The sequence below is a fragment of the Amycolatopsis acidicola genome, from assembly GCF_007713735.2.
Taxonomy (GTDB): Bacteria; Actinomycetota; Actinomycetes; order Mycobacteriales; family Pseudonocardiaceae; genus Amycolatopsis_E; species Amycolatopsis_E acidicola.
In genome coordinates this window covers 1-54599 of the sequence record NZ_VMNW02000038.1, presented here as the reverse complement: position 1 = coordinate 54599, position 54599 = coordinate 1, and the positions used below count along the sequence as shown (strand labels likewise).

Here is a 54599-nt window from a genome sequence, read left to right as displayed (position 1 = left end):
ACACCGCCGAACAGCGGCGCGACCGAGCTGGCGGCGAGGTGGCGCTGGACGCTGGCGCGGGTCGATCCGCGGGACGCGCGCCGCAGCCTTGGGTTCGCCGGCGCTCAGCACGAGCACCGCCGCGGCGCGGCGCCGAGCTACCGGCTCGGGCCGTGCCGCATCCGATGCGTGCGCCACGAGAGCGCCGCGCTCACGATCGACGGTCCCAGCGAGGCCGCCGTCCGCGACACTGCCCGCCGTCTGCTGTATGTCGACACCGACGGAGCCGTCCGCCCACTCGCCCCCACGCCCGTGGGGGCGTGACTGTGCCTTCGACGAGCTCGACCGATCTCAACCCGAGCGCTGACACCCGGACGCGACAGGAGCCGCGATGCCCAGAACATCCGACGACACGCAACTCGTTGGCGCCCAAAGCATTTTCCGGTTTCCACGACGCCTATGGTGCGGTGCTTGCCGACCTCCTTGAGGCGCCGGGACACATCAGCACGCGCGGCAACGCCGGCCCGGAACGGCTGAACGTGTCCTTTCAACTCGACAATCCCGCCGCGCGGCTTCCGATGTTCGCCGCCCGCAGGGCCAACATCGTGTTCAACCTGGCCGAGGTGCTGTGGTTCCTCGGTGGGCGCGACGACCTGGCGATGATGCGCTATTACGCGCCCCGGATGAGTTCGTACTCCGTTGACGGTGTCACCATCGCCGGCGCCGCGTACGGCACCAGGATGTTCCGCGCCGGGCGCGGTGGCCGTTCGTCGTTCGACGCGACGCTGGATCTCGTCCGTGCGGACCCAGACACCAAACGCGCTGTCATCCCGATTTTCGGTGCCCATGAGGTTGGCGACGCGGAGCACCCGGACGTGTCATGCACGATCGCTTTCCAGTTGTTCCGGCGCGACGAACAGCTGCACGGCGTGTGTTACATGCGCGCGAACGACGCTTTTCAGGGCCTTGTGTCCGATGTCTTCTCCTTCACCGTCATCCAGGAACTGGGGGCCCGAATGCTTGGGCTCCAGCTGGGGACGTACACACACCACGTCGGGTCGATGCACATCGCGGATCATCATCTTCCCAAGGCGCGCGCCATCGTCGCCGAGGCCGAACAGGCGCCGCCGCGGTGGGACGTTCCGACGATGCCGGCGGGTACGACGCGCGACACGGTCGAGGAAGTCTGTGCGCAGGAGGCGCAACTGCGCGCCAACCGCGTCACGCACACTGTCGATTCCTTGCACGCCACCGGACTACCTGTGTACTGGCAACGGCTCGTCGCGCTGCTGGAGGTCCACCGCCAGCTCGTGCATCAGCCCGAACACCGTGTTGATGAGGAGCTGCTGGAGTTCCTCGACCCCGCCCACCGGTGGCTGATGCACCGCAAGTGGCCCACCCGCATCACCAGGCCCCGCGCGGCCGGACGGGATGTGGCATGACCGGCGCGCCCGCATCCACACTGGTCGACTGGACTCGCTGGACCGTCGTCTTGCTCAAACCCGACTGCCTGGAGCGCGGCCTGACCGACACGGTGCTGGCTCGCGTCGCCGCCGCGGTCGACCTCGTCGCGATTGAACGGGTCACCGTGGCGGACTGGCAGATCTTCACCCACTACTGGGGCCTGTTCGTGCACCGTCATCGCCTTGATGTCGATGTCGCCGCGTGCCTGCGGGGGCGCTACGTCGGCCACGAGGTCGTGGTCGCGCTTGGCCGCGGTCGACGGGGCGACACCACCGGCCGGGTCCGTTCCCTGCTTGGCCACTTCGACCCCAGCACCGCCCGACCCGGAACGATCCGCGCCGACTTCGGTACCGACAGCCTCGCCGTCGCGCGCCGCGAACGTCGCCTGATCGACAACCTCATTCACAGCTCCGACGATCCCGTCGCCGCCTGGCGTGACTTCCACATCTGGTTCGGCGGTGACCGCGCCACCGAACTCCTCGCCGTACCAACGGCATCGACCGACACACTGGAGGTTCCGGCCCGATGACACCCACCCCCGTCGCCCTCGACAAGGCGATCGCCCGCGGGACCCGCAGGCTGCGCATGATGCCGGCCGAGAAGATCGCGGCACTCGACCCGTACATGGCCGAGTTCCTCAGTTACCGCAAGAGCGGGCTCTCACTCAACCACGTCATCGGGTGCCCGCTGGACTGCGCCTACTGCGTCCGGCACTTCTGGGGGAACTTCGACCAGAAGATCCCCCAGCTGATCGAAACGACCGCCAACGCCGTGCAAGCCCTCGTGGACCACGTCGGCTTCGAACCCCACGTCACCCCGATCCAGATCTTCAACAAGGCCACCGACCCGTTCCTGCCCGCGGTCAAACCCGAGTTGTTCGCTGCCTTGCGCGACCTCGATGAGCGCGGGTTGACCAATATGGTTCTCCTGATCACCCGCTTCCGCGTCACCTCGGCCGACATGGCTCAACTCGAGGCCCTGACCAACCTGCGGGTCACGTTGCTGTTCACCTACTCCGGGATCGGGGACCGCCGGATCGAGCCCATCGCCAAAAGCTCGATCACCGTCACCTCCCTGCGGATCGCCGCCCACACACCGGATCGGCGGACCAAGGTCATCCTCTACTGGCGGCCGATCGTTCCCGGCTGGAACGACCAGCCCGACACCATGGCCCACGTCCTGGACGTTGGCCGTGACGTTGACGCCATCGTGTTCACCGGCTACTACCACAAACCCGAGAACGCCGAATTCATCACCTCGCTGGGAATCCCGCTGCCCTACGGCATCGACGACGTCGCACGCCGCAAAGCCATGCCCGCCGACATCGACGACAAGGTCGTCGCAGCCTGGAAGAACTCGGGCATGAGGACGCCCCTCTACCGCAAGACCTCGTGCGGTGTCTCCGCCGTCCACGGGGTCGCCGACTACAACGGGCACTGGGGCGTCAATGATCTGTGCGACATCTGCCCGGTGGCACAGCGAAACATCTGCCGCGACGCTCACCAGCCACCGACCACCGGTGAGCTCGATGCTCTCTTCGACAAACTCGGTTACACCTCAGCCATCGCCTTCGACGACGGGCACATCTGGACTCATCGCCTGACCGACCAGCAGCGCTTTCCCATCCAGCATCAGACCGGCTACCAGGTCTGGGACACCACCACGCCACACTTTCAGGGCAACCACGGCCGCTCACTCGTCGGATTCACTCCCGCCGAGACCGATCAGCAGCACATCGCGGAGGTTCGCCGTGAACTCGAGCACCAAACCCGGTTCGATGACGACTAACCACCCCGCGCCCGCGAACGGAGCCCTCGTGCCGGACCACACCGCCCCCTGGACCGACGCTCACCTCGTCGCCATCGACCTCGAAGGCAGCGGCCCCAAAGACCCAGCCGGCGAAGCAATCCTCGAGATCGCTCTGGTCCCCCTCCGCAACGGCACACCCGACCTCGAAAGCGCGTTCACCACACTGATCAACCCCGGACGCGCCATCACCCGCGGTCCCTGGACATCACCCGGCATCACCAACGCCGTGCTCCGCGACGCACCCACCCTCGGCGATGTCGCACCCACGATCATCGACAAGGTCGCCGGCGCCACCCTCGTGGGCCACAACGTCCGCGTCGACTGGCGACTTCTCCACGCCGTCATCCCTGACGCGGCACCAGCCGGTCTGATCGACACTCTCCGCCTCGCGAAGCACCGCCACCCCGAACTGGCCAAAGGCCACGGACTCCAGGCATGGATCGACCGCCTTCACCTGACCTCCAATATCGACCAGACCGCACCCGGCAGCCAACCGCATCGCGCGCTCTGGGACACCATCGCCACCGCGATGCTGCTGCAGACCTTCATGCGCGACACCACGCCGGCCGACGCCACCTTCGGCACGCTCGGCGCCGCGGCAGGGCTCGACCTGAACGGCAAACCCTTCCCGGCACCGCAACCAGACAACCAACAAGGCCTGTGGGACAAATGAGTTCAGCACCACCGACACCGGCACTGAGCACTTTTCTCCTCGGCGGCGACATACCGGTCAGCCGCCTCGGCCTCGGAACCATCCACTTCACCGGCGACCGCGACCGCTGGGGACCACCCGCCGATCGCGCACAGGCCACCCGCGTCCTGCGCACCGCGCTCGACCACGGTCTCAACCACATCGACACCGCCGACTGCTACGGCCCCTACGCCTGCGAAACCCTGATCGCCGAAGCACTACACCCCTACGACGACACACTCGTCATCGCCACCAAAGGCGGCATCCGACGCACCCGCCCCGACGAGTGGGAGCACTACGGACACCCCGACTACCTACGCTCCTGCATCGACCACAGCCTCCACCGGCTCCGACGCGACACACTCGACCTCTACTACCTGCACCGCGTCGACCCGCGCATCCCGTTCGCCGACCAACTCGGTGCTCTGATCGCAGCGCGCCAGCAAGGGAAAATACGCCACATTGGACTGTCCAAAGTGACACTCGACCAACTCGAGCAAGCCGAGGAAATCACCACGATCGCCGCAGTCCAGAACTACCGCGACCCAGCCGAGCCCGACCGCGACGTGCGAGACCACTGCGGGCGCAACGGAATCGCCTACGTGCCCTACTGTCCTTTGCAAGGAGGTCACGCACTCAAGCGCGACTCATCCGACGCCGCAGCGCTCTCCGGTTCCACCTTGAGAACTCTCCGAATACACTTCTCATCCCCGGGACTACCTCGCTGGCCCACCTGCAAGCCAACCTAGATGCCTTCAATGCAACGATCTCAAGGCGCCTGCTGGCTCGGTGAATGGGAGCCACTCGACGACAGGCTGAGCACCTGGCACATGCCCACCCCCGCGCGGAGGTTAAGGAGCGGCCTCCGGCACCGGCAGCCCGTTCAGCAAATCGCCCGGAGTGCACTCGAGCGCGGCGGCGAGACGCAGGATGTTCTCCATCGAGAGATTGCGCCGCCCGCGTTCGATGTGGCCGACGTTCGACCAGTGCATCCCAGCGCGCTCCGCGAGCCGCTCCTGGGTGAGGCCCAGCCGGTCCCGGCGCGCGCGGACACGCTCGCCGAACTGGCGAGTGGTCTCGTTACGAGCTGAGTCGGGGGCCATAGCGCCGTAACACCTACGGTCCCGTAGATCAACTTGTCCACAGACTGTGTGTCTAGTGACTTTGTGTCTAGTGCTTCCATGTCGAGTGTGTTTGTGTCTAGACTCAGGCAGCTTTGTATTCATGCAGGTGGCGACGCCAGGAGGTGTCCAGGTCGGCTCGCGTTCGCAGTGAATAGTGACCTGTATCACATTCACCTAGTTGTGCTGTGTCCGGCCCTCGCGCGACGCCAGAGAGGTCGTCATGGCCGAGGGCAACGTGATCTTGTGGCCGCTGCACTGTGCGGCGTGCCTGTCTCCTCGTGCCGGCGCGGGCACTGCCGATGGTTGGGTCCAGGTGCAGTTGGAGATCCTGTGCCCGTCGTGCGCGCGGGCCGAGGGGCTGCGGCCTGACGAACTGGACGTCGACCGCCTGCTGGCGAAGGGAGCACATCATGACTGGCCAGCACCGACCGATCCTCATCGACGCGACGGATTGGAATCCCGATAAGTTCGCCGGCCGAACCACGCTCATCAGGAAAAATCCGATGCTGGATTTCCTCCTGCAATCCCTGGAATACGAATCATGGTATCTGGAAACCGAGGGCTCGAAGTGGCCCGCGCCGGCCCTGAAAAGAGCGTTCGACCGACTTCAGTTGCACAGACACGTGCTATCCGAGTTCTTCAAGGTGTGGGAGATGGGCGACCACCGTGACCCCAGGACGCAAGGGATGTTCAACGCCTTGGCGTTCACGGTCAACAGCATCGTCGTCGAGTACGCGGAACGTCCCGGCTTCCGGCGCGAGTGGCTGCCTCCGGCGTAGCCTGCCGAGGCAGGGCTAATGGGTAGACCATCTGTCACTGATCGGGGGAGACTGCGTAATGGACGGGCCGGGTTTCCACGTCGACCTGGACAAAGTCGACGAGGCCGCCACGGGTATCAAAGAGAGCGTCGATGACCAGGACAGCTTCGAGCTTCGGGGGTTGTGCGGCGATAGGGACGTCTACGGACATTCCGGTGCGCACGACTCCTTAATGGACTTCTGTGTCCGGTGGAGTGACGGCCTGGATAACCTGACCGACGATGCTGGGGCGATCGCGGAGGCGCTCTCGCGGGCAACGCAGGCTTACCGCGCGGTCGATGGGGTAACCGTTCGCTCGCTGACGACCGACCCGGGCGAGGGGGCGGTTGACGATGGCTGAACTCGGCGAGACCCAAGATTCGACCGAGCTGGTTAAAGGCAAGCCGGACGCGATCGAAGAGAACGTCCGGGTGCTGCGCGCGCGTGCGGATCGCGCGGGCCGCGCCTCCGAAGGACTCAAGGCGATCGATACCGGGGCATGGCAAGGACCGGCGGCCCGCGCATTCCACGACAAATTTTCCTACGAACCGAGCAAATGGTACGAAGCGGCGGATTCGCTGCTGTCGGCTGCGGATGCTCTCGATCAGTACGCGAGCACTCTGCGGTGGTCTCAAGGCCAAGCCGTCGAGGCGATCGCGCTGTGGAATCGCGGCCAGGCCGCGACGCGGCAAGCCCAGGCTCAGCACGAGCAGGCAACCGGGCAGGCGACGGCGAACGGCCAGGCCCCACTGCAGTTCACCGATCCCGGTACTGGAACCCGCCAGGCGGCTCAGGACACCCTTGCCCGTGCGCGCGGCCAACTGGCCGAAGTCGGTGATGCCGTCGCTGACGCCATCAAGGACGCCACCAGCGCAGCGCCCCAAGAGTCGAGCTGGATCGATGACGCGGGCAACTTCGTTGCTGATGCTGGCGGCCATCTGGTGAACGGCCTTGCCTCGTTCGGCAACGCGGTGATCAACCACCCGGGCGAACTGGCCACCATTGCGATGGGGTTTCTGGGGATGGCGGCGGGCGCTGGGGGCGAAGCACTGGGCACTGTGCTCGATGCCACCGGGGTTGGCGCGGCGGCCGGAGTTCCACTCCAGGCAGCCTCGGCCGGCCTTATCGCGAGTGGTGCCACGGCAGCCACTGCCGGCGCGGCTCAGTTGGCCATGCACGCCGCTGGCGATGACCACGTGTCGCCGATGCAAACCAACCACAGCAGTGGCGCCGGGGCCGAGAGCGAACCGCCGTTCCAGCCGCCCAAGCAGATCAACGGCAAAACCGCGCATGGCGAACAGCAGATGGCCGAACGCAACGGGCACGGCGTCAACGACGCCGCGGCGCACGACGCGGTTGCGAACCCGGTCAAACCGCCGAAATACCGGCCCGACAACTACGGCGGCACGTACCGGTACACCGGCCGCGACGCCGTGGTAAACCTCCACGAGCAAGGACAAGTCACGACGGCGTGGGCGCGATCCCGGGCTGGATGGAGGCATGAATGACCACCGTGATCGACAGCCTCCCCCAGGAGTTTCGCCCTGTTGTGGTGCGCCTGCTCGCCGAACGGGACCCAGTGCTGCTAGCGGCTCTGCAGGCTCAGGAGAAGCCCACCTTGGACCAGCAGGAAGAAGTGATCGACGCGCTGGGCGATGCGTTCACCGAGCACCTTGGACCAGGCCACGAACCTACGGAGGAGGGAGTGCTCATCGATAACGCGCTGGGCGCGTTCCTGACCCGGTGGCCTGCCGAAGACCTTGCCAGCGACTAGTTGGAAACGGTGGGGGACTCCGCTCGCGCAGGGAAGACGGGTATGTAGTGCCGGATCGCGACGGCCCCCTTCGTGCCGAAGTCGGCGGCACCGGACTCCAGGGGCTTCTCCCGCTTGCGCGGGAGAAGACACTGGAGCGCACGCCCGGACGCATTCCCGGTACGAACCATTCCCGCTGGAGCGGGCAAGACCCGAATTACCGCAGCGCCCAGCACGACCACTTCGGACCATCCCCGCTCACGCGGGGAGCACTTCGGCATGCTGGGCGGTGATGCGTTCGTGGCGGGACCATCCCCGCTCACGCGGGGAGCACCCGATCCCGACCTTCTTCCCCACGGTTCCCGCGGGACCATCCCCGCTCACGCGGGGAGCACTACGTGGTCGCCGAGGCCACGGTGACACCGATGGGACCATCCCCGCTCACGCGGGGAGCACTTGCCGAGCTTCTGGAGGATCTGGTCCAGTTTGGGACCATCCCCGCTCACGCGGGGAGCACCAAGTCCTGCAAGGGATCCATCGTGTGGGCGCGGGACCATCCCCGCTCACGCGGGGAGCACACTTCCTGACCAGGGATCTTTCCGGCGGAAACAGTGTTTTTGTGCTCGCGTGTTGCGTTTTGAAGTCTGGCCGTCTGCTTGCTGTGCCGTGTGTGACCTCCCAGTAGAGCTAGAGCTATCCGGCCCGCGTCCCCCGGAACCGAACATCGTGTCGCCTTCCGTCCATGGTGGCACCCGGCGTAGGGACTGTTCCAGGATGGTCGATGGTCCGGGCTCGATGATGGTTACGAGCCACGTTGTCCGGTGGGGTTCACGGGATCGCTGCACTGTCAGAGGTGGAGTTGGTAGATGGCTCGGTGTTTGCCTGGTCCTTTGTAGTGGGAGGTCACCGCGACGCCGTTGGTCGTCTGGTCGCCGGGCAGGTTGGTGAAGCCTCGTCGTGCCCAGGTGGCGTGAGCGGCAGCGTTGTCGGGTTCGGAGGTGAGGTACAACCTCCGTGCTCCGACTAGTTGGCTGCGTTCGCGTACTGCGGTCAGCAGGGCGGTGATGACGCCGGCGCGACGGTGGTCGGGGTGGGTGATGACGTCTTGGAGGTAGACATCGTCGGGGTTGTCTTGGCTGCGGAAGGCGATGATCGCGCCGATGAGCTGACCGTCGTGATGGGCGACGGGGCAGGTGGTGGAGAACAGGTTGGCGCAGAGCCAATAGTCGGATGCGGTTCGCGGGCGGACGTAGGGTGCCCCGTGCGCCATGAGTTCCATGACGTCGTCGATGTCCTGCTGCGCCAACGGCCGGATCTTCATCGCGGCCTTCCATGCCTTGCGCGACAAGGTTTCTGGTCATTGTCCCGGGCGTTTTTCACGGCGAACCTGGCGTGTCTGTTCACCTGGTCCTGTCCGGGGGAGCGTCGCGATGACTCGGTCGGCGAGTGCCCGGACCGGTGCGGCGAGGTCTGGGTATTCGCCGTGTTCTGCGCGGTGGAGGATTCGTGCTGCGACACCGAGTTGAGCGACGTGCCCGGCAGGGGAGTCGAGCAGGTCGGCGAAGAGCGCGTGCACCTGGCGGGCGGTGTCCGGGGCGGGGAGTGCGTAGAGGTAGAGGGTGGCGGCGTCGGTGCCGTGTTGTGCCTGGCCCCAAAGTTCCCAGTCGAGGACGACCAGTTCGGGTTGCAGGAGGTTGTTCCAGTGCAAATCGCCGTGTGCGGTGGCTGGTGTCCAGGACAGCCGGTCGGCGACGGTGTCTCCGAAGATCTGCCGGATGCGGCTGCCCGCGGGCGGAGTGCTGCGGGCGAAGCGCTGGGTCGCGATCGTGGCGATGGTGTTCACGGTGTGGCGGAGTTGCTGCCACCAGTGCTCGGGTAGTTCCAGGGGCTCCGAGAGTACGTCGGTCGGCGAGCAGGGGGAACCGTCCACAAAGGTCATCAGTTCGGCTCGTACCCGTCGTTGTTCTTCCGGTACGTTCCATTCGGTCCAGTGCAGGACGGTGGGTTTCGGGACGCCGGTGATCGTGTTGGCGTCGACGTTGCCGGTCCAGAACGCGGCAAGATCCGGATCGTCCAGCCAGTGGGTTCGTTCGGTCAGGACTCGCAGCCAGACTCGGCCGTCGGGCCCGTGGGCGGGTGCGCTGATCGAGCGCAATGCCCAGCCCAGCACGGGATCCCCGGTGACCGTGACGCCGAAGTGGTTGGCGGCGTGGGCGAGGTTGTCACGCATCCACGCGGTGAACGTTGCGTCGGTGGCTTCGATGCGGGTCATTCGGTGAGGTGCCTGAGGTAGAAGGTGGGGTCGTGGAGGAAGCGGCGCCATTGGCTGGTGAGGTCGAGTTCGGCCCATTTCGCGCGGCGGGTTCCGTGGTCGCCGATTTCGATGATGTCCGCGCCCGGTGTGGCGGCCAGGATCGGCGAGTGGGTTGCGCACACGACCTGCGCCCCGGATTCGCCCAGTTCGCGCATCAGGGCGACCAGTTGCAGGCAGGAGGTGAACGACAGGGCGGCTTCGGGTTCGTCCATGAGGTAGAGGCCGGGTTCGCGGAACATTTCGGCGAACACGGTCAGGAATCCTTCGCCGTGGCTCAGGGAACTGGTGTCGGCGTCCCAGTAGCCGTGCATCCCGGACACGGTGTTCATCAGCCCGAAGGCGGTCTCGGCGCGGAGGAAGAACCCCTTGCGCCGACTGCGCGGCCCGGATCGCAGGCGGGCGCCGGCGGCGGTGGTCTCGAGGGCCAGGATCTCACCGAGCGGGGTTTTCGCGCGGTCGTTGCCGTACTTGCGTCCGGAGCGCCCGCCCTGGGCGTCGAGTTTGAACGCCTCCGCCACGGCTTCGATGACCGTCGACTTGCCGGAGCCGTTCTCGCCCACCAGAAACGTGACCGGCGCGGTGAATGCCAGGCCGTCGGCGACCAGTTCGCGGACGCAGGGAACGGTGAACGGCCACGCCGCCGCGGCCGTGGGCCGCAGCGCTTCGGGAACGTACGCGCGTCGGACGAGCACCCCGCTCCCCTCGGATCGTCAACGGTAGTCAGGGGAACAGGCCCCGACCGGTCGGCAGTTGCCCGCCGGGCGGCACGCGGGACTGCACGACGGGCCGCACTGAGGATCGCACATGTTCGGGACACACACCGCATCCACGGCCGTGGTGGGCGAGTCCGCCGGCCTCGGCCCGCGCGGGAGGGGCATGCCCTCGGCGATCAGGGTGACGCGGCCCTGCGGGATCCCGGCCAGCGCCTCGTCCAGCGACGTCCGGCGCGTGTCGCCGACCTCGATCCAGCGGGCCATCACACACGGGCGCACGACCCCATCGGGGGCGATCAGGGCGACGCCGTCGCCGCACGCGCCACACAGCTGTCCCGCGGTCCCGGTCGTGCCGCACCCGGCGCCGCGACCGACGTGGCGCAGCCGGTCGAACCCGATCACCGGCACGCCCAGATCGACGAGCTCGGCATGAGCCTGCCCGGTTCGCTGGCCGGCCATCACGTCGATCACCCCGGCCCGCAGCGGCAGCCCGAGCCGGAGCGCCTTCACGATGTTGGCGCGCGTGCGGGGATGCGACGGCCGGCCGGTGATGGCGCGGTGCTGGCTGGGATCGTCACTGTAGTAGGAGGTCGCCGCCCCACGTCGCAGCGGAGGAAGGTGTCCCACAGTTCGTCGGTGATGTGGACGAGGTTGCTGAACACCTCGATGGCCAGCCCCGCCCGCTTGGCGGCGGGGATCAGGTCGGGCAGATCCGGGTGCAGGGTCGGCTCGCCCCCGATGAACTGCACCGTGCGGACACCCAGTCGCGCGGCCTCGTCGATGACCCGGAGCCAGTCGGGCAGGCGCATCCGCCCGTGCGTGCCCGCTGGCCCGCTGTCGGCGTAGCAATGCCCGCACTCCAGCTGGCACTTCCCGGTGATCTCCAACCACAAAAACTGGACGGGCCGGATTCCGGCATCCTGGCTGTCGGCCATCGTGATGGTCATGACTGGTCCTCTCGTCGCGGCACGAGTCGAGGGCATCAGCCGGGGCGGGGATACGGCTAGGCTGAGCGGCAACTCACGGTGTACTCACGCACACTCACGGTTCAAATGCTCGAAGGGGCAGCGATGACGACAGGTGGCACAGCGGATGGCAACAGCCGGGCTGCCGAGGTCAACATCTTCGCCCTGGAACTCGAGCGGTGGCGCGATGTCCGCGGTTTTTCCCGCGCCGCGCTGGCCGAACGCATGGGCTACGACCGCTCCTACGTCTCCAAGATCCTCTCTGGCGGGGAGAACCCGTCCGAGGCGTTCGCCCGGCACGCCGAAGAAGCGCTGCGCGCAGGCGGCGCGCTGACAACCGCGTTCAGTGACTACCACCGGTCCCGCCGCGGAACCCCACCTCGCCCTCCGGCGCCGGCAACGACCCCGGAAGGGCCCACCCTGGGCAACCTCGTGGTTGATCACGATGACGCGACCCTGCGCTACGACAACGGGATCTACACCCTCACCCAGCGCCGCCGCCTGATCAACCACAGCGCCGCCCCGATCGCCCGCTACCTCGTGCGGATCTCCGTCGACCGTTTCCCCGGCGACCCCGAGCGCTCCAACCAGCTCTACTCCCACGACCCGCTCACCTGGGATGAGATCGACCTGCACGCCTGGCATGGCCAGGACCGCACCACGCCGATGGACTGGACCACCCACCACGACCGGGATGCGTTCAAGGAAGTCTGGCTGCTCTTCGCCGGCCAGCACGGTCATTTCCCGCTCTATCCCGGCGAGGCCTGCTGGATCGAGTACGAATACACCGTCCGCGACGAACACTGGGGCAACTGGTTCCAGCGCGCGATCCGGCTGCCCACCCGCACCGTCTCCGTCCGCCTGGACTTCCCTCAGGACTTGTCAGCAGCGGTATGGGGCCTGCACACGTCCATGACCGCCGAGGCCATGCCGTTCCCCACCGCAATCACCCGCGACACCACCGGCGGAAGGCACGTCTTCTCCTGGTCCTGCCAGGACCCGCCCCTGCACGCCCGTTACCGCCTCGAATGGGACTTCCCCGGCGGCCCACCCGTGCCCGAGACACCACCGCCACCGAGTGAGGTCATGGCATCGCTGGGCATCGTGCAACACACCGATCCGGCACTGCGCCGGGTCGCGCGCCGTTTCGACCTCCCCGCCGAAGCCGACGACGCCCGCCGGGTCATCGCCGCCCTCGACGCCGCCACCGAACGTGTCGCGAAAGCACACACCTTCGGCAAAGGAATGGGCATCGCCGCTCCGCAGATCGGCATCGACCGCGCCGCCGCGATCATCCGCCCACCCGAAGGCGACACCATCACCTTGTTCAATCCCACCATCATCGAAAGCGCCGGTGAGACCGACGAGCAGTACGAGGGCTGCCTGTCCTTCTTCGACGTCCGCGGCCAAGTCCCCCGCCACCACCTCATCCACGTCGAACACATGACCATCGACGGCGACACCAAGATCACCGTCTTCGAACGCGGCATCGCCCGCCTGGTTGCTCACGAAATCGACCACCTCCACGGTCACCTCTACACCGACCGCATGCGCCCCGGCACTACACCGATCCCCGTCGAGCAATACCGCGGCACTGGCAGCACCTGGAAATACTGACCGCGCAAGGGTTCTACGTCGGTCGACGCCGTCGCGGAGTTGTGAGACTGCGGGGGCGTCGGCGACGACTGTTCTGGTGGAGACCACTACGAGGTCACCGAGCCGTGACTGGGCCGGACGATCCCCGATACGCGGAAATTGTCGTGCCCAGCTTGGGGGCGTCCCTGCTCGCGAGGGGAGCACGGCTTCGATGACCTGGCCAACGTCGCAGTCACGGGACCACCCCCGCTCGCGCGGGGAGCACGTCGGTATCACCTCCGAGGGCACAACGTTCACGGGACCACCCCCGCTCGCGCGGGGAGCACACTTGTTGACCTGGCATTTCTCCAACGGAAACATTGTTTCCAATGCTCGGCCACTCAGTGATTGCCGTATCGGCGGCGTCGGCTGGCTTTGCTCCAGCCGACGGACTTGGCTTCCGGCGTGTGAGTGGGGGCTGGGGTCTGGTTGGGCCTGAGCATGAGGTGGATGCCTTCGTGGTCGACGGGTTCCCAGTCGTGCTGGTGGACTTCGAAGGCGAGTCCTTGTTCGTTGGTTGCGTGATAGACCATGATCGCCCGGCCGGTTTTGACCATTTCGATGACGCGGGTCCACATGAGGGTGCGCACGCGGTGGTTGATCGTGCCGACGAAGACTCCGGGAGAGATCTCGAGCAGCCAGCGGGTGAGGTGGCCTCTGAGCCCGACCGGGCATGCCGCGACGACGATGACCGTCACAGTTCGTCTTCGTAGGACGTTCTCCCGGCCGGTGGACTGTCGGCGTAACCCCAGACCTGGACAACGTCAGCGTCGCGTTCGTGCTTGTCCGCGTTGGCTTCGGTGAGCAGATTCTCGATGTCGTGGACGCAACGGCCGAAGAATTTGCAGGAGCGACCGTGGATGCGACGCCGGGGCCCGCAGTTGGACGTGCGGGCCCGGAGGCGTCCTGTGTGGACGAAGCTGGCCTCGGTGCACAGTCGCGCGCGACCACGGGATGCCCGCTCTCGAGAAGGCAGGTGGTTTCCGTTTCGATGCATCCTTCGCTCATGCGTAAACGAAGCGGCTAACCCGCTGTCCGCGCGGGTGCGAGGCTGATCAGTCCGCATCCGTAGGCTTTCGCGCGGCCTATCCCATTGGTGAGTGCCGCAGTGAATGCGGCTGGGTCGGTGACGAGGAGGTGGCCGTCGAAGCGGACGGGTTCGACGGTGATCTTCGTTGTCTGGTTCTTCTGGCCGGTGATTTTGGTGATGGGTGTGGTGGCGATGTCGGGGAGGCCCCGGGCTGCGGCAGGGATTGCGAAGCCGTGGCGTTCGCCTTGGCGGATGAGCCAGTCGATTTGGTCGGCGGGCTGGCGAAATGGGATGCGGCGACGGGTTTTGCCGTCGCATTTGGTGGGGTTGGCGACGAGGCGGAATGCGAATTTGCGGCCGGCTGCGACGGCGTCGAGGACGGGTTGGAGTGGGCGGGTTTCGGCGGGGGTGGTGAGGTGGCCGTCGGGGAGTTTGGTCCAGTCGGGTTCGGTGTGGCTTTGCACGTATTGGGTGAAGCCGCCGCGGTGACTGTCGAGGCGCCAGAGTATGCCGTGTGTTTGGCGCGCCACGGTGGTCGGGGGGAGTTCGGGGTAGGCGGACATGAGGGTGCGGTGCATGTCGTGGACGTTGGCGTAGTCGCGCCGGAAGGTGCGCGAGTGGATGTTGACGGTGAGTTTGCTCAGGAACATCACGATTCCTCGTGGGGGATCATGTCGTCGGTCAGCGGGACCTCGCCGATCTGGACGGTGCGGGTGGTGAATCGCCGGGCCCCGTCGGCGAATGATTGGGGGACGTCGTGTCGGAGTTCGGTGCCGGGCTCATGGGGCGGGCAGTCGATGACGGTCCGCAGCTCGACCTGTTGTTGCGCTTGTTCTGCGCCGACACGGCTCGGGTGTTCGAGCCACGGGTGGTGTCGCAGGACGTTGTCGAGGGTGTCTGAGTGCAGGCCGGTGAAGAGTGGCCTGGCGGGGACGAACGCTCGTCGGCCGAGGAACAGGGGCCATCGGGGGTTGGTGACGGCCTCGGCGAGTTTGGCCAGGATGTCGTGTGGTCCTTCGACGACGGCGAGGAAGAGGGCGTCGGCGAGGTAGTAGCGCTCGCTGACAACGGTGCGATGCCCGGTGCCTTGGGTGGTGGGGACGTTCTGCGTGGTGTGGTAGTCGCGTTCGAGCAGGCCTTCACGGTCGACGCGGATCCCGAGACGCAGCGCGGCCAACTCGGCGATGCTCGCTTCGTCGTCGCGTGCGATGCCGCTGGCGGCGGCGAGTATGCCGACGACTCCGGATTTGGTGGGTTCCCTTGCGGTGTCGCGCAGGACGCCGCGGGCGCGGAGCCCCCACGATTGCATGGGTGCGTCGAAGCAGAGGGCAAGCGTGTCGGTCATGCTGGGACGGTTTCTGTTGCGGTGAGGAGGCGTGCGGTGAAATCGCCGATGGAGGTGACGGTGTCGGTGTTGCCGGTCTCGGGGAGTTCTCCGGTGACGGAGGCGGCGACCGCGGCGTGAATTCCGTCGCCGCCGTAGAACGAACGCAGCTGTCCGAAGTGCTGGATCATGCGGCCGGTGGAGGCGGCCATGATGTCCTCGTCGAGGACTGGTTTGAGGAACGCGTTGGCCAGGTTCCAGGCTCCACCGTCGCGCACGACGCCCAGGAGTGTTTCGGGCATGGTGCGGGCTGCCATCGAGGTCTGTTTGCCGCTGGGGACGGCGTGGATGAACGCGCCGAGCCAGGCCTGGGTGGCGCGGGCGACGAGGGCGTCGTCGCCGGCCAGGTTTTTGCGGAGCTGGTTGATGTCGAGGTTGGCGTAGCGGTAGTAGCAGGCGGTGTTGAAGTCCACGGTGCCGATCATGTCCGCGCCGGATTCCGCCTCAGGCTTGAGATCGTCGACCGCGGTGTAGTAGTCGAACTCGGTCGCGACGGTGTGGGTGGACAGGGCGTGCGCGACCTGGGAAGCGGCATTGATGCTGAAGTCCTTGTTGTCGGCGATCATCCGGCCGAACAGCGCGACGTCCGCGGCCCGGGTCGCGTCCAGCAACCGGCTGGCCTCGGCGCGCGCAGCCGCGTCCAGCTTGGCTTTGGCCGGCTTCTTCTTTCCGTCCTTGGCGGCGGCCGCAGCGAGCAAACCGTCCCACTGTTTGTCGCAGAAGTCGGCGAGGTGGGTGATCGCGTCGTGGCCGACGAACAGGAGGTACTCGGTCAGACCGGTTTCCTGATCGACGCCGAACCCCAGGTGCTCCAGGCCCGCGGTGACGACACCGTCGATTTCGGACGGATCCTTGCCGCGATCGACGAGGACTTCGGCCGCGTGGTCGCGGAGGCGTTTGGTGCGCACGGCGGTTTCGGTGACATCGAGGCCGTGCTGGGTGAACAGTTGACGTGCGGACCTTTTCAGGCACTGGCTGGAGATTCTGCCCCGGGTCTGTCCGCCGAACGTGGCGGTTTTGGGCTGGCCGAGGTCATCGCGGTTGAGGTTGCTCACGGGGAACGACTGCAGCAGGTGGAGTTCGAGGATCATGTTTTCTCCCAGTCGGTTCAGGGTTCGAGGGCGGACGCCGAGTCCTGGTTTGTTGACGAAGTTGTTGTGGTGGTGTGGAAATCGCGGGCCCATCGCAGCCGGATGTGGTGGGCGGCATCGCCCCGGTAGCCATCGCTCATCAGCTGGACGAGATCGTCGAGCAGGGTTGCGTAGTTCACCGGGATGTCGTCACTGGCCAGCAGCCGGATGACCTGTCGCACATGGTGGGGCAGGCCGTCTCGATTGCGCAGCAGTAGTTGTTCGAAGCGTCGGGCGGCAGCGTCACCACGTTTCACCTGCAGGGCTTTCATGGAGGTTCCGAGCGACCCGCGACTGCGGCCGCGCTGCGGGTGCAGGGCGAACAACCCGGCGATGAGTAGCCAAGCGTCTAGCTCCTGCTCAGGGGGATCGTGGCGGAACACGACTTCGTAGGCGCCGATTTGCGGTGAGGTCGACGCGAGGCCGCGGCGGAGTTCGGCGAGTGTTCGCCGGCATTCTGATTGTCGCCGGGGGATGCCGGACTCGGCGCCTGCCTGCAGTGCGTACAGGGATTTGATGAAGGCGTCGCGCCGTTGGGAGAAGGGTGTGCTCACTCGTCAGTGTCCTTTGTGAGGTACTTCGCGATCTGCGCGTCGAATCTGGTCGCGAGCTGTCGCAGCCGCTTGTGCAGTGCCTGTTGGTGCTTGCCGAGCATGCTGAGGCTGCGCCCGTCGGTCGTGACGCCGGCCGCCCAGTCGTCCGCGGCCGCCCGCACGGTCGTGAGGACAGTCCGCTGCCATTCGGTCATGGCGCTCCGTTCGGACTGCCCGGTTGCGCGAGCGTTGTTCAACGCGCGCAGGAAGGTTGCGAACGGCCGCGGCAAGATGGGCCAGTACCCAAGGTCGAGCACGCTGGCCGGTTCCGCGCGCATGTCCTTGCGGTAGTTGCGTTGCATCGCTCGGAGCGCGTAACCGGCGTCGTCGGCCAATTCGATCGCCGTGCCGACCAGTCCGGTCACTGCGTCGTCTTTTGCGCGGATCAGGGCGACCGGTGCGGGAACCGTTTCTTCGAAGTAGCCCTCGACGACACTGGCTTTCGTGTCGAGCCGCTGTCCGAACACCCGCAGCGTGTACACGGTGTCGGCGGGGATGTGGCCGTGTTCGGCGAGATCCGCGAGCTGCTTCAGCGCGCCCGGCCGTTGCCGGGCTCGTTCCTCGGCCCACGAATCCACGAGCAGTAACTCCACACTGTGCCTCCACACCCCGCGGACAGGTTCCAGCTGCACAGGCAGCAGCGGCGCCCCGGGCTTGGGTTTCCCGGAGATCGTCCGGGGAACTCGGTAGGCGGCCATGGCTTCGATGTCGGGCAGCTTGCCGTCAAGCTCGGTGCCAGGGCTCATGATTGCTTCGGAAACCACGGTCTTTCCGTTGCTATGTGCGGGAAAGAGGCGGATCCGCCGGGACGGCCAGGTCAGCAGGTCGGTCCGGCCGCCCGGTCTGCGCTTGTCCGGTTCCGCGCCCGGGGACTTGTGTTCCCACCCGGGAGCGTCGTCGGGGTCCCCGATATCGTAGCGCACTGCGTTGAGCAGCAGCGTTTGTTTGAGGTCACCGCCTTCGACGAGGACGACGGCGAAGTTGTTGCAGGGGGCGCGTTTCGACGACTTCACTGTCGTGGCGGGCGTCTTCATCCCGCCAGGGTCGTAGGCGTGAGCCGTCACCAGCCAGCGAGCAGCCGCTCCCGGGTCGAGCTCGGTGTAGTCGCCGGCGATGGTGTGATCGAACAACGTGACGTTGTTGCCCACGGCGCGGTCCGGGATCAGCTTCGCCACGGTCGACTTCTTCGCCGACGGCAACGTCGGGCACTGCAGGAACGGGCGCTCGGGATCGAACAAGTCGAACGAGGTCTGCGATGTCGCGAGGTAGCGTTCCAAAGCCTGGGTGTCGAACGCTTCGGCGGACCAGAGTTTTGCCCAGTCCTGTCGCCGTGCCGGGCCGTACACCCGATGCAGGAGTGCCAGCGCCAGGCGGTGCAGTGCTGCGGTCATCGGTGGTGTCTCGCCGACGATGCCCCTGATCGTGTGGGCCGAGGTGAACAGCTCGGCCAGCCCGACCATCGCGCCGGAGCCGTCGAGCCGGGTGACCGGGACCCAGGGTTCGGTGATCAGGTCGAAGGATGCGCTCATGTCTCCTCGCTTGCATAAACGCCGAACTTCTCGTGATAGCCCAGGTCGTGTCCGCCGACCCGGCACCGGTCATCGGTGAACACCAGCGCACGATGGTGGTTGAGCCACGGGTCGTCGGCGAACTCGGTGGGCACATCGATGCCCAGCAGCGCGCGCACCACCGCGGTGGGCACGTTGACCGGGGCCACGAGAACCGTCGCCGACTCGCGGGGATCCGCGCTCTGCGGACACATCAACAGCGGCCCGTCAGGGCCAGCTCGGTAGAGCACGACACGGACCGACAACTCCGCCAAATCGTCATCATTCACTTACGGGCTCCCGTGGACTTGCGCGGACGAGGCGGTTTCGGGCGCTCGGTCAACTCGAACAGATCCTCGATCAGATGGGGGAGTGGGAGGCAATTCAGCTCCGCGGCCTTGGCGTCGTCCCGCTGGGCGGCGAGCAACCGTTGGTGCTCACGTGCCCACATCTCCTCCCAGCCTTGCGGGCAGGGAATTCGGTCGCAGTACACCTGATCCACCAGTTCCGCCGTCGTGGTCCACGACTCGATCCTGTCCCGATCTTTCAGTGCCGCCCAGGTGCGCAACAGGATGGCCGGGGCATACACTGTGCGCAGGTAGGGCGGGAAACGCGGACCGGATTGGGTATCGACGACACCGGCGACCGCCACGACAATGTTGCCACGTAAGGGATCCCGCCGGTGCCGGTGTACCCGGCCGATCCTCTGCAGCATCGAATCGATCGGCGCCAGATCGGTCACCAGCGCATCGAAGTCGAGATCCAGACTCTGCTCGAGGACTTGCGTACCCACCACGATCGCGCTCGTCGGCCGACGCCCGTCCGCGCCGAAATAATTGCGCAGCTCTCGCTCGACGTTGCGCCGCGCTGCCCGGGGCAGGGTGCCGTTGATCGCGATCAGCAGGGGACGCTCGTCGGGAGGCAACAGCGCGATGCGACGTTCGAGTTCGGCATAGGTATCTACAGCACGACGAACCAGGTTGTGCACCACCGCGACACACTGCTGCTGGGCCGCCCGCGCCAGGAGCCAGTCGACAGCGCGGGAATCATCGACGTGTTCGAGGTGAACGGCACGATCCTGGTTGAGCCCGGTGAGTTCGGCCGGATACGACCAGGCGCCGGTGGCTTGAACGACTGTCACCCGCGGATACGGTGTCTCCGTAGAAGCGGTCGTGACGTCGTGCGGTCGGCGGCCGTTCACGCCCGCTTGCCAGGCAGCAAGCAGATCCTGGCGCCGGTTGGACGGCAGCGTCGCAGACAACAACACGACCGACACCCCCAGGGCACCGAGCCAGGCCAGCAACCGCCGCAACGAGGCCGACATGTAGGTGTCGTAGGCGTGGACCTCGTCCACTACGACCACTTTGCCGGCCAGCCCTGCCAAGCGGACGAACACGTGCCCGGAACGAAACGCACCCTTCAGGGGTTGGTCGATCGTCCCGATTCCCAGCGCGGCCAGCAGATTTCGCTTCCGCGTGAACCACGTCCTGGCCGCGACATCTGAGTCGTCACCGTCATCCGCGCCGATCCCGGAAGGCAGAGCAGCAAGCACATCGCTGGCGGCTGAGTGCACCAGCTGGACATCAGTAGGATCTCCCAAGTGCGCCAGCATCTCTCGAGCGACGTCAAACACCTGGTTACTCGAAGACTGCGTGGGCAGCGCGACGTACACACCCGTCAGGTTGTTCGTCCGCACCATCGACGCCGCGGCCTGCAGCCCGGCTTTCGTTTTTCCTTCTCCCGTAGGAGCCTCGACGAGCACCAGGGCCGGCTCGGTCAAGTCACCGACCACGCGCTCGACGACGTCCTGAACCGGGCGCGGGGATTCACCGAAGAGGACACTGAACCGTGGATCTTCGGGCGGCCTCCACGGGAGCATCTTGAGGCGCTCCAACGCGGTGTCGGCACGAGTCTGAGCGAGCGTGACGTAGTCGCCGAGGTCGAACTCTGTTCCTGGAGAACGAAAGTTCCGTTCGTCCGAGGCGATCCAGTCGCTGACTGTCGTCAGCGCCGCTAAACCGACCGCCGCAGGCACCGTCATATGGACCTGCCCCCAGGGCAGCGTCCGCGGATCTGGCAACCGAACCAGCTTCGCCAGCTGCATCACGAGACCGGTGCGTGCGGACTCCCACGCGTCCCCACCACGGTTGTTGACCTCCCGGCGCGCCTGGGCAAGGTCTTGTCCGGCGGGGAAATGACCATGGTGCCCGCCCAACACGGCGGCCAGGCAGATGGCGGTATCCGTGGTGGCGCCCCAGGCGAACAGTAGATCCCGGAACTGAAGTGTCGTCACGATGCCATGAGGCGTATCCACACGACCTGGCACGCCCGCGGGCCTCGCCACGAACTCCACATCCGGCAGCCCCCACGCACCAATCCGCGCCGCCGCCAGCGGTAAGTTCAGCGCCTGGAAACCGGGCGAGCACTTGCCCAGATCATGGACACCACACAACAAAGCCGCCCAGCCCCAGGCATCTCCTAGCGGTGCGAGCGCCACTTCCAATTCCTCGTGCACACGACCGCGCAACAGAAACGGCGCCAAACGGCGGGCTACTGCAATGGTATCCATCATGTGGCAGATCAACGGATGACACTCGGCGTGTCCCCTTGACTTCCCCCACGGCTGAAGGATCGATGATTCCGTATCCACAAATTCCACGCATTTCCCCAGTGTCTCGCTTGAGCGGCCGACCATCTCGGCGGGCAAGCGCTCAACACTCTACTGCTCCGCGCTCATGCCCTCTGGATCGTGTGTCGTGTCGTGGCAGCAAAATCCGGTACAAGACGAAGATGTGATGCTCGTGAACTGCATAGTGGAACGTCCCCTGGCGGGACGCCCCGCGTGCTGCCGAGTGTCGCCACCTGAAACCTAGGCGTTGGCGACAGGGTGCACTGAGTTGCAAGCCTGTTCAAACGGAACTCCACAATATTCTCTGAGCCGAATACTGATGACAATCTCTTTCGTCGGTTGAACTGTTACAGGGGTGACAGAGAATTATCGTGCTAAAACTATCCGTGACAAGACGGCGGGTTCGCGCGGTGTCGATCAGCTCGCGACTGCGTTGGGTCAGCAGAGTGGCGGGCGGGAGTGCAACTCGGTACTCGACTGTGGCGGAAACAAGTCCGTGTTCGAGGCAATCCAGTCGGCCATGATGACGATTCCAGTCAACAACACGGCTGCGGGCCGGCTCAGCCGTACGCCGGCCAGGGAGGCCAACCGCTCACGCCCGCCCAAGCGGTCGGTGGCGAACTCCAGCATCTGTGCCCGTGCCTGTGCCCACGGCCCTGTGCCTGCCAAATGGGAGAACTGGCGTACTTCCGCGAGCTGCGTCTGTTCCGGGGCAATCCCGTGGTGACTGGCCACAATGGACGCCAACCCCGAGGCCAGCCCCCGACGCGGGAACCCGGCTTCGCTGGACAGCCAATCCCGAACGGCCGCGAAGCCAACCAAAGAATGCGTGATCCGCGCGCGATGCGGATCCACCGCCAGCAACGGCGACACGACCAAACCGGCGTCGCGCATCCGGTCCGCGAGAGAGCCGACCTGGACAGCGAAGGCGGGCGACAGCTTGCCCACATCGTGAACCCCAGCCAGCCAGCGCGCCAGTAAACGCGCATCGTCCCGGCCCTGGGGAAGATCCTCCGCAATCAAGTCCACCACTTGGTGGGAAACCCACCGATCGACCAGCAACCCGGCGACCGCACCGCTGTCCACCGAGTGCTGCCACAACGGCAACCATCCGGTCACGCCCGACTCAGGGGCGAAGAACGACTTCGCCCACGCCGACAGCCAGCTGTCCTCGTCGGCCTCAACGCCCAGAACCCCCGTCACGCTGAACCCGATCGCGATCTGGGCGCGCGCCGTTACACCGGCGCCGGACCAACCGACCGCGGAGGTCAACAGGCAGCCCGACGGCTATCGGAACCGGGGCGAGCCGGCGATTCAGCGGGCCGGTGCTTAAAGGGTGTTTGGAGGGGCTACGAAGTTGGAGCCGTCGTAAGCGAAGTGGCGCGCAGAACCCGCTCGCGTGGGGACAACGACGACGCAGCCTTCCGGCCATTGCCGACGCGAGACCATCCCCGCTCGCGCGGGGACAACCACTGCCCGGACGCTGAGCTGGGGCAAGGGTGACCACTCCCGGCTCACGCTGGGCCAACCCACCTGCGGAAACAGGTGGGGCGTTCATTTTGGACCACCCGGCTCGCGGGGACAACGATGCTTCGCTCCATCGAAAACGGCGACCTGGCGGACCACCGCCGCTCGCGCGGGGACGACGACCATGGAAGATCGGTCCGCCCGATCCTGACCGGACCACCCCCGCGCGCGCGAGGACGACCACCACACCGGCCGGGTTCTGGCGGACCTCCAGGGGCCACCCCCGTTCGCGCGGGGACGACTGATCTCTGGGGAGGTACTCAAACCCTCCGTGCGGACCCCCTGCTCGCGCGGGGAGCACCGCTCAAGGTCCACACCCGCCGGGCGATCAATGGGACCACCCCCGCTCGCGCGGGGACGACTGAAGTTCGCGCCTCGGGGGGACTTCCGGCCGCGGACCACCCCCGCTCGCGCGGGGAAGACCGACGAGGACGCCCTCGACGATTCCGAAGGCCGGGACCACCCCCGCTCACGGGGGGAAGACGCGAACTTTGACTTCACCACCTCGATAGCGACGGGACCACCCCCGCTCGCGCGGGGAAGACGTGTCCACATCAGCCTTGCCTTTGACGTCAACCGGACCACCCCCGCTCGCGCGGGGAAGACTGGACGGCTCGGGCGACTCGCTCATCTACTTCGGGACCACCCCCGCTCGCGCGGGGAAGACATCGAGCTCGCCGGCCCCGTCGTGTTCGATGGCGGACCACCCCCGCTCGCGCGGGGAAGACTCCCCGGCACGGTCCCACGCTGGCGGCAAGAGCGGACCACCCCCGCTCGCGCGGGGAAGACATCAACGCGATTACGGTTGGGATCGCACTCGCGGGACCACCCCCGCTCGCGCGGGGAAGACCTCGAGGACCAGAAACGCCGCTACCCCAGGCGGGGACCACCCCCGCTCGCGCGGGGAAGACAGCGGCGGCGGAGTTCTGCGCGTCCTCCAAAGCGGACCACCCCCGCTCGCGCGGGGAAGACTCCGAGGCATCGAATGGTGACGCCGCGGCAAGCGGACCACCCCCGCTCGCACGGGGAAGACCTTCTCGAACTCTGCCAAAACCACTTCCCGGAGGGACCACCCCCGCTCGCGCGGGGAAGACGAGATCGTTGAGCACGAGGAAGACTCCACGCCCGGACCACCCCCGCTCGCGCGGGGAAGACTGAGACGCCCCACGAGTTCCGGATGCGCACCAGGGACCACCCCCGCTCGCGCGGGGAAGACGCGGGCGACTGGACCACGGATCCGGTCGCGTACGGACCACCCCCGCTCGCGCGGGGAAGACTCCCCTGTGTCATGGCCTTTCCCGTTCCTCAGCGGACCACCCCCGCTCGCGCGGGGAAGACGCCCTTGAAGATCGGCCGGGCGTGCTTCGAGCCGGACCACCCCCGCTCGCGCGGGGAAGACTAAGGGAGTCGACCCCACTTGGCTACGAAGGTCGGACCACCCCCGCTCGCGCGGGGAAGACGGCAACCTGGAAGACGATCGGCATGTCCCGCGGGGACCACCCCCGCTCGCGCGGGGAAGACTAGAGCACGGGAGGTAATGGGTGGCTGGCTCAGGGACCACCCCCGCTCGCGCGGGGAAGACGCTTTTCACAGCTACGTCGTTCTCGCTGCAACGTTGGACCACCCCCGCTCGCGCGGGGAAGACACTTCTTGAGCAGGCGTTTTCTGGGTGGAAACAGTGTTTTCAATGTTCTGGTGTTGCGGGATCAAATTATGGACCCTACGTGCGTCGCGGGTAAGAATACCTGCGGCGAACTGGACTCCTTGCTGGTGCGTGCTCGGCCTGGGCGGTTGACAGGCGGTTTCGTGAAACACGATGCCAACAGGCACCTGTGGCCGCACTCAAGCCGTCGAGTTTTCTGCCGAGGCATCCTCGCGGGTCATCGATTACGGAAAGTAACGGTTGTGTAGGCGGTGATGCTCGCAGCGATGCGGGCCATTCACTGCTCATCCCCCTGCAGCGATGACGGTTCCCCGCTGTCGGCGAACCCCTCGGGGACAGTCGTCCGTGGCGATCGGTTTCAGTATCCGCCGCCGCGGACTGACAAAATCCGTCGAGGAGCGGAGGTTTCGTGACAGAGCCAGCGTTACCATCGGTCCCGCGAAAACAAGGGCTGAGCAAGATCCTCCGCTCCGGGGATTTTCGCTTAGCGGTGGCCGTTCCCGCTTTGGGAGCGGAGTGTCTGGGATTGATCTTCAGGTCCACCGGAGCGATGTCGGGCTTGTAGTTGGCGGTCGCCTCGTACTCCAGCCGTAGCTCGTGGTGTTGTCTGCGCCAGGCTGAGGAGCGCAGTCGATGCGCGAGCGGGCTGTCCAGCCTGCGATTCCGCACATGTCGGTCCTTTCCGCTGTGAGGACCGGGTCAGCCGCGCTCGCGCAGCTGCTTGTTGATCTCGGCGAGCAGCAGCCGCGGGGTCTTCGAGCCGGTGACTGCGGAGTCGCCGACCGCGATGCCGAAGTCCGCGCCCGCGCTGTCGCGGAGCAGGTCGAGCAGATGGTCCAGGGTCTTCGGGACGGCCATCGGTGGGTGCTTACAACCGGCTCCGAGTGCGCCGGCGACCGTCGTGTCCTCTGTGGGCAGACAGGTCGGAGCGCGACAGCCCCGGCTCAGCGCGGTTCCGGTGTGCTGGCCAGCCGTCGCGGCGGCGGGCCGGGGACCGGCTGGTATCCGCTGATCTCTGTGGTCGGCAGGCCCTCTCCGTGGGACAGGCGGGGCAGTTGCTGCTCGAACTGGTGCACCTGCCCGGTTGGCAGCGTGCCGCTCAACTCTGCCCGGTGGCCGCGGATTCTCGACTCGGTCACCTGGCCGCCGCGGTCGACCAGTTTGGATAGGGTCGCGTTGACGGTGTCGGCGGGCAGTTCCAGCTCGAAGCGGCTGATCGGTTCCAGGACTTCGGTGCCGGCCAGGTGCAGTGCTTCGCGCAAGGCGAGCGGTGTCACCTGGCGGAAATCGCCTGCCGCGCTGATCGGGCTGAAGTACGCGGTGCGGGTGACGGTCACCGCGATGTCCACCACCTCCCAGCCGTAGAGGCCGCGCAACAGGGCCGCTTCGGTGGCTTCCGCGATACCTTTGTGGAACGACAGCGGTAGGTCGCCGAGTTCGACGTCGAGGCCGAACGTCAAGCTGGAGCCGGGGGCGCCGGGGCCGACCCGCAGGCCGAGGGTGGCGAAGAAGGGGTTGCGGCCGTCGTTCATCGCCCACAGCGAATCGCCGGTGCCGACCGGGCGTTCCACGCAGACCGTCTGCGTGCCGGTGAACTCGATGTCAAGCCCGCGTTGCGCGGCAAGGGTTTCCCGGATGACCTCCTTCTGCACCTCGCCGTAGAGCCGCACGGTGATCTGCCGCGTCTCGTCGTCCTGCCGGACGGTGATCAGTGGGTCCTGTTCGGCGAGCTCCCGCAGCCCGGCGAACAGTGCCGGGGTATCGACGTTGTGCACCGGCCGGACCACCGTTTCCAGGCTGGGCGGCTGGAAATACGCCACTTCGGCGCGCTGGTCGGCCGCGCCGATGGTGTCGCCGACGCGGATCTCCTTGAGGCCGCTGACTTTCGCGATCTGCCCGGCACCCGCCCGGGCCTCGGCGGTGTCGTGGCCGTGCGAGAACACCCGCACCGCGGTGACTTTCGCGTCGTCGGTCAGCAGGCCGCTCGGGCTGGGCCGGTGGTACCGGATGTGGTCGCGCGCGCCGAGTTCGCCGGAAAACACCCGGACGTAGGCGATCTTGTCGTTGGCCCGGCCCCGTTCGATTTTGAACACCCGGGCCCGCAGCTGGTCGTCCGGGATTGGTTTCGCGGTGCCGGCGAGGAATTCCCGGATGCCGGCGGTCAGGTCGGCCACCCCGGCCCCGGAGCGCGCCGATCCGAAGTAGACCGGCGACACCAGGCCAAGCCGGGTCTGCCGGACCAGCTCCGCGCGGTGGTCCGCGGGTGTTAGCGCGGACTCGTCGTCCAGGTAAGCGGCCAGGAACGTGTCGCTGTGCTCGGCCAGCAGCTCGGTGAGCCCCGGCGGGGTTTCGCTGCCGCGCGGCCGGACGCGCGCGTCGGTGGTGCCGATGTCGTCGACTTCGGACATCGGCACGCAGGGCACGCCCAGCCGGTCGGTGAGCTCGTCGAGCAGGCTTGCGTCGCGGGCGCCGCCGCGGTCGACCTTGTTCGCGAACACCACGACCGGGATGTGCGACTGGCTCAGCGCGCATCAGCACGCGGGTCTGCGCTTGCAGGCCTTCGACCGCGGACACCACCAGCACCACGCCGTCCAGGACGCGCAGCGACCGCTCCACCTCGGCGATGAAATCCGGGTGGCCTGGCGTGTCGATGAGATTGACGTGCAGGTCGCCGATCCGGAACGACACCACCGCCGAACGGATGGTGATGCCGCGTCGGCGTTCCATGTCCATCGAGTCGGTCTAGGTGTCGCCGTCGTCGACCCTGCCGGGCCGGTCGATGACGCCGGCCTGGAACAGCAACTGCTCGGTGAGGCTGGTCTTACCGGCGTCTACGTGCGCCAGAATTCCGATATTCAGGTGATCCATGGATGAACGGCTCCAGTGCTGTCGAGAGTTCCTCAGGGCCCGGGAATTCGACAGAGCACCTCACGCCGTTCTCCTTTCACACGAGAATGTTCCGAACCTCACGCTAGCAGCAGATCCGCGATCCCGGACGGGTTCGCTCGAAGCAGTGTCGAGGGCGTCTTCCCAGTACTCCAGCCGGATTTTGTGAGGCGGCCCAGAGCTTGACCAAAGGGTGTCCAGCAAGCTGATCCCGCCTCTTCCTTGGACGCATTAACTCGACCTGATATGCTCGTCGGCGAGCTGGAAAAATGGTCGCGAGGACAGCGCTTGGCCTCATATAACTGGGGGTTTCCGGGTCCCGGGCCTGGTTTTATTTTTTGTTTTTCTTGTTGTGGCGGCGCAGCTGTCGTGAGCGAGCGCTGGCCCATGCGAGGCGGACGAAGTATGCGCTCCTGGCCGCGGCCGCACGCTGGGCCCGGGTTTCCGGAGGCAGCACACCGGCAGGATCAACCTGCTGCTCGAAGCGTGAGTCTGCGGAGCGGCGGGCGGGCTCGGTGCGGGCCGTGCGGTCGCTTGTGTTGGCCCAGGAACGGTAGGCGGCCATACGTGCCCGCATCGTGCGCTGGGCGGGCGTCAGCTTGGGTTTGGACATGATCCCAGCGCACCGTGGCGGTGTCACCGAAGCGCGGCGGGAGGTCGCCTTGCCTCGAGGGGCGTGGGAGGCACGGCGCTTGATCAGGTCGGGTGCGCGCGCCATGGGCACACGCACCCGAGCCTGTCTCGTCAGATCCGGTCGCCCAGTGCCAGGGTGCGGTGGGAGTGCTGGGCTCGCTGGGCGGCGGCGCTCTTGCCGTAGCGGCGAAGCATCTCCGGTGATGCCCACCCCATGATGGCCATCAGATCGCTTTCGTTGCCGCCTTGGAGCTGCCACTCGTGGGCGAGGGTGTGCCGGAACTGGTGGGCATGCACGCCGGGGATACCGGCCTCCCGGCCGCGGCGCCGGAGCATGATCTTGATGGCGTTGGGCGTCAGGGTGCGCCGCCCGCGCTGGGCGAGGAACAAGTGCGGAAGATCGGCCGCCTGATGGCGCCCTCGGACCCGCAGGTAGCGGGTCAGGGCCTGGCCGGTTTTGGCGCCGAAGGGTATGGCGCGGTACTTGTCCCCTTTGCCGTGGACGATCAGCAGGTCGCGCTGCATGTCCAGTTCGGACGTCAGGGCGCGCGACACCTCGGCCAGGCGCCCGCCGGTGTCGAACAGCAGCCGGATCAGGGCGGTGTCGCGGCGGGCCAGGAAGTCCTTGCCGGAGCAGGCATCCAGCAGCGCGCCAACCTGCTGATCGTCCAGCACGGACACCAGTTTCTCGGTGACCGAGGGCTGGTGCATCCGGTCCATCGGATGTGCCCGCATCTCGCCTTCGTCGACGAGGTAGCGGAAGAACTGCTGCAGTGCCTTGTATTTGTTCACGGCTGTCGACGCCGATCGCGTCTGCAGCATCCAGGTGATGAACCACTCGACGTGCCGGCGCTGCACATCGGTGGGGTCCTCGGCGGCGTCGGAGTCGTCCTCGCGGACCCGATGCCCGTTCTCCTCGATCACGCGGCGCAGCTCGTCGCCGCCGAGGAAGCCGCCGAGCTGGGTGACGGCGAGCTCGTAGTTGTAGCGGGTGGTCTCGGGGTGGTTGGCCGCGCGCAGGGCGCGGTCCCACTCCTCGACGTACGAACGCCAGATCTCCTGGCGGGGTCGCGGCAGACCCTGTTTGGTCAATTCTCGTCCCATGCGGGGATCCTCCAGTCAAGGTGTCACCGAGCGCTGTGCTGAGCTGGACGAACCGCCGCGAAACGAAAAAAGCGGGCTCCCACAGCTGTGAGCTGCGAGAACCCGCTGACCGTCGGGACGACAGGATTTGAACCTGCGACCCCTTGACCCCCAGTCAAGTGCGCTACCAAACTGCGCCACGTCCCGGCCGGCACCTCATCCCGTGAGGTGTTGCGAACAGCCTATAACGCCCCGTCAACGCGGTTTCAACCAGGGCCGCCCTCTGCCCGCCGCACGGCCGCTGCCTGCGGGAACACACCGCGGCGCGGCTGGGGAAACGCGAAGCTCTAGAGTGTCCCGCGATGCGTAAACACCTCCTGTGGGTCATCCCCGTGCTGTGCGCTGTGTGGCTCTTCTTCGCGTTCCGCGGGATGTTCACGGCCATGCCGACACGGCCCCAGATCGACCTCGAGGTCTACCGCTACGGGGTCCAGGCCTGGTGGGACGGCCACGACATGTACGGAGCGCTCCCGCCGGTCGCGAACGGCGCGGTGCTGCCCTTCGTGTACCCGCCGTTCGCGGTGCTCATCTTGAGTCCGTTCGTGCTGCTGCCGTGGGACGCGTCGGTGGTCACGCTTTACGTCATCAGCACCCTGTGCCTCGGCCTGGTGCTGTACCTCGTCTCGCGGGTTGCGTGGCCGAAGCTCGGGCGGAGCGGCGGCCTGCTCGTGGCCTGCGTCGCGCTGCCGGCGTCCGTCTTCCTCGAACCGGTCAGCCAGACCTACCAGTTCGGCCAGGTCAGCCTGATCATGATGGCCCTGGTCACGATCGACTGCCTCGCCGGGCGCACCCTGTGGCCGCGCGGGTTCGGGATCGGGCTGGCCGCCGCCATCAAGCTCACGCCCGCCGCGTTCATCCTCTTCTTCCTGGTTCGCCGGGACTACAAATCCGCGATCCGCGCCGGCATCACGTTCGTGGTCGCGGCGCTGATCGGGTTCATCACCGACTTCGACGCCTCCATCCAGTACTGGTTCAAGGGCGGCCTCTCCGGCGGCGGCGTCAGCGGCACGGCCTTCAAGACCAACCAGACGATCGAAGCCGTCTTCGTCCGCATGGGCCTCCCCGGCGCGGTCGAGAAGACGCTGTGGATCGTGGTCGTGCTGGCGCTGCTCGCGGTGGTCGCGGCGGCGATGCGCAGGTCGGGGCCGGCACTGGCGCTGATGGCCAACGCGGGCCTCGCGCTGCTGGTCTCGCCGACGTCCTGGTCCCACTACTACGTGTGGGTCGCGCCGACGCTGATGGTGATCATCGCGTACGGCGCGCGGCGGGCGTACGAGCGTTCCTGGCTCGCGGCGGCCTGGTTCGCGTGGGCGGTCCTCACGGCGGTGTTCTTCTGGCTCGCCCCGTTCCACCACCTGCCGGACACGGACTTCCCGATAGTGCACATCCACTGGGACTGGCCGCAGCAGCTGTCCGCGGCGACGTACCCGCTGGTCGGCGTCGCCCTGCTGCTCGCGTTCGCCATCCCGCGGCTGCGCACCCCGCGGCTGGAGCCGGACCTCCTCCCCGCGGACAAGCCCGTGAGCGCGAACGCCTGATGGTTTCGCGGCGCGCATTCCTGGCGCTGCCCGCCGGTGCGCTGGCGCTGGCCGCCGTCGGCTGCGACACCTCCACGCGATCCAGCCCCGCGCAACAGCCGACGACACCGCCGCAGGGAATTCTCGCGGCCAATTTCAACGGCGACCCCGGGCAGCTCAACGACGCCGAGCTGAAGAACGTTTCGGCGACCTGGCTGCGCGGGTTCTACGAAATGTCGGACGCGGACAAGGAAAACCCCGCCGAATCAGCCTCGATCAAGGCATTGTTGTCGGCGGCCCAGCGCGGTTACCGCACCGTTCTTTCGCTGAAATTCGTTTACTTCAAGCAAGCCATTCCCACGGCGGGCAGTGGCGCGATGGCGACCGCGTCGAGGCGGCTGGACGACGTCCTCGCCGCGGTGCTGGACAAGGTCGACATCCTGGTGATCGGCAACGAGCCGTTCATCGAATGCCAGGACGCCGACCGCGGCAGCGACCGGCTCAACGAGTTCTACGAAACCCTTGCGCGGCAAGCGATCGCCTACCGCGACCGGAACGGCGGCAAGACCCGGTTGTACATGGGCGCGCTCAACCACCTCGACCAGGCGGACTGGCGGACCGGCGCGACCGACCGCTGGATGACGTTCGTGCGCGACACCCAGGCCCTCGACGGCACCGACCTGCACCCGCACCTGCCCGACGTCGCGGCGGGCCAGGCCTACCTCGACTACGTGGTGCCGCGGCTCCGTGCCGGCCAGAAGTTCCTGGCGACGGAATTCTCCCTGGTGCTGTTCTGGAAAAAGCACCTCAAGGACCCGGTCGCCCCCGCGTTCGCGAAGAAATACGGGGTCGCGACGGGGACGCCGGTGTGGCAGGTGATCAAGAGCGCCATCGCGAACCCGTTCCCGCAGGAGAAGTGGACGGACTTCCTGTCGATGTCGCACTGGTTCTCGGCGAACCAGACCTTCCTTGCCGACCAGGTCAAGAAGTTCCGCGACACCGGGCGGCTCGCGGTGGCCGCCTACGGCATCGCCCAGGACACCCCGATGATCGACGGCTTCGGCCCGGATTCCCCGCCCTGGCTGCTGAACAGCCTGTTCTGCCCGTACACCGTGCAGGCGGCCGCGGACGGCCTGCCGGGGCAGACCACCCCGTGGGTCGACCAGTTCCGCGCGCTCCAGCAAGCGTGACGGTCTACAAAGGACTAAAGACGCGATAGGCGGTTAGCCAGCCGGGGCAGGCTTTCCGTGGTGGTGAGGGCGAATTCGGTGCACACGGCGATCAGTTCGTCGCGATCGCAGTCGAGGCCGCCGTCCAACCACACCAGCACCAGCTCGGCGAAGCCACCGGTGAGCACCAGCGACACGGCCTGCAGGACGCGCTCGTTCTCCTTCGGCACCAGCCCGCGGGTCTGCGTGACCATCGCTTCGGCCACCGCGCGCATCGCCGTGAACCGCCGCCGCATCAGGACTTCACTGCCATGCGCTTCGCTGAACGTGACCCGCGCCCGCCGGGGGTCGTCGGTGAGATCGGCGATCATCGTGCCCAGCGCCGCGCGTGTTTTCGCGGCCTGGTCGTCCGGCGCCGCGGCGACGGCGGCGAGCGTGCGGGTGAGCGCCGTTTCGACGATCTCGTCGTGCACGGCGGCCGCGAGCGCGTTCATGTCCTCGAAGCTCTCGTAGAAGAACCGGGGCCCCACATGGGCTTCCTCGCACACCGCGCGCACGGTGGCGGCGGACCAGCCCTGGTTGCCGATCACCTCGAGCGCCGCGTCCATCAGCCGGCGGCGCCGCTCGGCGCGCCGTTCGTCGGCGGTGGCTCCCCGGTAGACCCCGCGCACTGTCCGTGTCACGGCTGCCAGTCTGGCACAGCAATGAGGAATCACGTGTTTACGGATAACTGTGATTCCTGTTATGGTCCGGAACGGCTTCGCACTGGGCGGACGGAGGCGCACGGTCATGGTCACCGGGTTAGTGGACAAGGTCGGTTCGGCGCTCGGCAGGCTCGGCGAGAAATACCCGTCCCCCTCCCGTCCGCTGGCGGTGCCGCCGGCCGGTTCCGGCCTGCGCGCGGTGCCGGGTGACTACGGGCTTCCCTTGGTGGGGCACACGTTGTACGGGCTGACGAACGTGCTGGACTCCGCCCGCGAACGGTACGAGGAATACGGCCCGGTCGCGTGGTCGGGCATGCTCGGCACGAAGGTCGTCGGCGTGAACAGCCCGGACGGCATCGAGCGCGTGATGGCGAACCGCGACAAATCCTTCGGCAACACGGGGTTCTACGAGTACCTCATCGGCCCGTTCTTCCACCGCGGCCTGCTCCTGCTCGAATTCGAGGAGCACCTGGGGCACCGGCGCATCATGCAGGCCGCGTTCACCCGGCCGCGGCTGCAGGGCTACCTCGCCGCGATGAACCCGCGGATCCGCCGGGACCTCGGCGAATGGCGCCCTGGCCCACGTTTTCCGGTCTACACGGCGGCGAAACGGCTGACACTGGGAATCGCGACCGACGTGTTCGTCGGCGAGGTGGCTGGCCCGGAGCAGGCGCGGATCGAGCAGGCTTTCGTCGACGCCGTGCACGGCGGGCAGGCCCTCGTGCGGGCACCGGTGCCGGGCGGCACGTGGGCGCGCGGGCTACGCGGGCGCCGGATACTCGAGGAGTACTTCCGGACGCGGATTCAGTCCAAACGCGACGGTGACGGCGAGGACCTGTTCAGCGTGCTGTGCCGCGCCGAAGACGAGGACGGGCAGCGGTTCACCGACACCGACATCGTCAACCACATGATCTTCGTGCTGATGGCCGCGCACGACACCAGCACGATCACCCTCGCCATGATGGCCTACTACCTCGGCCGCCATCCGGAATGGCAGGATCGGGTCCGGGAAGAGTCGCTCGCGCTCGGCGAACCCGAGCTGGGCTACGACGATCTCGACCGCCTCCCGGCGCTGGACCAGGTGTTCAAGGAGACCCTGCGGATCAACGCGCCGGTGGGCTCGCTCTTCCGGCAGGCGGTCAAGGACACCGAGATCCTCGGCTACTACATCCCCAAGGGCACCAAGATCGGCGTGTCGGTCTACGCGATGCAGCGGATGGAACAGTGGTGGCCGGACGCCGACAAGTTCGACCCGGACCGGTTTTCCGCCGAACGCAAACCGGAACACCGGTTCGCGTGGTCGCCGTTCGGTGGCGGGGCGCACAAGTGCATCGGGCAGTTCTTCGGCGGGATGGAGGTCAAGGCCGTGATGCACCAGCTGCTGCAACGGTTTTCGTGGCGTGTGCCCGAGGGCTACGAGCCGCCGATGCGCTACGGCACCGGGCCGATGCCGACCGACGGCCTGCCGGTCGAGCTGCGCCCGCGGTGAACGGAAGGGACGCGGCGCTGAGGTTCGCTCAGATCGCGGGTGTGCGGCTGAGGAGTTCGACGAGGAAGTCGGCGGGCGGGCCGAGCGTTTCGACGTGGAGGCCGCCGCGTTCGGCGATGCTGACCCGCCTGCCCGCGAACCGCACCGGGTAGTACTGCGCGCGGGGATCGGCGAGCAGCCACTGGGCCACCGGCGGCGTCAGCACCGCGCGGGCGAAACCGGGATCGCCGGTACTCCCGTCGCGCTTGATTTCCAGCCAGGGCACGGAAATCGGGAGTTCGATGGAGATGACCGTGCGCTGGATCGTCCGGGGACGGCCGGCGCCCACCTCGTGCCACTGCCATTCGTGCGCGAAGATCCGGTAGCCGCGATGCCATCCGTACGCGGTGGCTGTGATCGTGTCGCGGTGCGCCGCCCCGAGCACGCGCGACGCCCCGCTCGGGTACGCGACGCGGATCCATTCGAGCGCTGTCTCGTCCGGCGGGCCCGGGGACCACGTGCCCAGTCCCCGCCACGGTTTGGTCACCTTGTCCTGCCGCCAGATTCTGCGCACCGGCACGAACAGCACCGCGCCGAGGACGAGGAGAGGCAGCACGATCGCGAGGACGACGACGAGGGTGACCACGGGATCAGCCCGCCGCCTGGGTGGCCTTGGGGAGGTCCTCGATCACCTTCGCGATGGTCTGCAGCAGGCTGTTGATCTTGGTCGCGATGTCGAGGACCTCGCCGATGACGTCGACGAGCTTCTCGATCGTCGCGACCGTACGGCCGGTGCACCGGGTGATCGCGCCGGTCGCTTCCTCGATCACCAGCGGGGTCGCGAACCCGATCGACGCGGCTTCTTCCAGCGCGTCCTGCACCAGCTCGGCGACGAGAGTGGCGATCAGATCGCGCACCAGGCTGCGCACCGTGGCCACGCATTCGCCCATGGCCTGGATCAGCGAGCTCATGCCTTCGGACAGGCTGCTGGTGGCTCCCGCCGCGTCGTACAGTTTCCCGGCGGACTTGCGGTACGCGTCGGCCGCCGGGCCCTGCCAGTGCGTGGTGCCCTGCTGGACCGCGTCCTGCTGCGCCTGTGCGACCTCCTTCATCCGGCCGGAGATGTTCGTCCAGGTCTGCGCCACGCCCTTGATGGTGTCCGGGTTCCCGGCCAGCTCGTCGAGCATGAGCCGCAACGGTTTCAGGTGCTCGATCATCCAGCCGGCCAGGCCGGAGAGCGCGGTGCCGATCGGGTCCATCAGCACGCCGATCGCGTCGAGCTCCACGGCGACGGTGCCGAAGAAGACGCCCACGAGGTCGCGGTCCTGGATGGACTTCGCGAGCTGGTTGCAGTCGTCCCACAGGCCCGAGCCCGCCCACCAGTCGCCGCCGGAGGTGATGGGGTTCAGCGTGCTCAGGTCGCCCTGGGCGATCTTTTCCGGGTCGGGACCGTAGTCGTCCGGGTCGAACTGGGACGACGGGTTGACCAGCGGGTTGTCAGTGGCCACCGGCGCGCCCGTCTCGGATCCGGTCCAGGTCGCGCAGGATCTCGCGGAACTGGCCGGCGATCTGCTCGTCCAGTTTGTCGTAGGCGTCGGCCGCGGCGCCCACCTGCTGGACATGGTTCGCCAAGCCGTCGGTGACCCGCTGCAGCGCGTCGATGCCGCGCTCGGCCGTCGGCCGGAGCAGCTGCGGGAAGGATTGGCAGATCACGCCGTACGCGTTGTCCCAGCCGCCGGGGGTGACCTCATGCCCGGCGTCGACGGCCTCGGCCGACTGGCCCTGGACGCCGTTCAGCGTTCCGGCGTGCTCGCGCAGCTCGCCGGTGTCGACCTCGAAACCCTGGCTCATGCTCTCTCCCTCAGTTGCCGCGCAGGAACGACTGCTTGTCCCAGTAGCCGTCGTCTTCGTCCGGCGGGGTCGCGGGCCGGGACGGCTTCGGCGCGGGCTCGTCCTCGATTCCGCCCAGCCGCATCTCGCCGGGGCCGGCAGGCGGCCCGGACGGCTCGGGCTCGGGGAACTCCTCGGTGAACCGGGCGACCATCGTCGTGGTCGCCGGATCTTCGCCGACCCCGTTGTCCCGCGCGATCTGCTGTACCCGCGCGGCGATCTTGCCCTGCGCGCGGGCGACGGTGGCCATCACCAGCTCAGCGAGCTGCGCGGGGGCCAGCCCGCGGGCGCGTTCGGAGAGGTGCAGGCCGGCGAGCGCCCCGCTGGCCCGGACGCTCACCCGGACGACGCCGTCCGGCGACTCCTCGTCGATCACCGAGGTTTCGACCTGACGGCGCACGGCGGTGAACCGCTCGGACTTCGCCTTCGCCTCGTCGGCGATGGCGCGCAGCTTGCGCTTGATCTCCTCCGGGCCACCGGACAGCAGCGGTTCGTCTGGCATGATCGCGTCCCCTCCCACTCGCCGGACACGATAGCCGGGCCGGCGTCAGGGCACGCCGGGATCGGTGAGGAAGCTCAGGACGCCGCGGTTGAACGCCTCGGGCTGCTCGACGTTGGTCGCGTGCCCGGCCTTCGCGATGATCGCCGCGCGGCCGCGGGGCATGAGCGCGGCCGACGCGGCAGCGTGCGTGCACGGCCACAGCTCGCTCTCCTCGCCCGCGACGAACAGGGCCGGGATGTCGTTGTCCCGCAACGTCTCCCGCCAGTCGCGGCGCGCGTGATCCTGCAGCAGGGCGCGGTCGGCGGCGGTGAGCGGGAGCCGGGGCGCGCCGCCCATCGCCTGCAGGAGGCGCAGGAGCCGCTTGCCCCGGCGCCAGACCGGGGTGCCGTGGCCGGTCCGGGGGATGCCGTTCGCGAAGAACGTCTCGGCGTTGCCCGGTTCGTAGCCGTAGTAGCCATGGGGCCAGTCGGGGGTGTTGAGCATTTTGGGCGTCTGGTCGACGATCACGATCGACCGCAGCCTGTCGGCGCTGTACCGGCTGAGGTAGGCCCAGATCGTGTTGCCGCCCATCGACCCGCCGATGAGGGTGACGCCGCGCAAGCCCGGCGCGGACAGGAACTCGGCGAGCGCGTCGGCGCGTTCGTCCATGCCGGTTCCGTCCGGCTGCGGGCCCGCGGTGCCGTGCCCGGGCAGATCGACGGCGAACACGCGATACCCGGCCGCGGCCAAGGCCGGCACCTGGTGGCGCCACGACGTCGCGGGCGCGAGGAACCCGGCGAGCAACACGAGCGGGCGGCCCTGTGCCGGGCCGTGCTCGGTGTGGTCGACGGTCAGTCCGTGGCTGGTGATCATCCTGGGCACGGTGGCAGTATCCGCCCTCGGGCGGGGGAGTGTGGTGGGGATGGGTGTGGTGGGCCTCGCGTTTTGGTGGTTCCCGTCGGTGTGTTGGCTCGCCACGTCGGTGTGTTGGCCGTTCCGGGTGGTGTGTTGACCCGAGTTGGCTGTCGCTGGCTCGCAGCTGCCGACGGGCGGCCAACACATCGACCCCACCGGCCAACAGATCGACGGGAGGGGCCAACACATCAACCCCGTCGGCCAACGCGTAGCCGGGAGGGGCCAACACGAGACGCGGGAAGGGGTTCGTGAGGGCGGGCGAGGAGGTACTTGCTCAACGGCGTGTGCAGCAGGACTTCCACCACCGCCAGCGCGCCCGCCACCGTGAGCAGGAAGACGATCGCCGTGCGGGCGGGGGCGTCGGGGACTTCCCGGCCGAGCCACGGCACCAACGTGACCTCCAAAACCCACAGCACCAGCGGATGCACGGCGAACACCCCGAAGGCACGATGCGCGCCCGCCGCGACCAGGCGCGCGCTGAAGCCGTCGGCGGGTCTACGCCGCGACCAAGCGAGGCTCGCGGCGTAGACGAGTAGCGTCGCGCCGATCGCCCACGGCAGGACGGCCGGGTAGGTGGGCGCGGCGGCGGCCCAGGCGTAGTCGGGCGCCCGCAGGACGAACACGCCGCCGGTGAAGAGGAGCGTGCCCACGCCGATCGCGACGACAACCCAGCGGTGGCCGGTGATCCACGCGTCCAGGGCTTCCCGGTGTTCGGCCGCGACGGCGCCCGCCACGAAGAAGAACACGTACAGCGGCAGCATCATGTCGGTGTGCGGCCAGATCTCACCGAGCGGCCCCGCAGGCGCCGGCACCTCGGAGATCATCCACATGTACCCGGCCTGGATCGCGCCCGCCGCGGCGAGCAGGAGACCGTGCCTGCCCTCGGACCGCCGTACCAGCCGGCGCAGCAGCGGGAACAGCAGCGAAAGCTGGATGGTCAGGTGCAGGAAATACAGGTGGTACCACTCGTTCCCCCACGACACGCGCTGCCCCAGCGTTTCCAGCCACAGCCCGAAGCTCGGCCACGGCACCAGCGAGCTGTCCAGTCCGAAGTAGACACAGGTCCACAGCACATACGGGACCACCACGGTGGAGAAGCGCTTCCGCCAGAACGTCGCGGGCGTCAGCTTCCGGCCGCGATACCCGTGGAACAGGACGAAACCGGAGATGAACACGAACGCGTAGCGGGTGAAGTGCATCAGCATGCCCCAGCCCGCGACCCCGATTCCGGCCAGGTCCAGCGTGTTCGTCACCACGTGCGCGGAGATCACGGCCAAGAAGACCGTGACGCGCATCAGGTCGATGTTCCGCAGCCTGCCCTCGCGCGGCCGCACCGGCGCGGCCGCCAGATCCGTCGTCACCGGCGCAGAGTTCAGCGCCAGACTGAGATTTTACTGAAAGTCCCACCAGCTAGGACATCGGTTTGCCGCGAACGCGCCGGAGTGTCGCTTTTGGACGGTATTACGTCACACGATCGGTGCGGCGCAGGAGGAACAACGCGGCCGCCGCCGTCGCCACCGCGCCGACGAGGAGCGCGGCACGGGCACCCCAGTGCTCGCCGACCCAGCCGATGACCGGGGCGCCGATCGGCGTGGTTCCGTTGAGCGCCACGAGCAACAGCGAAATCACGCGGCCGCGCATGGCCGGGTCGCTGGTGAGCTGCACGAGCGTGGTCGCGACCGCGCGGAAGGTGACGCTGGTGGCGCCGAGGAGGCACATCGCGAGCAGTGCCGTCAAAGTGTTGGGGGCGAGGAACGACGCGGCCAGCAGCCCGGCGAACAACAGCCCGCTGCGCGCGAGCCGGCCTTGCGTCACGGTGGTCACGCCCGCCACCGACAACCCGCCGACGATCGCGCCGACGCCCATCGCGGTGAACAGGGAACCGGCGAGTTCCGGGCCGCCGGTGAACGTGTCCTTGGCCAGCAGCGGGAGCACGACGGGAAAGTTGTAGGCCAGGGTGCCGCTGACGGTCATCAGCAGCAGCGGCCCGCGCAGGGCGCGGTTGTTCCACGCGTAGGCGAACCCTTCGCGGAGCTGGCCCTTGCGCCGCGGCGCGGGCTCGGTGGGGTGGAGCTCGTCGCGGCGCATCATCATCAGGCCCGCGATGACGGGCAGGAACGAGACCGCGTTGAGGAAGAACGTGTCCGGCAGCCCGACGGTCGCGATCAGCGCCCCGGCGACGGCGGGCCCGACGACCTTGCCCGAGTTCTGCACGATTCCGTTGAGCATCACGGCGTTCGCGAGGTGCCGGCGGCCGACCACGTCCATCGCGAAGGTCATCCGGCTCGGCTTTTCGACGGCGTCGATGCAGCCGAGCACGAACGCCAGCACGATGATCAGCCACGTCGTCGCGTGGTGCGTCCAGGCCAGCGCGCCGAGCGCGAGTGCCGGGGCGATGGACGCGACCTGCGCCCACAGCAGCAGTTTGCGCCGGTCCGTCCGGTCGGTGAACAGCCCGGCGACCGGGGTGAACAGGAGACTGGGCAGCTGTTGCGCGGCGGTGGTCAGCCCGAGCACGAGGCCGGAGTTCGTCAGTTCCAGCACCAGCCAGGACTGGGCCATCTTCTGCATCCAGGTGCCGGTCACCGAGATGACCTGGCCGGTGGCGAAGAGCCGGTAGTTCCGCACGGTCAGCGCCGCGAACGTCGACCGCGGGGAGAACCGCCTCAGCATGGACCACCTCGGATCGTCAGACAAAATCGCCGACGATCACCGTAACATTCGGGCCACTCGCTCTGTCGTTGAGCGAAAAACGCTCCGTTGGTCCGATTTCTTGTCGAACAATCTGATCCGGGCGGACGCGGGCACCTCCCTCGGCGTGGCGCGTGCGCCGGCAAGGCCCGGTGAGCCGGTTTTCCGGGCCCCCGGTTGTTGGTACGGTGCCCGCATGGCGGACAGGGAAGTTCGGGTGCTCCTCGGCGGCGGCGCGTTCTTCGAGGCGCCGCGATGGCATGACGGCTCGTGGTGGGTTTCGGACTTCTACCGGCATCAGGTGAGCCGGGTCGGTCCCGACGGCAGCGAAGAGCTGGTCGTCGAGGTGGAGCAGCAGCCATCGGGGCTGGGCTGGCTGCCCGACGGTTCGCTCGTCGTCGGCTCGATGAAGGATCACCGGCTGCTCCGCTGGGACGGCGGGCGTCTGTCCACTTTGGCCGATCTGTCCGCGCACTGCGGCGGCCTGCTCAACGATTTCGTGATCGACGATGGCGGGCACATCTTCGTCGGCGACTTCGGCATGGACCTGATGGGCGGCGGCGAGTTCGGGACGGCCTCGCTCAAACGCGTCGACCCCGACGGCACCGTCGCCGTCGTCGCCCGTGACCTGTACTTCCCGAACGGCTCGGTCATCACGCCGGACGGCGCCACGCTGATCGTGGGCGAGACGTTCGGCAACCGGTACACCGCCTTCGACCTCGCCCCGGACGGCGCGCTGACCGGGCGGCGGGTGTGGGCGGAGTTCGGCCCGCTGCCCTCGGGAACGTCGGAGGAGATCTCCGGGCAGCTGGTCCTCGGGCCGGACGGATGCACCCTCGACGCCGAAGGACACCTCTGGGCCGCCGACGCCATCGGCAACCGCGTCGTGCGCGTGGCGCCCGGCGGGGCGGTGGTGGACGAGATCGTCACGCCGGACGGGCTCGGCCTGTACGCCTGCATGCTCGGCGGCGAGGACGGCCGGACCCTGCTCATGTGCGCGGCGCCGGACTACTTCGAGCACCGGCGTGCCCAGGCCAGGGAAGCGGTGCTGTTCACCACCGAGGTCGACGTCCCGCACGCCGGCCGCCCCTGATCACGGTTTCCGGCCTTCGAAGAGGTAGCCGGTCGCCCAGGAGGCGCGCCAGCCGCCGGTGATTTCGCGGGCCGGAAGCGGGCGCATCGGGTCGAAGTACGTCACGCCCGCGGGGACGAGGCCGGACGCGGTGGCCAGATCGCGGACCGCCCTGGGCGGCAGTATCCGCATGCCGTGCTCGACGCGCCCGTGACGACGTTCCGGCGGCACGCCGAGCGCGCGCTCCACGGCACGCGCGAGGCGCAGGAGCGGCCACTTCACTTGGAGCTGGACGACGCGGTGCGGGCAACCCGGGTTGAGCATGCTCGCGAGCAACAGCCCGCCGGACCGCAGCACACGGCTCGCCTCGTGGAAGACGCGCGCGGCGTCGGTGTACTCCAGGACGCCCAGCAACAGGACGGCGTCGAAGTGGTTGTCCAGCAGCGGAAGGTCTTCGACCGTGCCGACCACGGCCCGCACGGCTCCCTCGCATCGGCGCGTGCATTCCTCGGCCATCGCGGGGGAGCGGTCGAGCGCCGTCACGCGGAACCGCGGCAGCAGGGCCGACGCGGTCTGCCCCGGCCCGCACCCGAGGTCCAAAACCTCGGGCCCGGGCGGCGATGACAGAGCGCGCAGGACCAGGCGGCGCCGGGCGGCGGCGAACCGCGCCGACGAACCGGCGCCTTCCTGCTCGGCGGCGTACCGCGCGGCGGCGCCGGGGGAACCGAACTGCGCCAGGACCTGGTCGTCCCGGTCACGGCTGGTGAACGAGCCCGATTTCGGGTGCATGGCCGCCTTCCCGGTCGCGCGTGCTTCCGGCAGTGAAGTCGCGCGACGCGGAAAAGTGTTGCACCCCAACGGTTTCCTGCGAGGAATACGCGCGGATTTCCGGTTCGGGAAAACCACGCGGTTTGTCCTAGCCCGGGACGTTCAGCACGGCTTTCCTTTCCTGCAACCGCTTTCGCACTTCGGCGGGATCCACTTTCGTGGCCGGAACGCCGGCGGAGGCCGCCGTCGCCGCGGCCACGCCGGCGGCTTCACCGGTGACGAAGCACGTCGCGGTGATGCGCAGCGTGCCGTTCGCCTCGTGGGTCGACGACACGCACCGCCCGGCCACCAGCAGGTTCGGGACTTCGGGAACCTGCAGTGCCCGCAAGGGAATCTCGTATCCGGCACCGACGGCGTCGGTGTGGGAGAGGCCCGGCTTGGTCGCCGAATGCACGTCGACCGGGAAGGCCCCGCGCCCGACCGCGTCCGCGAACCGGGCTCCGCTGTGCACGTCCTCGCCGGTCATCGTGTACGCGCCGACGACACGCCGGGACTCGCGCACGCCGACGCGATCCCCGGCCGCCGTCAGGAAACACTCGCCGAAACCGGGCACCATCGCGCGCAGCCAGCCGACGATTTCCAGGATCTGCCGGGAAAGCCGCGCGTGGGCCGCGCCGAGCCACCCGTCCCCGGCCCCGGTCGGCGTGCGGGTCACGTTGAACACCACTTCGCCGCGCCGTGGCCACGCGGCCAGGTGCAGCTCCGTGCGGTGCAAGGAAAGCAGCCCGCGCTCCCGGCCCTCGGCGAGCAGCGCGCCCAGGCCCCACACGTTCGCGTGCTCGGCGTCGTCGTCCGCGATCACGCTCCCCGGGCGCAGTTCCGACGGGTGCGCCCGCAGATAGTCCAGCAGGGCCGGGAAGTCCACCCCGCCGACCTTGAACGCCAGCGAAGCGGGCTGCGTTTCCGCGGTGTCGGGCTGCATCGGGGCCCCGGCGAGCGCGGCCACCGCGGCGTCCCCGGTCGTATCGACGAACGCGGAAGCGCGCAGGGTCCGCGTGCCCGCAGGCGTCTGGACGGTCAAAACGCCGTCGCGAACGCCGGTGGGCATCGACTGCAGCCACACCTCGACCCCGGCTTCGTCGAGCAGGATCGACTGCGTCAGCGCCAAGGTCGCGTGGTCGACCGGCGTGCGCGTGGCGGTGTAGCCCACGTCGTCCCGCACGTGCCCCGGCGACCCGCCCGCCAGCACCAGCCGGTCCACCAGCCGCTGCCCGAACCCGCCGGTCACCCGCGTGCCGTGCACGTCGTGGAACCCCGCGGAATGTTCCAGCCACTGCCACGCCAGCGTCCCGCCGACCGACCCGGAGGCCTCGACGAGCACGGTCCGCGCGCCTTCTTCGGCGGCCGAGACGGCGGCGGCCACTCCGGCCGAACCGCCGCCGATCACGACGACGTCCACGCTCATACCGGCAGCTTCTTCCTCGCGAGCAGGCCGTACGACACGACGCTGACCAGCAGCAGGGCGGCGGCCACGATGAGCGCGGGCACGAACCCGCCGAAGCGGTCCACGATGATGCCCGTCGCGATCGGCGCGAAGGCCCCGCCGAGGAACCCGCCGAAGTTCTGGATGCTGCCGATCGAACCGACCATTGTGGACGTTTCCGCGACGTCGGAGGCCAGCGCCCAGTACGAAGCCGTGGTCAGGCTGTAGGTGAACATGCCGATGGTCAGCAGGGTCATCGCCATCGCCGGGCCGGTGCTGGCGGCGGTGGCGGCCAGCGCGAGCGCGGTGAGCAGGGAACCGGCGGCGATCGTGCGGCGGCGGGCGTCCATCGGGCGCATTCCGCGCCGCACCAGCAGATCCGAGAACCGGCCGCCGATCACGACGGCGATCCCGCCGGCGATGTAGGGGAGCGCGGAGAGCAGCCCGGCAGCGCTGATCGAGAAGTGCTGCGCCGACTCGAGGTAGCTGGGCAGCCAGGTGATGTAGAACCAGAACACGTACTGCAGGCAGAACCCGCCGATGATCATCCACCAGATCGTGGAGTACTTGAACAGCTTCACCCACTGCTTGCCCAGCTGCGCCGAGGACTCGTCCGCAGCCTCGGCGCTGCGCTGGTTTTCCTTGATGTAGGCCAGTTCTTCGGGGCTGACGCGGGGATGGCGGTCCGGGTGGCGGTAGGCGTACCACCAGCACGCGACGCCGAGCAGGCCCAGCGCGCCGACCAGGACGAACATCAGCTCCCAGTCCACCGCGATCAGCAGCGCGGTGGTGATCGGCGGCGCGATCGCCAGCCCGACCTGGGTGGCCGCGATGTACACGCTGGTGGCGCGCGCCTTCTCGTGGTCGGGGAACCATTCGTCGGTCGCCTTCAGCGCGCCGGGGAACAGCGGCGCTTCGGACATGCCGAGCAGCACGCGCAGCCCGAGAAAGGAGGCGACGCTGCGGGCCAGCCCGGTGGCGGCTCCGGCGATCGACCACACCACGGCCGCGACGGTCATGATGATCCTCGGCCCGAACCGGTCGATCGCCCAGCCCGAGGGCAGGTTCATGATCGCGTACGGCCAGACGAACGCCGAGAGCACGAGGCCCATCTGCGTCGCGCTGAAGCCGAGATCGTCGCGGATCACCGGCGCGGCGACGGACAGGTTGCCGCGGTCGAGGTAGCTCGTGATGGTCAGGACGGTGACGGCGCTGATCACCGCCCATCGCACGTTCCGCCCGCGCGGACGGGGCGGGGCCGCCCGCTCCGTGCTCGTGCCGCTTTCGACTGCCATCCTGGCACCTCGCTGTGCTTTTGCCTGGTCAGGGACACCGGAGTAGAAATGTAACCGGTGACATCGTGCGCCACAGTCTGAGTGGGACACGGTCGTTCTGTCAACGGGCGGGGCGACATACTGTGCCGGCGGGGCACCGGATCCGGCCGCCGGCCCTGGCTTACGGCCTAGGTTGGTGATCGTCGGAGAGGCGGGAGGAACGCATGGCGAGCATCCGGGACGTGGCGAAGGCGGCCGGCGTGTCGACGGCGACGGTCGCGCGCGTCCTCAACGGCGGCGCGGCGGTGAGCCCGGATCGCACGGAGCGCGTGCTGCGCGCGGTCGAGGAGCTGGACTACGTCAGCCACGGCGTCGCCGCGAGCCTGTCGCGCGGCCGCACGAAACTGGTCGGCCTGCTGGTGTCCGACATCGCGAACCCGTTCACCGCGCAGGTCGCCCGCGGCCTGGAGGACGAGGCCGTGCGGCACGGCTACCAGGTGCTCATCGCCAGCTCGGACTTCGACTCCGAGCGCGAGGCGCAGGTGCTGGCCTCCTTCGCGCGGCGCACGGTGGACGCCGTGGCGCTGCTGTCCTCCAGCGGCGTCGGGGAAGGGGTCGCGCGCTTGGTGCGCAACGGAATTCCCACGGTGTTCGTCGACCGCCGCCCGCCCGAGCTGGGCGACATCCCGCTGGTGCGCACCGACAGCCTCGGCGCGGCCCGGGAAGCCGTGCGCTACCTGATCGACCTCGGGCACACGGATCTCGGGATGATCTCCGGTCCGGCCGGGATGCCGACCGCGGCGCAGCGGCTCGCCGGGTTCCGCGAAGCGTGCCAGTCGGCGGGACTCACCGTGCGCCCGGAGTGCGTGCGCGAGGGATTCCTGGGCACGCAAGGAGGTTACGAGGCGATGTGCGAGGTGCTCGACCTCGGTTCCCGGCCGACCGCGGTGTTTTCCTTCAACAACATGCTGGCCATCGGGGCCCTGCAGGCGGTGCGCGAGCGCGGCGTGCGGATCCCGGCGGACCTGTCGCTGGTCACCTTCGACGACACCGATCTGTTCCCGTTCGTCGACCCGCCGATCACGGCGATCGAACAGCCCGCGCACGACATCGGCACGCAGGCGGGCCGGGTGCTGTTCGCGCGGCTCGACGGCGACGAGACCGGGGGCGAGGACGTGGTCCTGCCGACGAAGTTCCACGTCCGCGGATCCTGCGACCGCCCCGGCCGCTGAGCACTTGACAGACCGGCCCCCGGTCGCTCAGGGTAGCAAATGTCACCGGTTACATTTCCGGCCCCAGACCCCGGCCGGATCCCGGTTTCCCGTTCTGCCTCCAGGAAAGGACCTTCGATGACCCTCGATCTGCACGGCATCATCCCGCCGCTGGTCAGCCCCTTCACCGCGGCCGAGGAGCCGGACCTCGAGGCCCTGCGCGCGGAGGTCCGCTACCACCTCGACCTCGGCGTGCACGGGCTGTGCGTCACCGGCAGCACCGGTGACGGCCAGATGCTCTCGGTCGAGGACTCCGTCGCGATCGCCGAGGCCGCGGTCAAGGAGACCGCGGGCCGGGTGCCGGTGGTGGCCGGCATCATCCAGGACAGCACGAAGGAGGTCATCCGCTACGGCAAGGCGATCGCCGCGACCGGCGTCGACGCGCTGCAGGTGACCCCGGTGCACTACCTGTTCCAGCCGGACGAGGACACCACCGTCGCGTACTACCGCCGCATCGCGGACGAGACCGGCAAGCCGATCGTGATCTACAACGTGATCCCGTACGCGCTGATCCCCGCCACCACCGTCGCGCGGGTGCTGAACGAGGTGCCGGACGTGATCGGCGTGAAGCAGTCCGGTGGCAACATCCACCAGCTCGCCGACCTGCTGCACATGGCGCCCGAGGGCGGCAAGGTGTTCACCGCCGTCGACGACCTGCTCTACCCGAGCTACCTGCTCGGCGCGCAGGGCGCGATCAGCGCGACCCTCACCGTCGTGCCCGAGCTGTGCCTCGCGCAGTGGGACGCGGTGCAGCGCGGTGACCACAAAGCCGCGCTGGAACTGCACAACAAGCAGCTGCCGGTGTGGCGCGCGATCGACGGCCCGAACATGACGGCGCGGATCAAGGCGGCGCTGGCGCTGCAGGGCCGCGACGGCGGGCAGCCGCTTTCGCCGCTGACGCCGGTGTCCGCCGCCGAGCGGGAAGCGCTGCGCGCCGCGCTCGCGGCGGCGGACGTGAAGCTCGTCTGAGTCAGGCTTCGGGATGGGTGGCGTGGAAGTCGGCGAGGCTCCCTTCGTGGACCTCGTCGACGTGCAGCGCGGCGACGTCGCGGGCTTTCGCGGCGTCGCCGGCCAGCATCGCGTCGACGATCTCGTGGTGCCGGGCGGCCGCGGCGGCGGCCTGGACCGGGTTGTCGGTGTCCCCGATGCGAAGCCATTCCAGGTAGGCCTCGATGCCGTCGCGGACCGCGATGATCCTGGCGTTGCCCGCGTAGCGGACGATCGTGCGGTGCAGGTTCATGTCGGAGCGGTAGAACGGTTCGAGGTCGCCGGCGGCCGCGGCCACGTCCGCCGCTTCCAGCTCCGCCTTGAGTTCCCGCTTCACGGACTCGGGCATCCGGTGCGTGGCCTCGCCGGTCGCGAACCACTCGATCGCCTTGCGCATCCCGCACAGCTCGGTGATGTCCGCGGCGGTGATCCGGGCGACGTACGTGCCCGAACGCGGCCGCGTCACCACGAGCTGGTCGGTTTCCAGGCGCTGCAACGCTTCCCGGATCGGCGTCTTCGACACGCCCATCGCCGCGCTCAGCGCCGGGATGTCGAGCCGCGCGCCCTGCGGGTGGCGGCCGTGCACGATCTGGTCCCGCAGCACCCGGTAGACCTGTTCGGCCAGTGAGTCGGTGATCAGGGGCCCCGCGGCCCTCGGTTCGGTCATCGTGTTCCCCTCAACGCGTCCAGTAATGAAGTATTACATCTGATGTTCCAGTTGACGAAGGAGTCGAGCCCATGCCGGACAAACCCGGTCCCCGGTTGCACGGGATCATCGCCACGGTCGTGACCCCGTTCGACGAGCGAGGGGAGATCGCCGAGGACAAGCTCCGGGCCGAGGTCCGGTACCTGCTGGGCGCGGACATCACGGCGTTGTGCGCCTGCGGCACGACGGGCGAGGGGAACGCGCTGTCCGCCGAGGAGAGCGCGCGGGTGTGCTCGATCGTCGTCGACGAGGTGGGCGGCCGGGTCCCGGTGATCGGCGGCATCATCCAGAACTCCACGCACGAGGTGATCCGCTATGCCCTCGCGCTCAAGGCGGCCGGGGTGGACGCGCTGCAGATCACGCCCGTGCACTACCTCTGGTCGCCTACTCCGGAGTCCACAGTGGACTACTACGCGGAGATCGGCGCGGCGGCGGAGCTGCCGATCGTGATCTACAACGTCGTGCCGTGGGCGCTCATCGAACCGGACGTGGTGTCGCGGCTGGCGGATCTGCCGTGGGTGATCGGAATCAAGCAGTCCGGCGGGGACCTGCACAAACTCGCCGACCTCGTCGAGACGGTGTCGGACCGGATCTCCGTGCTGGCCGCCGTGGACGACCTGCACCTGCCGGCGTTTGTCCTTGGCGCGCAAGGAGCTTTGGCCGCGATCCCGACCGTGACCCCGTTCCTGTCCACCGCGCTGTGGGACGCCGTGCAGGCCGGGGACCTCGACCTGGCGCGGAAACTACACGGGCAGATCCTGCCGATCTGGCGCGCCATCGACGGGCCGAACCAGCCCGCGACGATCAAGGAGGCGCTGCGCCTGCAGGGCCGCGACGGCGGTGTGCCGAGGCGTCCGGTCAGCCCGGTCACGCCCGAGGTCAGTGCCCGCATCGCCGCGGCGCTCGACAACGCGGGCCTGCTCGCCGCGGGTGTGGAACCACGATGAGGGCGCCACTCGTGGCGCTGCCGCCCGGTGCGGTGACGGACCCGGATGTCCTTGCGGCACACAGCAAAGACCACGCGTCGACGTGCCCGGCGGGGGAGGCGCTGTGCCTCGTGCGGCCGCGGAGCACCGAGGAGGTCTCGGCGGTGCTGGCCTTCGCGCACGAGCACCGGATCCCGGTCGTGCCGCAGGGCGCGCGCACCGGGCTTTCCGGTGCCGCCAACGCGATCGACGGCGCGATCCTGCTTTCGCTGGAGCGGATGACGGCGATCCTCGACCTCGACGAGGAGAACCAGACCGCGACGGTGGAGCCGGGCGTGATCAACGCCGACTTCTCGCGCGCGGTGGCCGGGCGGGGGCTGTTCTACCCGCCGGACCCGTCGTCGTGGGAGATGTCCACCCTGGGCGGGAACGTCGCGACCAACGCGGGCGGATTGTGCTGCGTGAAGTACGGCGTGACCGCGGACTGGGTGCGGGGGCTGGAGGTCGTGCTGGCCGACGGGCGCGTGCTGCGGACGGGGCGGTCGACGGCGAAGGGTGTCGCCGGCTACGACCTCACGCGGCTTTTCGTGGGCTCCGAAGGGACTCTGGGGGTGGTCACGAAGATCGTCACCGCGCTGCGGCCCGCCGTCGAAGCCCCGCGCACGGCGATCGCGTTCTTCGGCGACCTCGACTCCGCGTGCGCGACGGTGACCGACGTGATGACCGGCGGGCTGCGGCCTTCGCTGCTGGAGCTGATCGATCCGGTGGGACTGGCCGAGGTCTCTCGCGAGCGTGACTACGGCTTCCCACCGGGGACGAACACTGTCCTCATTGCACAGTCGGACGCGGAAGACACTGTGCTGGAAGGGTTCACGACGGCGGCCGCACGACACGGGGGAGAGGCCCTGATCGCGGACGGGCCCGAGGAGGGCAAGCTGTTCCTCGCCGCGCGCCGGTCGGTCGGGCTGGTGCTGGAAAAGCGCGGCGCGATGCTCAGCGACGACGTGTGCGTGCCGCGGACCCGGCTGCGGGAGCTGGTGGCCGGAGTCGGGGAAATCGGGCGCAGGCAAGGGGTGTGCATCGCCTGCACCGGGCACGCCGGCGACGGAAACATGCATCCCACGATCGTCTTCGACGCCGCCGACCCCGACGAGACGCGCCGCGCGAACGAGGCTTTCGGCGACGTGATGGCGCTCGGCCTGGAGCTGGGCGGCACGATCACCGGCGAGCACGGCGTCGGGCTGCTGAAGCGGGACTGGCTGGAGCGCGAGCTGGGCCCGGTCGGGGTCGACGTGCACCGGTCGCTGAAGTCCGCGTTCGATCCCCGCTCGATCATGAACCCAGGGAAGGTGCTCGCATGACGACGAAACCGGTCACCGCCACCGCGGCCGCGACGAAGGTCCGGTATCGCATCCTGGGGCTCATCCTCGTCGTCACGGCGATCAACTACCTGGACCGGACGATCCTGTCGGTGGCGATGCCCTCGATCAAGGAGGAGTTCGGGCTCACCGGGACGGAACAGGGCGCGCTGCTCTCGGCGTTCTCGTGGGCGTACGTGGTGTGCCAGATCCCCGGCGGGTGGCTGCTCGACCGCTACGGCGCCAAAATCACCTACGGGTGGTCGATCCTGCTGTGGTCGCTGTCGACGTGCGCGATCGCGGCGGCGCGGGGGTTCGCGGGATTCCTGGGGCTGCGCGTCGCGCTCGGCGTCGCGGAGGCGCCCTCGTTCGCGGGCAACAACAAGCTCGTGACGGCGTGGTTCCCGTCGAAGGAACGCGCGCGGGCGACCGCCGTGTACAACGCGGGGAACTTCGTCGGGCTGGCGCTGTTCCTGCCGCTGCTGGCGTGGCTGGTGGCGAGCTACGGCTGGCATTCGATCTTCCTGCTCACCGGGATCGCGGGCGTGCTCGTGTCGATGCTGTGGTTCCGGTTCGCGAAGAGCACGCCCGCGGAACACCCGAAGGTCAACGACGCCGAGCGCGCGCTGACCGTCGAGGACGCCGCTCCGCGGGAGAAGCGCAAGGCGACGAAGGCGGACCTGAAGTACCTGCTGACGAAGCGGCGGATGTGGGGCATGTACCTCGCGCAGTTCTGCACGAACGGGGTGATGTGGTTCTTCCTGACGTGGTTCCCGAGCTATCTGGTCGAGGACAAGGGAATGGCGTTCGTGAAGGCCGGTTTCCTCGCGTCGCTGCCGTATCTGGCCGCGCTGGTCGGGGTTTTGTTCAGCGGCGCGTTGTCGGACCGGCTGCTGCAGCGCGGGGTTTCCCGCACCGTGGCACGGAAAGTGCCGATGATGATCGGGTTCGCCGGGTCGGCGCTGATCATCCTCGGCAACTACACGAACAAGCCGGCGGCGGTGATCGTGGTGATGTCGGTGGCGTTCTTCGCGCAGGGCATGAGCGCGATCGGCTGGACGCTGGCGTCGGAAATCGCGCCGTTGCGGATGATGGGCCTTTCCGGCGGGGTGTTCGGGTTCTTCACCAACCTGGGCGGCGCCATCGTGCCGATCGTGATCGGCGTGATCCTCGACCTGACCGGCTCGTTCAACGGGGCGCTCGTGTTCGTGGCCGTGCTGGCGGCCATCGGGTTCTTCGCGTACCTCGTGCTGATCGACAAGGTCGAACGTCTCGACCCGGACGAGTCGGCCGTTACCGGATGAGGTCGGCGGGGCGGGTCACGTCCCGCCCCGCTGCCCGGTCCTTGGTGACGTATCCCGTTTCAGCAGGCGATCCCGGCAGCGCGAGCCCGACGTTCGAGTACGTGCCGCCGGAGGAGCGGAACTAGCTTTTGACCGCGTGCAGGAGGCTGGTGCCGAGCAACGGGGTGCCGTACCAGTAGCCGGGGCCGAGCGAGCGCGGCGTGCCCTGGCCGAGGTGTCCGGCGTATTTGCGGGTCATGATCCACGGGTCCGCGATGAGCAGCTGCCCGCCGGGACGCAGCACTCGCAGGGCTTCGTCCAGCGCGCGGTATCGCTGGTCGGCCGAGGAGATGTTGTGGATCGCCATCGCGCTCGTCACGACGTCGAAGGAGGCGTCCGGGAACGGCAGGGCGGCGATGTCGGCCGTGTGGACCTCCACCCGGTCGGCGACCCCGGCCGCTTCGGCGTTGGCGAGCGTCGCTTCGGGGCGGTTGTCGCTCTGGTCCCTGGTCCACAGGTCCACGCCGACCGCGTGCCCTTTCGGCAGCCTTTTCGCCGCGGCGATGAGCACCGCGCCGCGGCCGCAGCCGAGGTCGAGCAGGTCCTCGTCGCCGTTGAGGCCCGCGCGGTCCAGTTCCCGTTCCCAGATCAGGAACTTCCCGCGCAACGTGGTGTGCAGGTAGCAGGCGGTGCTCGCCAGGAAGGCCGCGCCGGTGAGCGCCGCCGCGACTCTGCCGCGGCGCCACCGGGCGGCGGCCACCAGGGACGCCACCCCGGCGGCGCCGAGTGCCGCCGCGAATTCCGGCGCGTCGACCCCGTAATCGGGCTTTCTGTTCTTTGACATGGTGTCAGTGTTAGACGAACTCTGACGGCTTGTCAAAGTTCTCCTCGTGTCGGTATCTTCGGTGCCGATGGCTGACACGCTCGACAACGCCCCGCCCACCCGTCGCCGCCGTTCCGATGCCCGGCGCAGCATCGAGGCCATTCTCGGCGCCGCGCGCACGGTGCTCGGTGAGCGCCCGGACGCGAGCATGGAGGATATCGCCGGCGCGGCGGGCGTCACGCGTCAGACGGTCTACGCCCATTTTCCTTCGCGTGAGGCCCTGATCTCCGAGCTGATCGAATCCGCGCGCGTGCAAGGCCTCGCCGAGCTCGATGCCGCCGGTCTCGACAGCGCCCCGCCCGTCGAGGCGTTGCGGCAGTTCCTCGACATCTCGTGGCAGCTCGTGCGACGTCTTCCGTTCCTGCTGGACCCCGCGCTGAACCGGACGCCGCGGCAGGACGGCGCCGACCCGCACGCCGCCGTCGGCGCCTGGCTCGAACGCCTGCTCCGGCGCGGCCAGCGCACCGGCGACTTCGACCGCGGGTTGCCGGCGAGCTGGCTGGCACTGGCGATCCTCGAACTCGGCCACACGGCGGCGGATCAGGTCGCCGCCGGGCGGCTCAGCAAGAAGAAGGCGATGGACGTCCTGCTGGAAAGCTCGCTGCGGTTGTGCGGGGCGCGCGCTCAGGACAAATAGTCGCCGTGCGCCAGGTCTTCCAGCAGCGTCGGATGAGCGGGAGACCAGCCGAGCGATTGCCGGGTGTGCGCGCTGGAAACGGGCGCGTCGAAGCCATAAACGGTGGCCATGAACGGGCTTGGGAAATGCGTGGCCGCTTCCTCCGGAGTCAGTGAAACGGCGGGCAGATCGAGGCCGCGCGCGATTGTTTCCGCGATACTCCGGAACGGGACGGCGCTTTCCGCGACCCCGTGCAGCACGCTGCCAGCCGGAGCTTTTTCCAGCGCCAGCCGGAAAAGGACGGCCGCGTCGCGCCGATGCACGGCGGGCCAGCGGTTGCCGCCGTCGCCGACATAAGCCGACTTACCGGTTTTCCGCGCGGTGGCCACGAGCATGCCGATGAAACCGTAATCGCCGGGCCCGTGCACGGTCGGCGCGAGCCGGACGACGCTCGTGCGTACTCCCCGTGCGGCGAGGCAAGCGCGTTCGCCCGGAATGCGGAAACCGGCCAGTCCGGCGGGATCCGGCTCGTCCTGCTCGGTGCTTTCCCGGCCCTCGGGCATGACGAGCGTGCCCGAGGTGCTGACGAACGGTTTTCCCGTGCCCTCCAGCGCCTGCCCGAGCGCCTCGATCGCGGCGCGATCGCGCCGCATCATGTCGTCGGGGTCGGCGAAGTCGCCGCCGAAAGCCATGTGCAGCACGCCATCCGCGGCGTCGGCGCCGCTGCGCAGGCTGTCGAGGTCGTCCAGTGAGCCGTGATGGGGCGTAGCGCCCAAGGATTCCAGCTTCGCGGCCGAAGCGGCGGAACGCGCGAGCCCGGTGACGGTGTGGCCCCCGGAGATGAGCTCGGTGACGACGGTGGGGCCGGTCAGACCCGAACCCCCGGTGACGAAGACGTGCATGGAACGACCTTTCGGATAACGCCAGTGACTGGCACTACGATAGCCGTAGTGTCAGTGACTGGCGCAACGTGACGCCAGTCACTGGCGTTATCGGGTACCCTCACGGGATGCCGAGGAGTGGAGCGGAAGCGCGCCGCCGCCTGCAGCAGGCGGCGCTGGAGCTGTATCGGGAGCGGGGTTTCGAGCGGACGACCACGGCCGAGATCGCGGCCCGCGCCGGGCTGAACGAGCGCACTTATTTCCGGCATTTCCCGGATAAGCGCGAGGTGCTCTTCGACGGTGAGGCGGACCTGCGCGCGGAGTTGAAGCAGGAAGTCGCCGGCGCGCCGGAAGGGTTGCAGCCGCTCGAAATCCTGCTCCGGGCCTTTCGCAAGGCCGCCCGGATTCTCGAGGAGAATCGCCCGTTTTCCGAGCCACGGCTGGAAATCATCGCCGCGACCCCGGCACTCCGCGAGCGCGAACTGGCCAAGCACGCCGCGGTCACGGACACCTTGGCGGAAGCGTTGCGGGAGCGGGGAGTTCCCGATCGGCTGGCCGCGCTCGCGGCGCAGACTGGGTGGGCCACGTTCCATCAAGCCGCGCAGGCGTGGATCGACGACCCTTCGGACGGGCTGGAGGCGCATCTTCGGCGGGCGTTCGAGGATCTTCGTGCTTTGTCGGCGGGGTGGGGTTGAGTCGTTTGAGGCGATTGAGACAGCAACGGACGCGCGTAGCGCGCGCTGTGTGACACCCCACCACCGCCCCGATCTGTGAGTGTTCGCGATCTTGTCGCTGCGTCAAGGCGGGAAAGATGCCTTGACCCAGCGGCAAGATCGCTAGGGACGGC

Annotated in this window: 55 protein-coding genes, 1 tRNA gene, 2 pseudogenes and 2 CRISPR repeat arrays (1 of these 60 running past the window's edge); of the genes and pseudogenes, 23 read left to right on the top strand and 35 right to left on the bottom strand. The window is 68.2% G+C overall.

All coding sequences use genetic code 11. The features are described 5' to 3' along the window. The 6 genes from FPZ12_RS45690 to FPZ12_RS23985 all read left to right on the top strand — a co-directional run. Window positions 1-303, top strand: partial view of a hypothetical protein gene (locus tag FPZ12_RS45690; protein WP_166462878.1) — the 3' portion only. Its footprint begins 21 nt before the window's first position; 303 of the gene's 324 nt are visible here — the last part of the coding sequence; the start codon falls outside the window, past its left edge; the stop codon is at window positions 301-303. A gap of 98 nt (window positions 304-401) precedes the next feature. Further along, window positions 402-1421, top strand: a complete 1020-nt coding sequence (locus FPZ12_RS24005; protein WP_166462877.1) for a thymidylate synthase — start codon at window positions 402-404, stop codon at window positions 1419-1421. Then, window positions 1418-1972, top strand: a complete 555-nt coding sequence (locus FPZ12_RS24000; protein ID WP_144757656.1) for a nucleoside-diphosphate kinase — start codon at window positions 1418-1420, stop codon at window positions 1970-1972. The genes FPZ12_RS24005 and FPZ12_RS24000 overlap by 4 nt, the downstream gene beginning before the upstream one ends. Continuing rightward, window positions 1969-3231 (top strand): radical SAM protein, encoded by a 1263-nt coding sequence (locus FPZ12_RS23995; protein ID WP_144757657.1) that lies wholly within the window; start codon window positions 1969-1971, stop codon window positions 3229-3231. Before FPZ12_RS24000 ends, FPZ12_RS23995 begins: the two co-directional genes overlap by 4 nt. Then, window positions 3194-3925, top strand: a complete 732-nt coding sequence (locus FPZ12_RS23990; protein WP_144757658.1) for a 3'-5' exonuclease — start codon at window positions 3194-3196, stop codon at window positions 3923-3925. The genes FPZ12_RS23995 and FPZ12_RS23990 overlap by 38 nt, the downstream gene beginning before the upstream one ends. Next, complete coding sequence (locus tag FPZ12_RS23985; protein WP_208025973.1) at window positions 3922-4692, top strand: aldo/keto reductase; 771 nt, start codon at window positions 3922-3924, stop codon at window positions 4690-4692. Before FPZ12_RS23990 ends, FPZ12_RS23985 begins: the two co-directional genes overlap by 4 nt. Before the next feature lie 102 nt (window positions 4693-4794). Here FPZ12_RS23985 and FPZ12_RS23980 read toward each other — a convergent pair whose 3' ends face one another. Beyond that, a complete protein-coding gene (locus FPZ12_RS23980) occupies window positions 4795-5046 on the bottom strand; it encodes a helix-turn-helix domain-containing protein (protein WP_144757659.1) in 252 nt (83 codons plus the stop codon). 431 nt (window positions 5047-5477) lie between these two features. Between FPZ12_RS23980 and FPZ12_RS23975 the strand changes: the two genes are divergently transcribed. The 4 genes from FPZ12_RS23975 to FPZ12_RS23960 are packed head-to-tail and all read left to right on the top strand — an operon-like array spanning window position 5478 to window position 7638. Beyond that, entirely contained in the window at window positions 5478-5846 is a 369-nt protein-coding gene (locus FPZ12_RS23975; RefSeq protein WP_144757660.1) for a hypothetical protein, read from the top strand. A gap of 58 nt (window positions 5847-5904) precedes the next feature. Then, complete coding sequence (locus tag FPZ12_RS23970; protein ID WP_144757661.1) at window positions 5905-6225, top strand: hypothetical protein; 321 nt, start codon at window positions 5905-5907, stop codon at window positions 6223-6225. After that, window positions 6218-7372, top strand: a complete 1155-nt coding sequence (locus tag FPZ12_RS23965) for a putative T7SS-secreted protein (protein ID WP_144757662.1) — start codon at window positions 6218-6220, stop codon at window positions 7370-7372. Before FPZ12_RS23970 ends, FPZ12_RS23965 begins: the two co-directional genes overlap by 8 nt. Next, a complete protein-coding gene (locus FPZ12_RS23960; protein WP_144757663.1) occupies window positions 7369-7638 on the top strand; it encodes a hypothetical protein in 270 nt (89 codons plus the stop codon). The genes FPZ12_RS23965 and FPZ12_RS23960 overlap by 4 nt, the downstream gene beginning before the upstream one ends. Window positions 7639-7862: 224 nt before the next feature. Further along, a CRISPR array of direct repeats spans window positions 7863-8195; the repeat unit is 28 nt; unit sequence GGACCATCCCCGCTCACGCGGGGAGCAC. A 269-nt stretch (window positions 8196-8464) separates the two neighbouring features. Here FPZ12_RS23960 and FPZ12_RS23955 read toward each other — a convergent pair. From FPZ12_RS23955 to FPZ12_RS46560, 5 genes are read right to left on the bottom strand one after another with little or no spacing between them, the layout of a single operon-like run. Beyond that, on the bottom strand, window positions 8465-8938 hold the full coding sequence (locus FPZ12_RS23955) for a GNAT family N-acetyltransferase (RefSeq protein WP_144757664.1): 474 nt from the start codon (window positions 8936-8938) through the stop codon (window positions 8465-8467). Window positions 8939-8974: 36 nt separating this feature from the next. Further along, a complete protein-coding gene (locus FPZ12_RS23950) occupies window positions 8975-9889 on the bottom strand; it encodes an aminoglycoside phosphotransferase (RefSeq protein ID WP_208025972.1) in 915 nt (304 codons plus the stop codon). Continuing rightward, the gene (locus tag FPZ12_RS23945; protein ID WP_144757665.1) at window positions 9886-10623 is read right to left on the bottom strand and encodes an AAA family ATPase; all 738 of its coding nucleotides are present in this window, start codon (window positions 10621-10623) and stop codon (window positions 9886-9888) included. The genes FPZ12_RS23950 and FPZ12_RS23945 overlap by 4 nt, the downstream gene beginning before the upstream one ends. Window positions 10624-10641: 18 nt before the next feature. Continuing rightward, on the bottom strand, window positions 10642-11154 hold the full coding sequence (locus FPZ12_RS46565) for a hypothetical protein (protein ID WP_243769996.1): 513 nt from the start codon (window positions 11152-11154) through the stop codon (window positions 10642-10644). After that, entirely contained in the window at window positions 11151-11591 is a 441-nt protein-coding gene (locus tag FPZ12_RS46560) for a radical SAM protein (RefSeq protein WP_243769995.1), read from the bottom strand. Before FPZ12_RS46560 ends, FPZ12_RS46565 begins: the two co-directional genes overlap by 4 nt. Before the next feature lie 105 nt (window positions 11592-11696). On the opposite strand from FPZ12_RS46560, the gene FPZ12_RS23935 reads away from it, so the two are divergent. After that, window positions 11697-13226, top strand: a complete 1530-nt coding sequence (locus tag FPZ12_RS23935) for a peptide deformylase (protein WP_144757666.1) — start codon at window positions 11697-11699, stop codon at window positions 13224-13226. A gap of 359 nt (window positions 13227-13585) precedes the next feature. On the opposite strand, the gene cas2e is transcribed toward FPZ12_RS23935, so the two are convergent. From cas2e to FPZ12_RS23870, 15 genes and pseudogenes are all read right to left on the bottom strand, one after another. Beyond that, window positions 13586-13942, bottom strand: a complete 357-nt coding sequence (gene cas2e, locus FPZ12_RS23930) for a type I-E CRISPR-associated endoribonuclease Cas2e (RefSeq protein WP_144757667.1) — start codon at window positions 13940-13942, stop codon at window positions 13586-13588. A 325-nt stretch (window positions 13943-14267) separates the two neighbouring features. Then, complete coding sequence (gene cas6e, locus FPZ12_RS23925; protein ID WP_150980464.1) at window positions 14268-14924, bottom strand: type I-E CRISPR-associated protein Cas6/Cse3/CasE; 657 nt, start codon at window positions 14922-14924, stop codon at window positions 14268-14270. Beyond that, window positions 14924-15619, bottom strand: coding sequence for a type I-E CRISPR-associated protein Cas5/CasD (cas5e, locus tag FPZ12_RS23920; protein WP_144751696.1), 696 nt, complete (start codon window positions 15617-15619; stop codon window positions 14924-14926). The genes cas6e and cas5e overlap by 1 nt, the downstream gene beginning before the upstream one ends. Continuing rightward, a complete protein-coding gene (gene cas7e, locus FPZ12_RS23915; RefSeq protein WP_144751693.1) occupies window positions 15616-16749 on the bottom strand; it encodes a type I-E CRISPR-associated protein Cas7/Cse4/CasC in 1134 nt (377 codons plus the stop codon). The genes cas5e and cas7e overlap by 4 nt, the downstream gene beginning before the upstream one ends. A 17-nt stretch (window positions 16750-16766) precedes the next feature. After that, entirely contained in the window at window positions 16767-17342 is a 576-nt protein-coding gene (gene casB / locus FPZ12_RS23910) for a type I-E CRISPR-associated protein Cse2/CasB (RefSeq protein WP_144751690.1), read from the bottom strand. Beyond that, on the bottom strand, window positions 17339-18910 hold the full coding sequence (gene casA, locus FPZ12_RS23905) for a type I-E CRISPR-associated protein Cse1/CasA (protein ID WP_144751687.1): 1572 nt from the start codon (window positions 18908-18910) through the stop codon (window positions 17339-17341). The genes casB and casA overlap by 4 nt, the downstream gene beginning before the upstream one ends. Further along, window positions 18907-19218 (bottom strand): hypothetical protein, encoded by a 312-nt coding sequence (locus tag FPZ12_RS23900; protein ID WP_144751684.1) that lies wholly within the window; start codon window positions 19216-19218, stop codon window positions 18907-18909. The genes casA and FPZ12_RS23900 overlap by 4 nt, the downstream gene beginning before the upstream one ends. Further along, a complete protein-coding gene (cas3, locus tag FPZ12_RS23895) occupies window positions 19215-21635 on the bottom strand; it encodes a CRISPR-associated helicase Cas3' (RefSeq protein WP_243769993.1) in 2421 nt (806 codons plus the stop codon). Before cas3 ends, FPZ12_RS23900 begins: the two co-directional genes overlap by 4 nt. Window positions 21636-21995: 360 nt before the next feature. After that, window positions 21996-22829 (bottom strand): CRISPR-associated endonuclease Cas3'', encoded by an 834-nt coding sequence (locus FPZ12_RS23890; RefSeq protein WP_166462875.1) that lies wholly within the window; start codon window positions 22827-22829, stop codon window positions 21996-21998. A gap of 588 nt (window positions 22830-23417) precedes the next feature. Beyond that, window positions 23418-24729: direct repeats of the CRISPR family, unit length 28 nt; unit sequence GGACCACCCCCGCTCGCGCGGGGAAGAC. A 717-nt stretch (window positions 24730-25446) separates the two neighbouring features. Continuing rightward, window positions 25447-25605 (bottom strand): hypothetical protein, encoded by a 159-nt coding sequence (locus FPZ12_RS45685; RefSeq protein ID WP_166462874.1) that lies wholly within the window; start codon window positions 25603-25605, stop codon window positions 25447-25449. Window positions 25606-25691: 86 nt separating this feature from the next. Continuing rightward, the gene (locus FPZ12_RS23885; RefSeq protein ID WP_243769992.1) at window positions 25692-27248 is read right to left on the bottom strand and encodes an EF-Tu/IF-2/RF-3 family GTPase; all 1557 of its coding nucleotides are present in this window, start codon (window positions 27246-27248) and stop codon (window positions 25692-25694) included. A gap of 85 nt (window positions 27249-27333) precedes the next feature. Next, window positions 27334-27615 (bottom strand): annotated as a pseudogene (locus FPZ12_RS46555) (GTP-binding protein); the annotation flags it as partial. Window positions 27616-27964: 349 nt separating this feature from the next. Continuing rightward, window positions 27965-28246, bottom strand: coding sequence for a hypothetical protein (locus FPZ12_RS23880; RefSeq protein ID WP_243769991.1), 282 nt, complete (start codon window positions 28244-28246; stop codon window positions 27965-27967). Between the two features lie 131 nt (window positions 28247-28377). Further along, window positions 28378-29370: a tyrosine-type recombinase/integrase gene (locus FPZ12_RS23875; RefSeq protein ID WP_144751679.1), complete on the bottom strand. Its 993-nt coding sequence runs from the start codon at window positions 29368-29370 to the stop codon at window positions 28378-28380. A 112-nt stretch (window positions 29371-29482) separates the two neighbouring features. Continuing rightward, window positions 29483-29556: transfer RNA gene (locus FPZ12_RS23870), tRNA-Pro, on the bottom strand. A gap of 155 nt (window positions 29557-29711) precedes the next feature. On the opposite strand from FPZ12_RS23870, the gene FPZ12_RS23865 reads away from it, so the two are divergent. Both FPZ12_RS23865 and FPZ12_RS23860 read left to right on the top strand, forming a co-directional pair. Continuing rightward, window positions 29712-30947, top strand: coding sequence for a glycosyltransferase family 87 protein (locus FPZ12_RS23865; protein WP_144751676.1), 1236 nt, complete (start codon window positions 29712-29714; stop codon window positions 30945-30947). Next, a complete protein-coding gene (locus FPZ12_RS23860; protein ID WP_243769990.1) occupies window positions 30947-32116 on the top strand; it encodes a hypothetical protein in 1170 nt (389 codons plus the stop codon). Before FPZ12_RS23865 ends, FPZ12_RS23860 begins: the two co-directional genes overlap by 1 nt. Window positions 32117-32130: 14 nt before the next feature. On the opposite strand, the gene FPZ12_RS23855 is transcribed toward FPZ12_RS23860, so the two are convergent. Next, a complete protein-coding gene (locus FPZ12_RS23855; protein WP_144751673.1) occupies window positions 32131-32778 on the bottom strand; it encodes a TetR/AcrR family transcriptional regulator in 648 nt (215 codons plus the stop codon). Window positions 32779-32884: 106 nt separating this feature from the next. Here FPZ12_RS23855 and FPZ12_RS23850 point away from each other — a divergent pair, with 106 nt between their 5' ends. Further along, window positions 32885-34288, top strand: coding sequence for a cytochrome P450 (locus tag FPZ12_RS23850; RefSeq protein WP_144751670.1), 1404 nt, complete (start codon window positions 32885-32887; stop codon window positions 34286-34288). Window positions 34289-34316: 28 nt separating this feature from the next. On the opposite strand, the gene FPZ12_RS23845 is transcribed toward FPZ12_RS23850, so the two are convergent. From FPZ12_RS23845 to FPZ12_RS23815, 7 genes are all read right to left on the bottom strand, one after another. Continuing rightward, window positions 34317-34913 carry a hypothetical protein gene (locus FPZ12_RS23845; RefSeq protein WP_144751667.1) on the bottom strand — a complete coding sequence of 199 codons (597 nt, stop codon included), beginning with the start codon at window positions 34911-34913 and terminating at the stop codon, window positions 34317-34319. Window positions 34914-34917: 4 nt separating this feature from the next. Further along, a complete protein-coding gene (locus FPZ12_RS23840) occupies window positions 34918-35775 on the bottom strand; it encodes a WXG100 family type VII secretion target (protein ID WP_144751664.1) in 858 nt (285 codons plus the stop codon). Next, window positions 35765-36118, bottom strand: coding sequence for a type VII secretion target (locus tag FPZ12_RS23835; RefSeq protein ID WP_144751661.1), 354 nt, complete (start codon window positions 36116-36118; stop codon window positions 35765-35767). The genes FPZ12_RS23840 and FPZ12_RS23835 overlap by 11 nt, the downstream gene beginning before the upstream one ends. Window positions 36119-36128: 10 nt before the next feature. After that, window positions 36129-36659 (bottom strand): YbaB/EbfC family nucleoid-associated protein, encoded by a 531-nt coding sequence (locus FPZ12_RS23830; RefSeq protein WP_144751658.1) that lies wholly within the window; start codon window positions 36657-36659, stop codon window positions 36129-36131. A 45-nt stretch (window positions 36660-36704) separates the two neighbouring features. After that, window positions 36705-37511 (bottom strand): alpha/beta fold hydrolase, encoded by an 807-nt coding sequence (locus tag FPZ12_RS23825; RefSeq protein WP_144751654.1) that lies wholly within the window; start codon window positions 37509-37511, stop codon window positions 36705-36707. A 230-nt stretch (window positions 37512-37741) separates the two neighbouring features. Beyond that, a complete protein-coding gene (locus tag FPZ12_RS23820) occupies window positions 37742-38914 on the bottom strand; it encodes an acyltransferase (protein WP_144751651.1) in 1173 nt (390 codons plus the stop codon). A gap of 100 nt (window positions 38915-39014) precedes the next feature. After that, window positions 39015-40226: an MFS transporter gene (locus tag FPZ12_RS23815; protein ID WP_208025970.1), complete on the bottom strand. Its 1212-nt coding sequence runs from the start codon at window positions 40224-40226 to the stop codon at window positions 39015-39017. A 214-nt stretch (window positions 40227-40440) separates the two neighbouring features. Between FPZ12_RS23815 and FPZ12_RS23810 the strand changes: the two genes are divergently transcribed. Further along, window positions 40441-41337, top strand: a complete 897-nt coding sequence (locus tag FPZ12_RS23810) for an SMP-30/gluconolactonase/LRE family protein (RefSeq protein WP_144751648.1) — start codon at window positions 40441-40443, stop codon at window positions 41335-41337. On the opposite strand, the gene FPZ12_RS23805 is transcribed toward FPZ12_RS23810, so the two are convergent. The 3 genes from FPZ12_RS23805 to FPZ12_RS23795 all read right to left on the bottom strand — a co-directional run bounded on the left by FPZ12_RS23805 (window position 41338) and on the right by FPZ12_RS23795 (window position 44862). Further along, a complete protein-coding gene (locus tag FPZ12_RS23805) occupies window positions 41338-42105 on the bottom strand; it encodes a class I SAM-dependent methyltransferase (RefSeq protein ID WP_144751645.1) in 768 nt (255 codons plus the stop codon). It lies immediately after the preceding gene. Window positions 42106-42232: 127 nt separating this feature from the next. After that, on the bottom strand, window positions 42233-43549 hold the full coding sequence (locus FPZ12_RS23800; protein ID WP_144751641.1) for an FAD-dependent oxidoreductase: 1317 nt from the start codon (window positions 43547-43549) through the stop codon (window positions 42233-42235). Then, on the bottom strand, window positions 43546-44862 hold the full coding sequence (locus tag FPZ12_RS23795; protein WP_144751639.1) for an MFS transporter: 1317 nt from the start codon (window positions 44860-44862) through the stop codon (window positions 43546-43548). The genes FPZ12_RS23800 and FPZ12_RS23795 overlap by 4 nt, the downstream gene beginning before the upstream one ends. Window positions 44863-45059: 197 nt before the next feature. Here FPZ12_RS23795 and FPZ12_RS46900 point away from each other — a divergent pair. The 3 genes and pseudogenes from FPZ12_RS46900 to FPZ12_RS23785 all read left to right on the top strand — a co-directional run. Further along, window positions 45060-45191: pseudogene (locus tag FPZ12_RS46900) on the top strand (LacI family DNA-binding transcriptional regulator); the annotation flags it as partial. Continuing rightward, complete coding sequence (locus tag FPZ12_RS23790) at window positions 45171-46073, top strand: LacI family DNA-binding transcriptional regulator (RefSeq protein WP_279537831.1); 903 nt, start codon at window positions 45171-45173, stop codon at window positions 46071-46073. The pseudogene FPZ12_RS46900 and the gene FPZ12_RS23790, both read left to right, overlap by 21 nt. Before the next feature lie 117 nt (window positions 46074-46190). Continuing rightward, entirely contained in the window at window positions 46191-47081 is an 891-nt protein-coding gene (locus FPZ12_RS23785) for a dihydrodipicolinate synthase family protein (protein WP_144751633.1), read from the top strand. A 1-nt stretch (window position 47082) separates the two neighbouring features. Here the strand turns inward: FPZ12_RS23785 and FPZ12_RS23780 are convergent, their stop codons facing one another. Beyond that, window positions 47083-47766, bottom strand: coding sequence for a GntR family transcriptional regulator (locus tag FPZ12_RS23780; RefSeq protein ID WP_144751631.1), 684 nt, complete (start codon window positions 47764-47766; stop codon window positions 47083-47085). Window positions 47767-47837: 71 nt separating this feature from the next. On the opposite strand from FPZ12_RS23780, the gene FPZ12_RS23775 reads away from it, so the two are divergent. Genes FPZ12_RS23775 through FPZ12_RS23765 form a run of 3 tightly spaced genes read left to right on the top strand, consistent with a single transcriptional unit; the run spans window position 47838 to window position 51393 of the window. After that, entirely contained in the window at window positions 47838-48752 is a 915-nt protein-coding gene (locus tag FPZ12_RS23775; protein WP_144751628.1) for a dihydrodipicolinate synthase family protein, read from the top strand. Continuing rightward, a complete protein-coding gene (locus tag FPZ12_RS23770) occupies window positions 48749-50092 on the top strand; it encodes an FAD-binding oxidoreductase (protein WP_144751626.1) in 1344 nt (447 codons plus the stop codon). Before FPZ12_RS23775 ends, FPZ12_RS23770 begins: the two co-directional genes overlap by 4 nt. Beyond that, window positions 50089-51393, top strand: a complete 1305-nt coding sequence (locus FPZ12_RS23765) for an MFS transporter (protein WP_144751623.1) — start codon at window positions 50089-50091, stop codon at window positions 51391-51393. The genes FPZ12_RS23770 and FPZ12_RS23765 overlap by 4 nt, the downstream gene beginning before the upstream one ends. Before the next feature lie 121 nt (window positions 51394-51514). Here the strand turns inward: FPZ12_RS23765 and FPZ12_RS23760 are convergent, their stop codons facing one another. Then, window positions 51515-52216 carry a class I SAM-dependent methyltransferase gene (locus tag FPZ12_RS23760; RefSeq protein WP_144751620.1) on the bottom strand — a complete coding sequence of 234 codons (702 nt, stop codon included), beginning with the start codon at window positions 52214-52216 and terminating at the stop codon, window positions 51515-51517. Window positions 52217-52283: 67 nt separating this feature from the next. Between FPZ12_RS23760 and FPZ12_RS23755 the strand changes: the two genes are divergently transcribed. Continuing rightward, window positions 52284-52892 carry a TetR/AcrR family transcriptional regulator gene (locus FPZ12_RS23755; RefSeq protein WP_144751617.1) on the top strand — a complete coding sequence of 203 codons (609 nt, stop codon included), beginning with the start codon at window positions 52284-52286 and terminating at the stop codon, window positions 52890-52892. On the opposite strand, the gene FPZ12_RS23750 is transcribed toward FPZ12_RS23755, so the two are convergent. Further along, window positions 52880-53773, bottom strand: a complete 894-nt coding sequence (locus FPZ12_RS23750) for an SDR family oxidoreductase (RefSeq protein WP_144751614.1) — start codon at window positions 53771-53773, stop codon at window positions 52880-52882. The genes FPZ12_RS23755 and FPZ12_RS23750 overlap by 13 nt on opposite strands. Window positions 53774-53880: 107 nt before the next feature. On the opposite strand from FPZ12_RS23750, the gene FPZ12_RS23745 reads away from it, so the two are divergent. Beyond that, window positions 53881-54447, top strand: coding sequence for a TetR/AcrR family transcriptional regulator (locus tag FPZ12_RS23745; RefSeq protein ID WP_144751611.1), 567 nt, complete (start codon window positions 53881-53883; stop codon window positions 54445-54447). Window positions 54448-54599 lie beyond the last annotated feature (152 nt).

What these genes read in the sequence shown, in the direction of transcription:
- FPZ12_RS24000 (WP_144757656.1), top strand. Translation starts at nt 1,418, where the DNA reads ATGACCGGCGCGCCCGCATCCACACTGGTCGACTGGACTCGCTGGACC.
- FPZ12_RS23995 (WP_144757657.1), top strand. Translation starts at nt 1,969, where the DNA reads ATGACACCCACCCCCGTCGCCCTCGACAAGGCGATCGCCCGCGGGACC.
- FPZ12_RS23985 (WP_208025973.1), top strand. Translation starts at nt 3,922, where the DNA reads ATGAGTTCAGCACCACCGACACCGGCACTGAGCACTTTTCTCCTCGGC.
- FPZ12_RS23980 (WP_144757659.1), bottom strand. Translation starts at nt 5,046, where the DNA reads ATGGCCCCCGACTCAGCTCGTAACGAGACCACTCGCCAGTTCGGCGAG.
- FPZ12_RS23975 (WP_144757660.1), top strand. Translation starts at nt 5,478, where the DNA reads ATGACTGGCCAGCACCGACCGATCCTCATCGACGCGACGGATTGGAAT.
- FPZ12_RS23970 (WP_144757661.1), top strand. Translation starts at nt 5,905, where the DNA reads ATGGACGGGCCGGGTTTCCACGTCGACCTGGACAAAGTCGACGAGGCC.
- FPZ12_RS23965 (WP_144757662.1), top strand. Translation starts at nt 6,218, where the DNA reads ATGGCTGAACTCGGCGAGACCCAAGATTCGACCGAGCTGGTTAAAGGC.
- FPZ12_RS23960 (WP_144757663.1), top strand. Translation starts at nt 7,369, where the DNA reads ATGACCACCGTGATCGACAGCCTCCCCCAGGAGTTTCGCCCTGTTGTG.
- FPZ12_RS23955 (WP_144757664.1), bottom strand. Translation starts at nt 8,938, where the DNA reads ATGAAGATCCGGCCGTTGGCGCAGCAGGACATCGACGACGTCATGGAA.
- FPZ12_RS23950 (WP_208025972.1), bottom strand. Translation starts at nt 9,889, where the DNA reads ATGACCCGCATCGAAGCCACCGACGCAACGTTCACCGCGTGGATGCGT.
- FPZ12_RS46560 (WP_243769995.1), bottom strand. Translation starts at nt 11,591, where the DNA reads ATGACCATCACGATGGCCGACAGCCAGGATGCCGGAATCCGGCCCGTC.
- FPZ12_RS23935 (WP_144757666.1), top strand. Translation starts at nt 11,697, where the DNA reads ATGCTCGAAGGGGCAGCGATGACGACAGGTGGCACAGCGGATGGCAAC.
- cas6e (WP_150980464.1), bottom strand. Translation starts at nt 14,924, where the DNA reads ATGTTCCTGAGCAAACTCACCGTCAACATCCACTCGCGCACCTTCCGG.
- cas5e (WP_144751696.1), bottom strand. Translation starts at nt 15,619, where the DNA reads ATGACCGACACGCTTGCCCTCTGCTTCGACGCACCCATGCAATCGTGG.
- cas7e (WP_144751693.1), bottom strand. Translation starts at nt 16,749, where the DNA reads ATGATCCTCGAACTCCACCTGCTGCAGTCGTTCCCCGTGAGCAACCTC.
- casA (WP_144751687.1), bottom strand. Translation starts at nt 18,910, where the DNA reads ATGAGCGCATCCTTCGACCTGATCACCGAACCCTGGGTCCCGGTCACC.
- FPZ12_RS45685 (WP_166462874.1), bottom strand. Translation starts at nt 25,605, where the DNA reads ATGGCCGTCCCGAAGACCCTGGACCATCTGCTCGACCTGCTCCGCGAC.
- FPZ12_RS23880 (WP_243769991.1), bottom strand. Translation starts at nt 28,246, where the DNA reads ATGTCCAAACCCAAGCTGACGCCCGCCCAGCGCACGATGCGGGCACGT.
- FPZ12_RS23875 (WP_144751679.1), bottom strand. Translation starts at nt 29,370, where the DNA reads ATGGGACGAGAATTGACCAAACAGGGTCTGCCGCGACCCCGCCAGGAG.
- FPZ12_RS23865 (WP_144751676.1), top strand. Translation starts at nt 29,712, where the DNA reads ATGCGTAAACACCTCCTGTGGGTCATCCCCGTGCTGTGCGCTGTGTGG.
- FPZ12_RS23860 (WP_243769990.1), top strand. Translation starts at nt 30,947, where the DNA reads ATGGTTTCGCGGCGCGCATTCCTGGCGCTGCCCGCCGGTGCGCTGGCG.
- FPZ12_RS23850 (WP_144751670.1), top strand. Translation starts at nt 32,885, where the DNA reads ATGGTCACCGGGTTAGTGGACAAGGTCGGTTCGGCGCTCGGCAGGCTC.
- FPZ12_RS23835 (WP_144751661.1), bottom strand. Translation starts at nt 36,118, where the DNA reads ATGAGCCAGGGTTTCGAGGTCGACACCGGCGAGCTGCGCGAGCACGCC.
- FPZ12_RS23830 (WP_144751658.1), bottom strand. Translation starts at nt 36,659, where the DNA reads ATGCCAGACGAACCGCTGCTGTCCGGTGGCCCGGAGGAGATCAAGCGC.
- FPZ12_RS23825 (WP_144751654.1), bottom strand. Translation starts at nt 37,511, where the DNA reads ATGATCACCAGCCACGGACTGACCGTCGACCACACCGAGCACGGCCCG.
- FPZ12_RS23815 (WP_208025970.1), bottom strand. Translation starts at nt 40,226, where the DNA reads ATGCTGAGGCGGTTCTCCCCGCGGTCGACGTTCGCGGCGCTGACCGTG.
- FPZ12_RS23810 (WP_144751648.1), top strand. Translation starts at nt 40,441, where the DNA reads ATGGCGGACAGGGAAGTTCGGGTGCTCCTCGGCGGCGGCGCGTTCTTC.
- FPZ12_RS23805 (WP_144751645.1), bottom strand. Translation starts at nt 42,105, where the DNA reads ATGCACCCGAAATCGGGCTCGTTCACCAGCCGTGACCGGGACGACCAG.
- FPZ12_RS23800 (WP_144751641.1), bottom strand. Translation starts at nt 43,549, where the DNA reads ATGAGCGTGGACGTCGTCGTGATCGGCGGCGGTTCGGCCGGAGTGGCC.
- FPZ12_RS23795 (WP_144751639.1), bottom strand. Translation starts at nt 44,862, where the DNA reads ATGGCAGTCGAAAGCGGCACGAGCACGGAGCGGGCGGCCCCGCCCCGT.
- FPZ12_RS23785 (WP_144751633.1), top strand. Translation starts at nt 46,191, where the DNA reads ATGACCCTCGATCTGCACGGCATCATCCCGCCGCTGGTCAGCCCCTTC.
- FPZ12_RS23780 (WP_144751631.1), bottom strand. Translation starts at nt 47,766, where the DNA reads ATGACCGAACCGAGGGCCGCGGGGCCCCTGATCACCGACTCACTGGCC.
- FPZ12_RS23775 (WP_144751628.1), top strand. Translation starts at nt 47,838, where the DNA reads ATGCCGGACAAACCCGGTCCCCGGTTGCACGGGATCATCGCCACGGTC.
- FPZ12_RS23770 (WP_144751626.1), top strand. Translation starts at nt 48,749, where the DNA reads ATGAGGGCGCCACTCGTGGCGCTGCCGCCCGGTGCGGTGACGGACCCG.
- FPZ12_RS23765 (WP_144751623.1), top strand. Translation starts at nt 50,089, where the DNA reads ATGACGACGAAACCGGTCACCGCCACCGCGGCCGCGACGAAGGTCCGG.
- FPZ12_RS23760 (WP_144751620.1), bottom strand. Translation starts at nt 52,216, where the DNA reads ATGTCAAAGAACAGAAAGCCCGATTACGGGGTCGACGCGCCGGAATTC.
- FPZ12_RS23755 (WP_144751617.1), top strand. Translation starts at nt 52,284, where the DNA reads ATGGCTGACACGCTCGACAACGCCCCGCCCACCCGTCGCCGCCGTTCC.
- FPZ12_RS23750 (WP_144751614.1), bottom strand. Translation starts at nt 53,773, where the DNA reads ATGCACGTCTTCGTCACCGGGGGTTCGGGTCTGACCGGCCCCACCGTC.
- FPZ12_RS23745 (WP_144751611.1), top strand. Translation starts at nt 53,881, where the DNA reads ATGCCGAGGAGTGGAGCGGAAGCGCGCCGCCGCCTGCAGCAGGCGGCG.